The following is a 50,631-nucleotide window of genomic DNA, read 5'->3' as shown; positions in this document are numbered from 1 at the left end:
CAAATAGCTATCGACAACCGAGCGCTTGAAACGCGCACTGTGTTTGGACATGCAAAACCCCCGAAGGTTGTGTCCAACTTTCGGGGGTCAGTTCACGACGGCCGGGCTCATTCGTCGAATCTTTGGATTGCCTCAGGCGAGGCTGCCGTTGATCCAGTGCGACAGTGCGGTCTTCGGCGCGGCACCCACTTTCATGTCGGCCACTTCGCCGCCCTTGAAGATCATCAGCGTCGGGATCGAGCGCACGCCGTACTGCGCGGCCAACTCGGGATTCTCGTCGATGTTGAGCTTGGCGACCTTGATCTTCGAGCCGAGCTCCTTGGCGATGTCTTCCAGCGCCGGGGCGATCATCTTGCAGGGACCGCACCATTCCGCCCAGAAATCCACCACGACCGGCTCCTTGGCGTTGAGCACATCGGCCTGGAAATTGCCCTTGTCGACCTTGACGGTGGCCATGCTGAAATCCTTTCGAGAACTCGGGGTTGCACCAAATGTGGTGGTTGTGGCGGCGATGTTCAAGCAGTTCTTGTGTCACGCTCCCGTGAGTCGGGCAAGGGCATCGTCCATGGCGTTAGCCGGCAGCTCGATCAGCCTGGGTGCCTCGGTGAAGAGCAGCGCAGCCGTCACCTCCCGACCCGGATAAAGCGGCTTCAGCAGCGCGCGGTAGAGCGCAAGCTGGAGCACATAGGCCGGCGGCACTTCGCCCAGGCTCGCCGGCGCCGGCCGGTTGGTCTTGTAGTCGACGATCGAGACCTTTTGGGCAGTGACGGCCAGCCGGTCGATCTTGCCGGAGATGGAGCGCAGCTTGCCCTTCACCTCCAGGCTGCCCATGACCGCGACTTCCGCTCGTGAAGACGGCGAGAACAGCGCGCCAAACCCTCTGTCGGAAAGGATCGAAAGCACCGCCTCCAGCGCTTTGCCGCGCTCCGCCGCCGGCCAATCAGCGCCGGCGCGCGCCAGATAGCGTTCCGCGGCACTTCGCCTTTCGTCCTCGGCGATCCCGGGCAGCATCTGCAGCAGCTTGTGCAGCGCCAGTCCGCGCATCACCGCGAACCCAGGCTCAGCCTCGGCGTCGAGCACCGGCGAGCGCGTGTCGGGGAGGGCTTCGCTCGCTTCGTCGATCAGCGCCGAGGCGCCGGAGGGTGACAGCGGCCGCGGCAGCTCCTCATAGGGCGGCAGCGGCCGGAACAGGCCGTCCGACAGCGGCGCGGCATGCTCCAATGGTGCCGTCTCGTCCGCTCCGGCAAGCGCCACCGGCGGCAGCTTCGTCAGATGGAAGCGATGCACCGCCACATCGGCCGTCGCCGGATGCCGGCGCTCCGCGCTTTCCGACGCATTGAGTAGCGCCCGGCTGACGATCGAATGCCAGGTGCCGGCGCTCGGCGCCCGCTTGCCGTGATATCCGCAGACGATCAGCCGGTCCTCGGCGCGCGTCATGCCGACATAGAGCAGTCGCCGGTATTCGTCGTCGGCAAGCTCGCGCGCCCGCGCCGAGGCCGCCCGCGAAATGCCGTTGGCGACGTCGCTGGCCGACCGCCAGAGATAGCCCTTGCCCCTCCACTCAGCGCCCGAGCTTTCGAACGCCATCAGCCGCGGCAAATGCTGGTCGCTGAACGGTGCCGAGCCGCCGTCGACCAGGAAAACGACCGGCGCTTCCAGGCCTTTCGCTGCATGCACGGTCATGACGCGCACCTCGTCGCGCGTCTGGTCCATCTCGCGCTTGATCTCGGGACCGGCGTTTTCCAGCGTCGAGAGGAAGGATTCCAGCCCCGGCAGGCCGGTGCGCTCCTCAGCCAGGCAGAAGCTCAGGAATTCGTCCAGGATGTCGCCGGCTTCCGGCCCGAGCCGCGCCGTCATCTTGCGCCGCAGGCCATCGCGCGCCAGCGCGGCGGCGTAGAACTCGAACACCGGCTTGAAGGCGACCTCGTTCGCCCAGGCATCGAGCCGGCTAACGACGGCGGCCAGTGCCTCGTCCCCAGCCGCATGCTGCCGAAGCGAGGCGATCAGCGATTGCCCCTTGGGTCTCTCGCCGGCGACCATCAGCAAGGTCTCCTCGGACACTTCGAAGATCGGGCTGCGCAGCACGGCGGCCAGGGACAGGTCATCCTCCGGCTGGATCAAGAAATGGCCGAGCGCGATCAGGTCCTGCACGGCGATATGGCCGGGAAGGCTCAGCCTGTCGGCGCCGGCCACCGGGATCTGCCGGTTCTTGAGGCTGCGCGACAGCGCATGCACGAAGCGGTCGCGCTTGCGCACCAGGACAAGGATGTCACCGGCCGTCAGCTTCCGGCCCTTGCCTTCGATGATCTCGCCATTGCGCAGCCAGTTCTGGATGGTCGTGGCAACGTGCTCCGCCACCCGCACAGCCGGCGCGCTGGCATGGTTGACCGGCAAGGTCCAATCGTCCGGCTCTTCCACCATTTCGGCGCCGATCGACGGCCAGACCTCGACATAGCCCGGCGCATCGGTGCGGATCGCCTTGTGGCTCAGCGGATCGGGATCGTGACTGATGCCGCGCCGCACGCCCGGCTCGGCAAAGACGCGGTCGACAGCGGCCAGCACGTCGTCGCTCGAGCGGAACGACCAGGTGAGCTTGAGGTCGGCGAAAGAGGCTTCGGCGTCGCGCACGCGCCCAGCAAACAAAACCCGGCTCTCGGCAAAGGAATCGGGTGCCGCGCCCTGGAAGGAATAGATCGACTGTTTTTCGTCGCCGACGGCGAAGACCGTGCGCTTGACCGCCTCGCGCTGGCCGAGCCCGGCGAAGAACTCTTCCGTCAGCTTCTTCACCACCTCCCACTGGTCCGGGCTGGTGTCCTGCGCCTCGTCGAGCAGGACGTGATCGATGCCCTGGTCGAGCTTGAATTGCACCCATGGCCCGGCATCCGGCCGCGACAACAGGCTGACGGTGCGGGTGATGAGATCGTTGAAGTCGAGGAAGCCCCGCCCGCGCTTCAGTTGCTCGTAGCGGGCGATCAGCCAGCCGGCGACGGTGAGCGCGGCGGCCGTGCCTTCGAGCATGCGGAACAGCGCCAGCCGGTCCGACACGTCGAGGATCGCCTTGGCCGCCGCGAGATAGCGCTCCGGCAGGTCAGGCAGCCGGTCGACCAGCGCCTTCTTGAATATCTTCGGCGGATCGTAAGGGTCGCCGTCGGAGCGCAGGAACGCCTTGGCGAGCAGTCGCAGCCGCCGGATCGGATCGGCCTCGGCAAAGGCGCCCCGCGCGTAAGGCAGCAAATTGTTCAGCACTTGCCGTGCGTCAGCCGCTTCGGCCGCGCGGGCGAATTCGGCAAATTGGCCGGGTGCGAAGCCGGGCAGCGGCCAGACGGACGCGGCGATGTCCTCGGCCGTCTGTCCTGGCCCGAAGCCGAATTCGGCGAAGAGCGGCTTGAAATCCCGACCCTTGCCGAGCTTTTGGATGAAGCCGCGCAAGTCGTCGCGCTTGCCGACGATCTCCGAAAGTAGCATGTCGAGCCCGAATTCGCCGCCGCGCTCCAGCACCGTGGCAAAGGCATCCGCCAGGCCTTCGACGCCGGCGCCCGCGCCCGAGATCATGTCGCGGCGGGCGTCCGCGAACAGCGAGACCTCCATTTGCGGATCGAGCATTTCGAAATGCGCGGGGATGTTGGCCTCAAGCGGGAACTGATGCAGCACCGATTCGCAGAAGGCATGGATGGTCTGGATTTTCAGGCCGCCCGGCGTCTCAAGCGCCTCGGCAAACAATCGGCGTGCGCGCCGCATGGTGTCGCGGTCGGCGCCGCGCCCGTCGAGCGCGGCGATCCTCACCGCGAGTTCGGCGTCGGGCAAGGCCGTCCATTCCGACAGGGTCGAGAACACGCGGTTCGACATGTTGGCGGCGGCGGCGCGCGTATAGGTAAGGCACAGGATCTTCGACGGGTCGGTGCCATTGAGCAAAAGCCGGATGACGCGCTGCGCCAGCACATGCGTCTTGCCGGAACCGGCATTGGCGGACACCCAGGCGGAATTTTGCGGGTCGGAGGCGCGCGCCTGGCTGGCGGCGGTATCGGAGGGGATCGGATATCTCATCCTTCCGCCTCGTCCTCGCTGGCGCCGCCGGCCGACCATTCGAGCACCCGTGCCAGATGATCGTAGTCGCCATCGGCTTCGCCTTCGCGGAACGGCAGCGCACGCGACAGATAGCCGGTTGTCGGGTCGGCATAGTGGAAGAGCAGCCGCTCCAGCCGCGCCCAGGCCTCCTCGGCAAGCTCGTTGGCGGTCTTCGGCTTGCGGTTGTATTCGAGGATCGATTCCTCGAAAACCTCGCCATTCGGCTTCAGCCGCACGAAGGCAAGCTGCGAGGGCTCGCAGATGCCGAGCTCCTTGAAGGCGCCGCGTCTGAGCAGCGCGCCTTCGAGCGCCAGCTGCGGCGACAAGAGCGTGTGCGCCTGCGCTTTCGAGGGCGAGGAACCGGTCTTGTAGTCGAGGATATCGGCCATGCCGCCGGCGAGCAAGTCGACGCGGTCGGCATAGCCGGAGAGCGTGACGCCGGTGCGGCCGACGACGGTCTTTTCGGCGCGCTCCTCGGCAAAGCGCCGGGCGACGGCCTCGGCGCGGGTATGTTCCCATTCGATGATGTTTTCGGCGAGCTTTTCGAAGCGCGGCCACCATACCGCTTCGATATCGGGCGGAAGTGCTGCGTCGGCAAAAGAGATGCGGCCGGCCTCGATCAGTCTTGCCAGCGCGCCCGGCGCCCTTGGGTCCTCCACTCGCCGCGAGAACAGATGCAGGATTTCGTGGAACAGCGTGCCGCGCTCGGCAGCGCCCGGATCGCGGATCAGCGGGTCGAGCGGCATCAGTCCGAGGATACGCCGGGCATAGATCGCATAGGGGTCGCGGCGCAGCGTTTCGATCTCGGTGACCGAGAAATGCTGCGGCCTGAGCCGCAGCGGCGGTTTTGGTTGCGGGCGGGCCGCGAAGTCTTTCCTGTCACCGGCGTCCAAGGCGCGCGCCCAGCCAAGCAGCGCGTCACCGCGCCGGCCAAGCGCCGTCGCCTGGTCCTTGCCGATGAAGGTGAGGATGCGCTGCAGCCAGCGCGACGGCACCGCCGGCGCGTCGCCGGATCGCGCCGAGCGCGTCAGAACCACCGTTTCGGTGCCCATCGCCGTCTGGAAGTCATGCGCGGCAAGGCCGATGCGCCGCTCCGGCGGCTCGAGATCAATGCCGGTCTTCATCAGCCGCGACATGAAGCGGTCGCTCTCCGGCTTGCGCGGCCACACGCCTTCGTTGAGCCCGCCGATGACGAGCGTGTCGACGCTCTGCAGCCGGGCTTCCAGCGCGCCCCAGATGGCGATGTTGCGATCGGTGCCTTGCGCCGGCTTGACCGTTTCCGGCGCGACCAGTGCCTCCATCACGTCCGGCCATTCGGCTGCGGGGAAGACGAAGGGCGAGGATGCGGCGACCAGTCCGCGCAGCAGCTCGGCGAGCTTCTCGCCGGCGTCGCCGGCATAGAGTTCCGTCAGGCTGCCGTCGACCGCGCGGCCAAGACCTTCCAGCGCCACGACGCTCGCACGCGTCAATGTCGCGATGTCGGCGTCTTTCTCGTCGCGCATCGCGGTGAGTGGCAAGAGCGCGTTGGTAAGGCGGCTAAGCAACTCTTGCGCCTGCTCGATACCGCGCACGGTGAGGCGCGAAAACCAGAAAGGCTGCCGGGTGTCTCCGCTCAGGTCCGCGAGCCGCGTCTCGAAAAGCTCGCCGAGCGATGCGGCATCGGGACGACCCGTGCCGCCGCGCAGCGCAGCCAACTCGATCAGTTCGGCCGCCCTGCGCACGGCCTGGCGTTCCAGACCGAGCCCGAGCAGCGGATGCTTGAGCAGCGATAATAGACCCACCGCATCGCCGGGCCGGAACGCGGCGTTCAGCGCGAGCCTGAGCAGGCTGGCGGCCGGCGTGTTGGACAGCGGCGCGCCGCCGGAGTCGTCGGCGACGACACCGAAACGCAGAAGCTCGGCCGAGACGCGCCGCGCCAGCGCCCGGTCGCCGGTGACGAGCGCCGCACGCTTGCCGGGCAATTCCACGGCGCGCTTCAGCGCGATCGCGATCGCCGCCGCCTCGTCACGCTCGTTGGCCGCCTCTACCAGCGTCACGCCGGCCAGCGCCTGCTCGACATCGTTTGCCGCGAAACGTGGTCGTGTCTCGGTCCAGCGCTCGGTGGTCTCGGCCGGCCGCAGCGCCTCGCCGACAAGGGCCGCGCGCGCCGCAAGCGGCCTCGACGCCTCGCCAATCTCCTCGACGTCGCGACGCTCAACCCCGATGCCGCCGATCAGCTTGGCGAGACCATATTGCGGATGGCCGAGCGTCGCCGGACGCGCGCCGGGCGCCGAGATCGCCGCGAAAGACGCGTCGTCGAGCTCGCGGTCGAGACCCGGCAGCACGACGGCGCCGTTGGGCAGGCCGGCGATGACGCCAAGCAGTTCGGCGGTCGCGGGAATGGACCCGGTCGAACCGGCGGCAATCACCGGCCCGGCCGGCGGATTGCGCTTCAGCCGCGCCGCCTCCAGCCGGATCAGCGCGCTGCGGTGCGCGGCCGGATTGGAGCGGTGGCGTTCCTTCAGCAACTCCGGCCAGTTGTCGGTGACTATGCCGAGGAAATCGAGCGTCACCTGCCACCAGCCGGCAAGGTTGCCGGTGACCAGCGTTGCGAGCTTGGCCCAGTCCGTGCCCTCGGTTTCGATCTCGTCCATCAGGCGGGCAAGATCGCGCGCCAGCCAGATGGCGTCGGCGGCCGAGGTCGGCACGACGAATTCCTCGTTGAACCGCTCCCTGACATGCGCCGGCAGGCTTTCCTTCCAGGCGCGCACCAGCGGCGCCAGCAGCAGCAGCCGCTCCTGCGCCGCTATCGGCGGGGCGAGATCGATGGCGGGTGCGGTTCCCGCATCGAAGGCGGCCTCATCCTCGTCGAACTCGCCGAGCGGCCGCACCGTCGGCAGGATCGCCGAGCGCCTGCCCCCTCCCGACTCAGAAAGCACGTCGACGAAGGCGCCGCGCAGTGCTCTCGCGGCGCGCCGCGTCGGCACATAGATGGTGGCGTCGGCGAGCGCCAGCGGGTCGCCGTCGAAGCGGAAGCCGGGGATCAGGCGGCCGTCGAGCAACGCCTCCGCGAGCGTCGGCAGGAACGGCGCTCCGGGCGGGATGGAAAAGACGCGGCGCGAGCCGCTCATATCGCTTTCGCTAGAGCGCCGGCGACCGCCGCCTCGGCGGCCGGAATGGCGTCGGGCGTGCCGACGGTGATCCAGCGGCCTCGCATCGCGATGCCAAACAGGCGGCCGGCGGCGATCGCCTTGTCGAAATAAACATTGAGCGAATGCGAGCCCGCCGGAGCATCCTTGAATACGCGCGGATGGATGATCGCGGCGCCGGCATAGATCAGGCCGGCCGGATCGCCCTTCGAACGCCGCAAGGCGCCGTCCGGCGCTACCAGGAAGTCGGTGCCGACACAGTGCCCGGTTGCTGAGTCGAGATCGGTGAGCATCAGCAGAATATCCATTCTGGCAGCGTCCCATGCAAGGGCAAGGCGCTCGAGGCTGGGTTCACCGCTGTCGATCCAGAAGGTGTCTGCGTTGATGATGTAGAAGGGTTCGCCGCCCAAGAGCGGGAGCGCCTTGACGATACCGCCCGCCGATTCCAGCAGGGCTTCGCGCTCGTCGGAAATTACGATCCTCGGCGCCCGGCGGCCGGCGACATGGGCGATGATCTGCTCCGGCAGATGGTGCACGTTGACGACGGCCTTGCTGACGCCGGCGGCTTCCAGGCTGTCCAGCCCCCAGTCGAGCAAGGTCTTGCCGGCGATCTTCACCAGAGGCTTCGGCATCGTGTCGGTGATCGGCCGCATGCGCTTGCCGAGGCCTGCCGCAAGCACCATGGCGGTCTTCGGCTTCATGGCGAGCGTTCCTCCAGCAGGCCGTGGGCCATGTAAAATTCCTTCAAATGGCCAAGCGCCGGATGCGCCAGCGCCCGCCTCAGATAGTCGCGGATGCGCGGCAGGTGTTTTAGATAGTAGGGCTTGCCGTCGCGCTTTTCGAGCCGCACGAAGATGCCGAGGATCTTCGAATTGCGCTGCGCCGCCATGATCGCATAGGCCTCGGCGAAACTGGTCTCGTCGAAAGCGCCCACGGCATGCCGCGCGGCGATATAGGCATCGACCGTCCGCCGCTCGATCTCGGGCGAGACGGAGACGCGCGCATCCATGGCTAAAGAGGCGACGTCATAGGCGGCCGGGCCGATCAGCGCGTCCTGCACGTCGACGATGCCGAGCCGGTCGAAGCCGGAGCGCTCTGCGCGCCAGATGATGTTGGGCGAATGGAAGTCGCGCAGCATCAGCGTATATTCTTGGCCCGCAAGCCGGTCGAGCAAGGCGTTCCACTCTTTGTGGTAGCCGGCTCGCAATTCATCGCTTGCCGGCTTGCCGGTGATCCACGGCACATACCAGTCGACCAAAAGATCGGCCTCGATCAGCATGGCGTCGCGGTCGAAGGGCGGCACCTCGTGGAACACGCCCGGCGCTGCTTCCATGCGATCCGGCCAGGCCTTGCCATGCATCATGGCGAGCAGTTCCGCCGCCGCTTCATAGCGTTCGGCGATGGGGTGGCCGTCGCTGCCCAAAAATCCTTCCGAGCCGAGATGTTCGAGCAGCAGAAAGCCCTGGTCGAGATCCTGGGCATGGATAGCGGGCACGCCGACGCCGGCGGCAAGCAGCGCCCGGTCGATGGCGACGAAGGCGGCGACGGATTGCGCCGTGTGGGCGATCACCGCATAGGGCTTGCCGTCGCGCACCGGCGGACCGAGCACGAGGCGCGGCGAATTCATCAGCACGCGCGACGCCTGGCCGGGACGCGAGACGATTTCGTAGGAGCGGGCGGACGCATCGCCGACAAAATGCCGGCGGCCCGCTTCGCCCCATCCGGCGCTGGTCAGAAAATCGCGCATCGCGAGCGACCGCGCCGCGCGCTCGAACGCTGGTCCCTGTCCCGACAGCCGGGCCACGCGACCCGCGCCCTGCTCGGCAAGCTCGACCTGGAGCGCATTTGCCGGCAGCCGGTCTCCGGCCCGCTCCGGCCATTCGATCAGTGCCGCGCCCTGCGCCAGCGTGTCGTCGAGGCCGAGCTCGTCGAGCTCGTCCGGCGAGGAGAGGCGGTAGAGGTCGAAATGATGGACGGGTATCCGCGTCTCGTAGCTCTGCACCAGCGTGAAGGTCGGGCTCGGCACTTCGAGGTTGGCATCGTCGGCGAGCGCCCGGATGAGCGCCCGGGCCAGCGTCGACTTGCCGGCGCCAAGATCGCCTTTGAGCGCGATCGAGTCGCCTGTCCGCAGCGCCATGGCGAGGTCTTCGCCAAGCCTTGCGGTCGCCGCCTCATCGGCGAGAAAACGTTCCAGAACGGTCTTTGCCAAAGCGCGCTACTCGGCCGCTTCGCGGATGCCGCCCGACGGCGTGTCGGGAAAGGTGCAGATGACCGTGGTGCCTTTGTCCATGCCGGTCTCGATGCGCACGGTGCCGCCATGCAATTCGACAAAGCTCTTGACGATCGACAGCCCGAGCCCGGCGCCGCGCCGGCGCCCGCCATTGGCGCGCGGCTCGAAGCGGCGGAAGACCGATTCCAGCACGTCCGGCGGCATGCCGGGCCCGTCGTCGTGGACGGAGAACTCGACTCCTCCGGTCAACCGACGGCAGGTGAGCGTGATCGTGCTCGCCTCCGGCGCATAGTTCGCGGCGTTGCTCAACAGATTGTAGAGGATCTGGCGGACACGGATCTCGTCGCCATGGAAGCTCTTTGGCGCCGAGGCCGCGTCTATTGTGAGCTTGATCGAGTGCTCCTCCAGCCGGTCGGCGACCAGCTCGGCGGCTGCCGCGATGGTCCTGTCGATGCTCATCTCGGAAATGTCGAGCTGCATGATGCCGGCATCGACCGTCGCCAGGTCCAGTATGTCGTTGACGATGGTGAGCAGCACCGAGGACGACGAGCCGACATGCTCGACATATTCGCGCTGCTTCGGTGTCAGCGGTCCCGTCGTCGGTAGCGACAAGAGCTCGGTGAAGCCGATGATGTTGGTCAGCGGCGAGCGCAACTCGTAGGAAACATGCTGCACGAACTCGTTCTTCAACTGATCGGACTTCTCCAGCGCCTCGTTCCTGTCCTTCAGCGCCCGCTCGACATTGACGGTGTCGGTGACGTCGACGAAGGTCATCATCACCTGGCCGTTGGGCAGGTGGATCACGGCATAGCTCAGCACCGTGCCGTTGACCAGTTCGGTCTGGCCGCGGCGGTCGCGGCGCTCGTCGTCGAAGCCGGTGATGGCGGCGACGAAGCCGCTCCAGGGACTGTCGGGTGCGCGCCGGTCGCAAAGATCGCGGATCGCCGAGACATGGACGTTGGGCTTGATCGTCTCCGCCTGCAGCCCCCACAGGGTGACGAAGGCTGGGTTTGACAGGCGAAGCCGTCCGTCCGGCCCGAACACCGCCACGCCTTCCGCCAGATTGTCCAGCGTCTCGCCTTGCACGCGCACGGCGGTCTGATAGCGGCTTTCGAGATCGATCTTCTCGGTCAGGTTCTCGAATACCCAGGTGACGCCGCCCTTGGGCTGCGGATTGGCGACCACGCGGATCGTCTTGCCGTCCGGCAGGTGCCACCAATGTTCTTGCGATTCGACGGCGCGATAGGCGCCGAGCAGGTTCTCCTTCCAGCGCCGCCATTCCGGCTGCTCGGCGATCTTGCCTTCGCTGCGCAGCCGGTCGAGCAGCAGGGCGTTGTCGGGCGCGCTGTGTAGGAAACCGCTGTCGAGGCCCCACAGCTTCTGGAATGCCTGGTTGAAGAAGCGCAGCTTCTCGTCCGTGTCGAAGATCGCCACAGCCGTGTTGAGCTGGTCGAGCGTGTCGGCGTGGCTGCGCACGGTCCGCTCGTATTCGGCGCGGATCGTCTCGATGGCGCTGATGTCGCAGGCCAATCCCGCCGAGCTATCGGCGTTGGCGAAGTCGGTGACCGAAAACATGCGGCGATCGCCCTCGATCACCGTCGACAGCGTTTGCTCGAAGACGGGACGCGACTTGTGCTGCTCGGCGATCTGCTCACGCGCCTGTCCGCCGAGGAACTCCTTCGCTTCGCGCACCGCGGCGCCTGCGCTTTCCGCTTCCACCGCCTCGGCATAGGCGCGGTTGACCCAACTCAGCCGCCCGTCGGCCGAGCGCAGCCATGCCGGCATCTTCAGCGCGTCGAGCAGGCCGAGCATGGTGTCGTAGTCGGCGCTGAGCCGCTGGTTCTCGATCTGCAGCCGGGCCTGGCTGCGCAGCGTTTCCGACAGCGAGATGAAGCGAACCAGCACATGCGCGGCGCTCTTTCGGCCATGCACTTCCAGCGGAATGCCTGCCTGCGTCTCGATGACGAGGTCGAAGGCCTTCGACCCGTCGCGGAGCGCAGCCACGGCGTTCTCGAGCGCCGCGGCCGAGCGCGGCATCAGCCAGCGGCCGAAGGCGAGGAAGGCGGACCTCTCGTCCGGCGCCCCGCTTTCCAGCGGCAGGCTGCCGATCAGCTCCGGCTTCTTGTTCTCGGAAGACCAGACGACGACGCGCTGGTCGCGCAAATTGAGCAAGGCCTCGGAACGCTGCAGGGCCGCGTTCACATCGGCGATGCGGGCTCTAAGCTCGGTATTTTGCGCCGAAGTGCGCGCCCGCTCGCGGATCAGGAAGATGGCCGAGACAAGGGCCGCGCCCATGACGCCGACGAACATGGCAAGCTGCATCACCTCGACGGTGCTGACCGCCGGGGCCGCCCTCTGCGCGATGCCGGTGTCGGCATGCGCCGCAAGGCCAAGCAGCGGGCCCGAAAGCGCGGAGGCGGAAAGAAGCGCGCCGAGGCGAACGCCGGCACGCCACGGAAAGCCGCCGCCTGACGCGGCGGCGCCGGTACCGATCGAATCCTCGTGGCCGCCGGAAACGGCCTTTCCCGCGCGTGGCGGGTTGTCCCCCGGCATGTCTTGGTCCTCTTCGCCGCTTGAATGCAAGACCGCCCTGAATGCGTTCCCGGCCCAACTGTCCCCGGACCGCGAATCACAACAATAACGCCTGCCGGAATCGGCGTGAAGAATCATAGGCGCAAAAAATGAAGCCAGGTGGAAAGTCAACACCCGGCTTCAATATATTGTAGATATTTTCGCTTTGGTTAATAGCGGTAGTGTTCCGGCTTGTACGGACCCTGCGGCGTCACGCCGATATAGGCGGCCTGTTCACCCGACAGCTCGGTGAGCCTGGCGCCAAGCTTGTCGAGATGCAGCCGCGCCACCTTCTCGTCGAGGTGCTTGGGCAGCACATAGACCTGGTTCTGGTACTGGCCGTGCTTGGTGAAGAGCTCGATCTGCGCCAGCACCTGGTTGGTGAACGAGGCCGACATGACGAAGCTCGGATGGCCGGTGGCGTTGCCGAGGTTGAGCAGCCGGCCTTCGGACAGAAGGATCATCCGCTTGCCGTCCGGGAAGGTGATCATGTCGACCTGCGGCTTGACGTTGGTCCATTTCAGGTTGCGCAGCGACGCCACCTGGATCTCGTTGTCGAAGTGGCCGATGTTGCCGACGATCACCATGTCCTTCATCGCCCGCATATGGTCGAGCGTGACGACGTCCTTGTTGCCGGTTGTGGTGATGACGATGTCGGCGGTGGGCGCCGCGTCTTCCAGCGTGACCACCTCGAAGCCGTCCATCGCCGCCTGCAGGGCGCAGATCGGGTCGACTTCGGTCACCTTGACGCGGGCGCCGGCGCCGCGCAGCGAGGCCGACGAGCCCTTGCCGACGTCGCCATAGCCGCAGACCACGGCGACCTTGCCGGCCATCATGGTATCGGTGCCGCGACGGATGCCGTCGACCAGCGATTCCTTGCAGCCGTATTTGTTGTCGAACTTCGACTTGGTGACGGAATCGTTGACGTTGATCGCCGGGAAGGGCAGCAGGCCCTTCTTCTGCAGCTGGTAGAGACGGTTGACGCCGGTGGTCGTCTCCTCGGTGACGCCGCGGATCGCTTCCCTCTGCTTGGCGAAGAAGCCCGGCGAAGCCTTCATGCGCTTCTTGATCTGGGCGAACAGGATCTCTTCCTCCTCGCTGCCCGGATTGGACAGCACGTCCTCGCCGGCCTCGGCGCGCGCTCCGAGCAGGATATACATGGTGGCGTCGCCGCCATCGTCGAGGATCATGTTGGAGGTGCCGCCGTCGGCCCACTGGAAGATCCTATCGGTGTAGTTCCAATAGTCCTCGAGCGTCTCGCCCTTGATGGCGAACACCGGAATGCCGGCCTCGGCGATCGCCGCGGCGGCGTGGTCCTGGGTCGAGAAGATGTTGCAGGAGGCCCAACGAATGTCGGCGCCCAGCGCCTTCAGCGTCTCGATCAGCACCGCCGTCTGGATCGTCATGTGCAGCGAGCCGGTGATGCGCGCGCCCTTGAGCGGCTTCTTGTCGCCGAACTCCTCGCGGCAGGCCATCAGGCCCGGCATTTCGGTTTCGGCGATCTCGATCTCCTTGCGGCCCCAGCCGGCAAGCGAAATGTCGGCGACCACATAGTCCTTGCTACCCGTCATGGCAGTGCTCCGGTGTGATTGTCTCAAAAGCGCGCCGGCGCCGGGACGGCGCATGGAGGGGCGCGGATTGCCGGCCTGACTAGCAGATCGGCCGCCAAACGACAATGGGATATAAAGAAATCTTTATTCGTGCATGTCTTCGAGGCAATGCACATCGCCCAAAAGTGCCCGGCGGTTTTGGGATAACGACATGCATTTGGACTGGGTCCTGCTCATGAGCGATGAACAGACACGCGTGTCAGATGCCATTCAGCCCCGCGACCGACCCGCGATCTTGGGTCATGTGAACATGACGGCCGCGGCAAGGATGCGGGCTGGGGTTTCGCCAGGCCCAAGCTGGGGCACTGCGCGCAGAGGCCAGCCCGTGTTGCCTACCTGGTGACTTCAAACGAGGCCCACATGCCGGCGGCGAAGTGTTTCGGCTGATTGCAGATCAGCAGGTACTTGCCCGGCTCCAGGGTCACGGTCAGCGTGCCCGATTTGCCCGGGGCGAGGTCGGGAACCTCCCCCCTGTCGTCAGCCTTGCTTTCGTCCACCTTGGCGTCGCTTACGACATAGGGAAGCGGTTGCGCTGGATCCTTTAGATGCATGACGATCATCTCGTGGACGGTATCCTTCGAGGTGTTGGTGACCTTGAACGATATGACGCCCGCCGGCGCGCTGGATCGCGACGCCCTCACCCCCTGCGTCGCTTTTGACAAATCGAGGCCCGGCGCCTGATAGGTCATGCCGGTCCTCATCACCATGCCCGCGCCTTGGTCCCAAAGCCGAACATCTACCGCTGTTGTCGCCGACGCTGCGGTCGACGACAAGCCAAGCGCCATCGCCGCCGCAAATGCAGCGCTTCCAAGGAGTGCCATTGGATTCCTCCGATTTAGAGAGCGCCATGCCGTTGCGTTGCCGCTACCTCAAGCGGCCCTGTGGCGAGGCTTGCTCTATATTTGTGGGCATTTCCTGCCCTACTCTAAGGACAACGCGTGTTCCGGCCCGGTTAGTCCCGAGCTGCTCTTTCACATTTGACGCCCACGTCCTCCCGGACATGACGGCCTGGCCTTGCTGCCGTGCTGGATTGTAGCGGCGCGAGAACTCGGCCAACGAGATCGCCCATAGGTGCCTCGCCCTGCATAAAGCCAAAAAACTTGCTCGTCAGATTTCCTCGCCGAAGCGCGAGGCGACCAGCTGCTCCAGCGCGTCCATGGCCGGCGCGGCTTGCGGGCCGGTGGCGGTGACGCGGATGGAATAGCCGGGGCTTGCCGCCAGCATCATCAGGCCCATGATCGAGGTGCCGCCGACCTTCACGCCGTCCTTCTCGACATGGATGGTGGCATCGAAGCCGCTGGCGACCTGGACGAACTTGGCCGAAGCACGGGCATGCAGGCCGCGCTGGTTGACGATCGGAAACTCCCGCACCACCTCGTCCTTCTCCGGCGCATGGGCGTTCATTTGCTGCTCAGAAGCTGGCTGGCGACGTTGATGTATTTGCGGCCCGCGGCCTGCGCCTCGTCGAGCGCGGCGGCCATGTTGTCGCCCTTGCGGACCGAGGAGAGCTTGATCAGCATCGGCAGGTTCATGCCGGCGATCACCTCGGTGCGGCCTGATTCCATGACAGAGATGGCGAGGTTGGAAGGCGTGCCACCGAACATGTCGGTGAGCACGATGACGCCGGCCCCGGTATCGACGCGCGCGACCGCGTCGACGATGTCGGCCCGGCGCTTCTCCATGTCGTCGTCGGCGCCGATCGCAACCGTTTCGAAACTGTCCTGTGGCCCCACCACATGTTCTACGGCATGCCGGAACTCGGTGGCGAGTTGACCGTGCGTCACGAGCACGAGTCCGATCATTCTTTGGTGGCTCCCGTCATCGCCGCTTTACAGGCGTATCTTATGTTCGCCAACCATTCCAGGCGGCGGGAGCGCTATCTTGTCGACGCACGGCCGGTTGACAAGCCCAAAATTGCGACGGCCCGGGCCATTTTGACGCATTGCAGCAAAAAACCCGGACCGGATCATGAAAAAGGCGGCATCGACAGCCGCGCCATCACGGCCGGCAACGCCGTGGCGGCGTTGCGCTCGGCAAGGTCGATGCGCGGCACCGCGCAGCCCGCGACCGGCTCGCTGATCTCTTCCTGGAAACGAGCCATTTCTTCCTTCGGCACCAACCGGATATGGAGGTCGATCACGCCGCCCGGCTCGAAAGGCAGCCGGCACGGCATGAAGCCCGGCACTTCGGCAAGGCCGGCGATGGCGGCCGGCGCCCGGCAGACCAGCCGCCCGCCATGCGCGGCGGCAAGCAGTCTGTCGTCGCTGATCAGCCGCGAAAACAGCCCGCGGACCCGGCAATGGTCGATGAGCGTCAGCGCCAGCGTCGTCTTGCCGGCGCCGGACGGCCCGGTGATGAGGACGCCGCGCTCGCCGATGAGGACCGCGGTTCCATGGATATTTTCAGGCTTCACGGCAGGGTCGGGCATGATTGTGTCTCGGTATCGTGACTCGGTATCGTGTCCGGGACCGGAGATCAGCCTTCGGCCGGCAGCGTCACCACGAAGCGCGCGCCCTTGATCTCGCCGGGCTTGGTGCCGGGGATGTTTTCCGCCGTCAGCGTACCGCCATGCGCTTCGACGATCTGGCGGCTGATCGACAGACCTAGGCCGGAGTTCTGGCCAAAAGCCTCGCCGGCCGGCCGGTCGGTATAGAAGCGCTCGAAGATGCGGTCGATCTTTTCGGCCCTGATGCCCGGACCGTTGTCGTCGACGGTGACGATGTTGAACTTGCCGGCGCGCGCCAGCGAGATCGTGATGTGGCCGTGTTCGTCGGGCACGAAGGAGCGGGCGTTCTCGATCAAATTGGTGATGACCTGGCCGATCCTCAGATCATGGCCGACGACGACATAGCCTTTGACGCCCTGCGGCAGCTTGGCGACCTTGAGCTCGATCTCGACCGCCTTCTTGTTGCGCGTCGTCTCGCGCGAGACCGCGATGAGGTCGGTGACGAATTTCTTCAGATCGACGGTTCCCGCGTCTTCCCGCGCGAGCTCGGCATCGAGCCTGGATGCATCGGAAATGTCGGTGATCAGCCGGTCGAGCCGCCTCACATCGTGCTGGATGATCTCCATAAGCCGGGCGCGGGAGGTGTCGTTCTTGGCCAGCGGCAGCGTTTCGACCGCGCTGCGCAGCGAGGTCAGCGGGTTCTTGAGCTCATGCGACACGTCGGCGGCGAAGCTTTCGATGGCCTCGATGCGCGCGTAGAGCGCATTGGTCATGTCGCGCACGGCGATCGACAGGTTGCCGATCTCGTCCTGCCGATCGGAAAAGTCCGGGATCTCCTCGCGACTCTTGACGCCGCGCCGCACCCGCACCGCGGCCGCGGAAAGTCGCCGCAACGGATTGGCGATGGTGGAGGCCAAAAGCAGCGAGAGGATGGCGGTGACGAGCGCCGCGATGCCGAACACGCGCAGGATCGCCTTGCGTTCGGCCGCGACGATCTTGTCGATGTCGCCGCCCTCGGTGGACAGCATCAGCACGCCGAGCACGGCGCGGAAGCGCTGGATCGGCACCGCGACCGAGACGATCTGCTCGCCCTGCTCGCTCACCCGCACGATGGTCGAGGGGCCGCCGGTCAGCGCCTTGACCACCTCGGGGAAGGCCGCGCCGTTGCCGCCCGGCTGCTCGTGATAGACGGGCAGGTCCTTGTTGCGGAAGAAGTCGAAGACGAATTTCTCGACGCGCTCCAAGAGGTCCGGCTGCTCGTCATCGACCGGCGGCAGGTCGTAGCGCAGGATCTGGCCACGCGAATAGAGATGGCGCGAGTCGAGCAGAAGGTTGGCGTCGCGATCATAGATGCGGGCGCGCGTGCGGGTCGGCGAGATCAGCCGTCTCAGCACCGGCGCCACGCGCTCGGGATTGATCGGGAAGTCGAGATTGTCGAGCTGGTCGGAACCCGGCCCCAGGCTTTCGCCGGCCTGCAGCTCGAGCAGCTTTTCCGGATCGATGCTGATCGAGTCGGTTTCGACCGTCGCCGAGGCCGCGATGGCGCCGGCGATGATCTCGCCTTGCGTCATCAGGCTTTCGACGCGGGCGTCGATCAGCCCGTCGCGGAAGGTGTTGAGGTAAAGGATGCCGGTGACCAGCACGGCGAGGCCGGCCAGGTTGAGGAACAGGATGCGCCGCGTCAGGCTGGAGAAGATGTGGTGGCCGAGAAACCGGCGCATCGGCACGGTGATCCTCGACACGAATGCGGGCACGATCCGCGGCGGGCGCCTTGTCGCGCCCGCCCGCCTGCCTCGCTCTATCTCAACTGCCATCGAATAGCAGGCCCTGCTTAGTTAGTGAGTAGTGAGTAGGCAGTAGGGAATGGAGAAATGGTTGGCTGACCGCGGCCATGCACCATTCAAAACCGACTACCGACTACTCCCTACTGCCTATTCACGCCTCGCGGAACCGGTATCCGACTCCGTACAGGGTTTCGATCATCTCGAAGTCGTCATCGACAGCCTTGAACTTCTTGCGCAGCCGCTTGATGTGGCTGTCGATGGTGCGGTCGTCGACATAGACCTGCTCATCATAGGCCGAATCCATCAGCGCATCACGGCTTTTTACCACGCCGGGGCGCTGCGCCAGCGAATGCAGGATCAGGAACTCGGTCACCGTCAGCGTCACCGGCTCGCCCTTCCAGGTGCAGGTGTGCCGCTCCTGGTCCATCACCAGTTGGCCGCGTTCGAGCGAGCGCGCCTGCTGGCTAGGCGCCTTGGCGGCCGCCTCGCGGGCGCTGGTGCGGCGCAGCACCGCGCGTACCCGCTCGACCAGCAGGCGCTGCGAGAACGGCTTGCGGATGAAGTCGTCGGCGCCCATCTTGAGGCCGAACAATTCGTCGATCTCGTCGTCCTTTGAGGTCAGGAAGATCACCGGCAGGTCGGACTTCTGCCGCATCCGGCGCAGGAGCTCCATGCCGTCCATGCGCGGCATCTTGATGTCGAGGATGGCGAGGTTCGGCGGACGCGCCGCCAAACCTTCCAGCGCCGACGCACCATCCGTGTAGGTTTCGACGCGGTAGCCTTCGGATTCGAGCGCGATCGACACCGAAGTCAGGATGTTGCGGTCGTCATCGACAAGCGCGATTGTTGCCATTTCAAGCGGCTCCCTCATGAGCGGTCCCTTCTGTCGTCGAGAAGGGGCTTTTGCAGGACAAATTGGGTACAAAATGTGGCACGGGCCCAGTCCGAAGTCACGGGGGGCCTGCCGCTACACACGATCGCACCCGTTACGGGATTGGACGAACGAAGCCTGCCAATCCTTTGGGCAACCTCTGTGACTTTTTGCACATATAAACGATTTAAACAACTTTCAAATTTTTTAAATCGATTAATGATTTGATATCATTTGGCTTTTCTGGTTCTGAACCGTACCAGCCCGATTGCGGGCTCCGGAACCCACCGGTCGAATGCGGCCAAATCCAGAGAGGAAATTTGATGTCGGAAGCCGGCAAACGCAACCCGGACTGCGCCATTGACGCCATCGGTCTGAAGACCACGGGCGCGGTGCGTTACAATTTCGGCGCCGCCGAACTCTATGAGGACGCGATCCGCCGCGGCGAGGCGAAATTGACGGCGCAGGGCGCGCTGGTTGCCGAGACCGGCCAGCACACCGGCCGCTCGCCGAGGGACAAGTTCATCGTGCGCGACGACAACACCGGCCCGCATGTCTGGTGGGACAACAACAAGGCGATCTCGCCGGCCGAGTTCGAGGCGCTCTATGCCGATTTCCGCGCCCATGCGACGGCCAGGGACCTCTATGTGCAGGACCTCGTCGGCGGCGCCGATGCCGAGCTCCGGTTGCCGGTTCGGGTCGTCACCGAATTCGCCTGGCATTCGCTGTTCATCCGCAATCTCCTGATCCGTCCGCAGGCGGCCGAGCTCGAGCGCTTCGTGCCGGAGATGACGATCATCGATCTGCCGTCCTTCCGCGCCGACCCGGCCCGCCACGGCACCCGCACCGAAACGGTGATCGCGGTCGACCTCACCCGCAAGATCGTGCTGATCGGCGGCACGTCCTATGCCGGCGAGATGAAGAAGTCGGTGTTCACCATGCTGAACTACCTGTTACCGGAAAAGGGCGTGATGCCGATGCATTGCTCGGCCAATGAAGGGCCCGCCGGCGACGCGGCCGTCTTCTTCGGCCTGTCCGGCACCGGCAAGACGACGCTTTCCGCCGACCCATCGCGCACGCTGATCGGCGACGACGAGCACGGCTGGGGTCCGCAAGGCGTCTTCAACTTCGAAGGCGGCTGCTACGCCAAGACCATCAGGCTCTCGGCCGAGGCGGAGCCGGAGATCTTCGCCACCACGCAGCGCTTCGGCACGGTGCTGGAGAATGTCGTGCTCAACGCCGGCCGCGTGCCGGATTTCGACGACGGCAGCCTCACCGAAAACACGCGCTGCGCCTATCCGCTGGATTACATCCCCAATGCCTCGCGGACCGGCCGCGCCGGCCATCCCAAGAACATCATCATGCTGACCGCTGACGCCTTCGGCGTCATGCCGCCGATCGCCAGGCTGACGCCGGCGCAGGCGATGTATCATTTCCTCTCCGGCTATACCGCCAAAGTCGCCGGGACGGAGAAGGGCGTCACCGAGCCCGAGGCGACGTTCTCGACCTGCTTCGGCGCGCCCTTCATGCCGCGGCATCCATCCGAATACGGCAAGCTGCTGCGCGAGCTGATCTCCGGCCACGGCGTCGATTGCTGGCTGGTCAATACCGGCTGGACCGGCGGCGCCTACGGCACCGGCCGCCGCATGCCGATCAAGGTGACGCGCGCCCTGCTGGGCGCCGCGCTGGACGGCTCGCTCAATGCCGCCGAATTCCGCACCGACGCCAATTTCGGCTTCGAGGTGCCGGTGGCGGTTCCGGGCGTCGACGGCGCCATCCTCGATCCGCGCTCGACCTGGGCCGATAAGGCCGCCTATGACCGGCAGGCTGCGAAGCTGGTTGGCATGTTCGCGGTTAATTTCGAGAAATTCGAAAAGCATGTCGACGCAGCCATCTTGGGCGCTGCGCCGCATCTGCAGGAGGCGGCCGAATAGTGTATGTCGCCCAAAGGTGAGCAGCGGTTTTGGGCGAACGACATGCATCGAGACAAAGACTTTAAGCGCGGCGCCCGAATCCATTTTCGTCGCGACGGCTGTTAGTCGCCGTCTCAAGCATCGCTCCTCCGGGGCCCGGCTTGCGCCGGGCCTTTTCTTTTTGCCGCCGCCGCGTCATGACTGCGCGCATGAGCGCCGACGACAGGATCATCATCGCCAATGACGCGGTCATCCATCCGGGTGACCTGCATGAGGATTTCATCCGCTCCTCGGGTCCCGGCGGCCAGAACGTCAACAAGGTGGCGACGGCCGTGCAGCTGCGCTTCGACGCGGCGAATGCTTCCGGATTGTCCGACCGCGTGCGCGAGCGCGCCATCAGGCTTGCCGGCCAGCGTGCCACCAAGGACGGCGTCATCGTCATCGAAGCCGGGCGCTTCCGCACCCAGGAGCAGAACCGCGCCGACGCGCGGGCGCGGCTGACGGCGCTGGTCGCCAAGGCGGCCGAGCCACCGCCGCCGCCGCGCAAGAAGACGAGGCCTTCGAAGGGCGCCGTCGAGCGGCGCCTCAAGACCAAGGCCGGGCGCTCGACGGTGAAGAAGCTGCGCGGCCGGGTCGATAGCGACTGAGAACAGCATCTCGGAACACGAGCGGTCGCTTTCGGGTCGCGGAGCAGTCCCATCGGTGGCATGCTCGGGCCCATTGATCGGATCGGTACCCATGCTGGTTCTGCCCAAGGGCGTTCGCCATATGCCGGGCTATCTGCCGCGCCCGGCGCAGGAAGCGCTAGTCGAGGAGATCCGGCGCGTCGTGCAGGCGGCGCCGCTCTATGTGCCGGCCATGCCGCGCACCGGCAAGGAGATGAGCGTGCGCATGACCAATTGCGGCGCGCTCGGCTGGGTGACGGACCGCGAGCGCGGCTATCGCTACCAGCCAACGCACCCGGTGACGGGGCAGCCGTGGCCGCCGATCCCCGAAGCCTCGCTAAAAGTGTGGCGCGAGGTCTCGGCCTATGCGCATCCGCCTGAGGCCTGCCTCGTCAATTTCTATTCGGCGGACGCCAAGATGGGCTTGCACCAGGACCGCGACGAGCAGGATTTCGCCGCGCCCGTCGTCTCGGTGTCGCTGGGCGACGACTGCCTGTTCCGGGTCAGCCAGACCACGCGCGAAGGCGGCACGAAGTCGTTCAGGCTGAGGAGCGGCGATGTCGTCGTGCTCGGCGGCGAGGGGCGCCTCTCATTCCACGGCGTCGACCGCATCTACCCCGCGACATCGGCGCTGTTGAAAAATGGCGGCCGTATCAATCTGACTCTGCGGCGGGTGACGGTGCCCGGCTGACGGCAATGGCCGGAGCGTTAAAAGCGCGTCGCGCTGAAACGGATTCAGGCGACGCGCTTCAAGCCTTTGTTTTGATGCATGTCGTTGTCCCAGAACCGCTGCACACTTCTGGGCGATATGCATTAAATCGATCCGACCGCGCCGGCTTCGCCGCAGCTAACCGAATCTACAGATTTCTCCCATAGACCAGAGCAATGTCGGGGGAACCGCGCGGCGGCGGCTCGCCTGCAACCGCAGGGAAAGCAAGGACTCGGGGCCGAAAAAGCGATTCCAGCCAGAGCGAAATCGCTTGATGCACTCCGGTATCAGGGCTTGGGCAATGGTTATAACGCGATCAGTTTTCAATCGCGCCGGGGCGATCGTCGGCGCAGCGGCGCAGCTTGTCCGCAGGGATTCGGGCCTTTACCTCACAATTGCCGCCTACACCTTGGCCGGGCTGGTTTTTCTTCATGCCGTCGGCGCGGATGACCGCAGCGCGTACTCGATATATTTTGCGGACTGGATAAAGCTGAACTGTCTGGTGTTCCCCATATTCGTCGTCATTTTTGACGCGATCCTCATCTTGTACCGTTTCGACTCCCGGCGCCCTCTCGTCGTGAAAGCCACGTTTTCCAACAGCCGGTTGGCATATTTCCTGTCCGGACTATGCCTTCTCGTGGCGCTGATGATCTTCCAGGGCACGTTCACGTCGGTAAAAAACGCCATGCCTGTCTGGCAGGGCGGTTTTCGGTTCGATGTCGTGCAGGCCGACATCGATAACTTCCTGCATTTTGGAGTTGATCCGTGGCGCTGGCTCTACGCGGTGGCCAAAAATGACTCGGTGCGCGTCCTGGTAGAGTGGAACTACAACGCCTTGTGGTTCCTGCTCAATTTCACCATCCTGTTCTTTGTCGCGACATCGCCCAAGGCGGCATCAATTCGGACGCGCTATCTGGCCTGCTTCATGGCGGTCTGGATTGTTGTCGGAAACGTGCTGGCCGCACTGTTCCTGTCGGCTGGCCCGGCATTTTACGGCCTCGTGACGGAAGACACCGCGCGGTTTGGCGAACAGCTGGCCTTCCTGGCCAAAGGGCTTGGAGCGCCCAACTCCGCTGTTTCCAATCAGAACTATCTGTGGTCGCTGAACGAAGCCGGGCGGACGGGTTTTGCTTCGGGCATTTCGGCATTTCCCAGCGTCCATGTCGCTTTGGTGACGCTTAATGCGCTGTTCCTGCGCGAGTACAACCGCTATCTCGGCGCGCTGGCGTTCCTCTATGCGGCCTTTGTCGCGGCCAGTTCGGTCTATCTGGCCTGGCACTATGCGATCGACGGCTATGTTGCCGCTTCCGTGACGCTGCTGATCTATGTCGTGGCTCGCAAGCTGGTCCCGGCGGATCGCCGGTTGCCGGCGCCGCGCACGCAACCCGCTGTTCGCCCCGAGGCGGCCCTCGCGATCTCGTGAACCTCGGGACGGGAGCCACGCAATTTTCCGGAATTGCCTCGGTCGACCGACGGCGGGATGGTCAAAGCTTCCGCAGCGCCACTTCCTCGACCAGGTGATTGGCGCCCTTGCGCAGGATAAGGTCGGCGCGCGCCCTGGTCGGCAGGATATTCTCGCGCAGGTTCTTCAGGTTGATGTTGCTCCACAGGCCCTCGGCGATGGCGCGCGCGGCGTCCTCCGAAAGCTGCGAATAGCGGTGGAAGAAGGAGTCCGGATTGCGGAAGGCGGTCTCGCGCAGGCGCATGAAGCGCTGGATATACCACTGGTGGATCAGCTTCTCGTCGGCATCGATATAGATGGCGAAATCGAAGAAGTCCGACAGGAACGGCACGATCTTGCCGTCCTTCGGCAATTTGCCCGGCTGCAAAACGTTGATGCCTTCGAAGATCAGTATGTCCGGCCTGTCGATGGTCTGGAACTCGCCGGGAATGACGTCGTAGGTCAGGTGCGAGTAGACCGGTGCCCGCACGTCACGTTGGGCCGACTTGATGCCGGACAGGAAGCGGAGAAGCGCGCCGACGTCGTAGCTTTCGGGAAAGCCCTTGCGCTCCATCAGATTGTTGCGGCGCAGGATCTCGTTGGGCAGCAGGAAGCCGTCCGTGGTGATGAGATCGACCTTGGGGCTCGACGGCCAGCGCGCCAGCAATTCCTTGAGCACGCGGGCCGTGGTCGATTTGCCGACCGCGACCGAGCCGGCGATGCCGATTATGAAGGGCGTCTTGACCACGTCCTGCGCGTTGAAGAAGGCCTGGCGCTGCCGGAACAGGAGCTGGCTTGCCTCGACATGGGCGGAGAGCAGCCGGGAAAGCGACAGGTAGATGCGCTTGACCTCTTCGAGGTCGACCGGGTCGTTGAGCGAGCGCAGCCGGTCGATCTCGTCTTCGGTCAGCGTGAGCGGCGTGTCGGCGCGGAATTGCGACCATTGCTCGGCGGAGAAGAAACGAAAGGGGGAGTATTTCTCGGTCGGAGCAAGCTGGTCCATCGAGTCTCCTGCCCTCCTCGCCGTCAGTCCCGGGACCGGGACGCCTTTTCGGCGATGCCCGAGCGGCCGGTGCGGCCCTCGAGCTCCTTCAGCACGTCGTCCACAGGAATGCCGGCGATGCCGAGGACGACCAGCCAATGATATAGAAGATCGGCGCTTTCCGAAACGAGGGCCTGCCGATCGCCGCGAATGGCGGCGATCACGGTCTCGACCGCTTCCTCGCCGAGCTTCTGCGCAGCCTTGTCCATGCCCTTGGCGAACAGCTTCGCCGTCCACGACTCAGGGTCGCCGGAATGGGCGCGCTGATGGATGATCGTTTCCAGCTCGGCGAGCGAAAATTGAGCCATAGCAGTCATCTATCTGCTTGTTTAAGCATGATCTTTTCCGAAAACCGGTTCCCACTTTGCGGGATCATGCTTTAAGCCCGATGGACGGCCGAGTCCAGCCGCATCGGCAGGCCGGCTCTGGCCATATGCGCCTTGGCCTCGGCGATGGAGTAGGTGCCGAAATGGAAGATCGAGGCGGCAAGCACCGCACCGGCATGGCCGTCGCGAATGCCCTCGACCATGTGATCGAGCGTGCCGACGCCGCCGGAAGCTATCACCGGCACGCGCACGGCGTCGGCGACGGCGCGGGTCAGCGCGATGTCGTAGCCGGCCTTGGTGCCGTCGCGGTCCATCGAGGTCAGCAGGATCTCGCCGGCGCCGCGATCGACCATCCGCCTGGCGAATTCGACCGCGTCGATGCCGGTCTTCTCGCGCCCGCCATGGGTGAAGATCTCCCAGCGGTCGGCCTCGCCGGCGGCCGACACCTTCTTGGCGTCGATGGCGACGACAATGCACTGGTTGCCGAATTTGTCGGCGGCCTCAGTGACGAAATCCGGGTTCTTCACCGCCGCCGTGTTGATCGACACCTTGTCGGCGCCGGCCAGAAGCAGCTTGCGGATGTCGGCCACCTGGCGCACACCGCCGCCGACGGTGAGCGGCATGAAGCATTGTTCGGCGGTGCGGGCGACGACGTCGAAGATCGTCTCGCGGTTGTCGGACGAGGCGGTGATGTCGAGGAAACAGAGCTCGTCGGCGCCCGCCGCGTCATAGGCCTTGGCGGCCTCGACCGGATCGCCGGCATCGACCAGGTCGACGAAATTGACGCCCTTGACGACACGGCCGTTCTTGACGTCGAGGCAGGGAATGACGCGGGCCTTCAGCATCAGCGCCCCTCCATGGTCGACAGCAGGTCGACCACCAGCTCGCCGACCAGCGGCGGCACGTCGCCTTTCGGGTCGAAGGCCGGATCGTAGGCGGAAATGGTGAGCCCGGCGATGGTCAGCGGCCCGGCAAGGCCGCACATTGCCGTCCGCACCTCGTCGGGCGCCGGACCGCCGGGAGTGGTGTAGCGATTGGCCTGCAGCTCCTCGGGATCATGGATGTCGAGGTCGATATGCATGTGGACCCGTTCGGCGCCGGCGGCTTTCAGCTTCTCCGCGGCGCCTGCCCAGTCCGGGCACTCGGTGCGGATGATCGGCAGCGTCTCCAGCAATTCCTGCTCTGCCGGGTCGAGGTCGCGCGCGTTGACCAGCACGCAACGGGTCGGATCGATCGGCTTGAACCCCGGAATCTGTGCCGCCATCCGCCGCCAGCACAGGCCGAGCACCGTCGCCAGCGCCATGCCGTCGAGAAAGCCGGAGGTGGAAGTATCGGGTGTGTTGAGGTCGCCGTGCTGGTCGGCCCAAATAATGGCGTCCGCGCCTTCGCCGGCCACCGCGCCCGCGCTGGTCAGGCAGTTGCCGGCCAGAACGATGGGGAAGCGCCCATTGTCCAGCGCGATGCGAACCTCGCCCGAAACGGCGTTGCAGACGGCAAATCCGGTTGCGATCTCACGTTCCTGCTCGTCCTCGCTCACCTTGCCGATGTCATGCACGGCGACGTCGTGGCCGGCAAGCTTCAACGCCTCGGCCAGCCCGCCGGCGATGAGCGCGTCGGGGCCCTGGCCGCAGCCGCCGTGATAGTGGCCGCTGTCATAGGACGCCAGGATGATCGAAATGTTCACGTTCTTGCCTCCGCCCCTTCGCCGCGCAGGATCGCCAGTGCTTCCGCCGGGTCGATGCGCCCGTCATAGAGCGCGCGGCCGGAGATCGCGCCTTCGAGCCTCCTGGCATCGGGCATGGTCATGCGCACGATGTCGGCGATCGAGGCGAGTCCGCCGGAGGCGATCACCGGGATCGACACCGCCTCGGCGAGGTCGATGGTGGCGTCCCAGTTGATGCCGGAGAGCACGCCGTCGCGGTCGATATCGGTGTAGATGACGGCGGCGACGCCTGCGCCCTCGAACTTCTTCGCCAGCTCGATGACGCCGAGTTCCGAGGCTTCCGCCCAGCCTTCGACGGCGACCTTGCCGCCCTTGGCGTCGATGCCGACCGCGATCTTGCCCGGGAAGGCCCTGCAGGCTTCCTTCACCAGCTCGGGCTCGCGCACCGCCACGGTGCCCAGGATGACGCGCGCCAGGCCGCGGTTCAGCCAGTCCTCGATCTGCGCCAACGTGCGGATGCCGCCGCCGAGCTGCACCGGGTTCTTCGTCGCCTTGAGGATGGCGCCGACCGCCGCGGAATTGACGCTCTGGCCCTTGAAGGCGCCGTTGAGGTCGACGACGTGCAGCCATTCGAAGCCCTGCTCCTCGAAGGCTCTCGCCTGGGCTGCCGGGTCATCGTTGTAGACGGTGGCAGTGGCCATGTCGCCATGCTTCAGGCGCACGCATTTGCCGTCCTTGAGGTCGATGGCGGGAAAGAGAATCACGGTCAGGCGCCCTCGACGATCACGAAATGGCCGGTCGACGCCGCCAGCCGGAATTTCAAGGCTTCCTGATATTCCGGCGACTCATAGCAGGCGAGCGCCGTTTCGTAGGATGAAAACTCCACCACCACATGGCGGTTCCCCGTCGGCCCTTCCGGACTGGTATAGCGTCCGGCCCGGACCGGGAACTTGGCGCCATATTTGGTGAAGGCTTTTGCGTTGGCCTCGATGTAGTTCTTGTAGGCCCCCGGGTCGCGGACATCGATCATGGCGATCCAATAGCCCTTCTTGCTCATGCTACGGCCTCCATCTCAGGAAATTGGCGATCAGCGCCAGGCCGAGCGCCTGGCTCTTTTCGGGATGGAACTGCGTGCCGGCGAGGTTGTCGCGGGCCACGGCCGCCGTCACCGAGCCGCCATAGTCGGCAGTCGCCAGCACCTCGCCAGGATTCCTCGCCTCCAGATGATAGGAATGGACGAAATAGGCGTGCAGGCCCTTTGGACCGGTCTCGATGCCCGAAAACAGCGGATGCTTGCGTTGAAGCTCGATCGTGTTCCAGCCGATCTGCGGGATCTTCAGCGCCGGATCCGTCGGTGTGATTTCCTTGACGTCGCCGGAAATCCAGCCGAAGCCCTTGGTGATCGTCTTCTCGAGGCCGCGTTCCGACATCAGCTGCATGCCGACGCAGATGCCGAGGAAGGGCCGTCCTTTGCGAAGAGCCACCTCGTCCACCGCTTCCCACATGCCGGCAACGGCATGCAGGCCGGCGGCGCAGTCGGCATAGGCGCCGACGCCCGGCAAGACGATGCGGTCGGCGCTGCGAACCCGTTCGGCGTCGGCCGTCAGGTCGATGGTCGCGGCAATCCCGGCCTCATGCGCGGCGCGCTCGAAAGCCTTGGTGGCCGAGCGCAGATTGCCCGAGCCGTAGTCGATGATTGCTACCCGCATATTCAGGGCCTTCCCGGCGTATGGGTCAGCCCAAGCGCCATGCCCGTCTGGGCGGGGCGCGCCAGGCTCGTATCGGGAACGATGCGCGGCATCGATGTCGGCTCTTCCTCCTGTTCACCGACTTCCAGCACGTAGCGCGCCTCGGCGCCGCCAAGATTGCCGGCCTCGACCACGCCCCATTCACGCCAGCCGCGGCGGCGCAGCGCCGATATCCGCAGGCCCTGCCCCTCGAGCCCGACATAGAGCGACACCAGCAGCGACAGGGCCGATCCGGCCCATTCAAGGCCGAGCTTTTCGCCGAGCACCGACAGGATCGCCATGACGGCGAAGGTAAGCAAGGCCTCGATCCACAACCTGTGCCAGGCGAGCCAGATCGGCGAGAACAGGAAACCGAGCCAGGTGAAGCCGTCGCGGACCAGGGCCGCTTCCTCGGCCTTGTTGCTGCCCGCCGGCGGCTCCATCACGACATAGATGGCCATAGGGCTATCCTTTCAGGGATCCCTTGGTGGACGGCACCGCATCGGGCTGGCGCGGGTCGGGCTCCAGCGCGGCGCGCAGCGCCCTCGCCACCGCCTTGAAGCAGGTTTCGGCGATATGGTGGTTGTTGGCGCCGTAATGGTTGGTCACATGCAGCGTGATGCCGGCATTCTGCGCCAGCGCCTGGAAGAACTCTCGCACCAGCTCGGTGTCGAAGGTGCCGATCTTGGGCGACGAGAAGGCGACGTTCCAGACCAGGAACGGCCGGCCGGAAACGTCGATCGCCGCTCGGGTCAGCGTCTCGTCCATGGCAAGGTCGATCGAGGCGTAGCGCATGATGCCGCGCCGCTCGCCCAAAGCCTTGCTCAGCGCCTGGCCGATCGCGATGCCGGTGTCCTCGACCGTGTGGTGGTCGTCGATGTGCAGATCGCCCTTGGCCTTGACCGTCATGTCGATCAGCGAATGGCGCGACAGCTGGTCGAGCATATGGTCGAAGAAGCCGACGCCTGTCGTGATGTCGGATTTGCCCTTGCCGTCGACATGGACCGAAACGGAAATCTCGGTTTCCCTAGTCTTGCGGCTCACTTCGGCGGAACGCGACGGCATCGCTCTGTCCTTATCCAGAGGTCATGGGCTTGAAAACGAGAGCCTTCTATCAGCATGATCCGGCGATTGCCAGTTGCCATTCCGGACGGTATCGGCCTTGCCGAAGGGCGGTTTGCAATCACTCGCCCCATGCATACATATGGCAATCAAACGTCACTCGTACCGCGCCAATCGCCTTTGAGAAGGGATGGCGCGAATCGGAGCTGGGAATGTCGAATGAACTGACCATGCACGCCACGACCATCATCAGCGTGCGCAAGGGCAACAAGGTCGTGATCGCCGGCGACGGCCAGGTCAGCCTTGGCCAGACCATCATGAAGGGCAACGCCCGCAAGGTGCGCCGCATCGGCAAGGGCGGCAGCGTCATTGCCGGTTTCGCCGGCGCCACCGCCGACGCCTTCACCCTGCTGGAGCGGCTCGAAGGCAAGCTCGAACAATATCCCGACCAGCTGACGCGCGCCTGCGTCGAGCTCGCCAAGGACTGGCGCACCGACCGCTATCTGCGCCGGCTGGAAGCGATGATGCTGGTTGCCGACAAGTCGGTCTCGCTGGCGCTGACCGGCACCGGCGACGTGCTCGAGCCCGAACATGGCGTCATGGCCATCGGCTCCGGCGGCAATTACGCGCTGGCCGCGGCCCGCGCGCTGATGGACACCGACAAGGACGCCGAGGAGATCGCCCGCAAGGCGATGCAGATCGCGGCCGACATCTGCGTCTACACCAACAGCAGCTTCGTCGTCGAAACGCTCGATGCCGCCTGAGGCGGCCGACCATGATCCCAAAAAGTGGGAACCGGTTTTTGGAAAAGATCATGGTCAAACAAGACCATAGCTACGATTTTCGGCCGGTCACCGAGAAGGACTTGCCGACGATCGCCGGCTGGCTGGCCGAGCCGCATGTCGCCGAATGGTGGGACGATCCGCGGAAGGAACTCGCCGAAATCCGCGCGCATATCTCTTCGGTTTCGGTGGAGCCGCTGATCGTCGAACTCGACGGCAGGCCGATCGCCTACCTCCAGAGCTACGATCCGCATCTCGAGGACGACCATCCTTACGCCGACCAGCCATTCGGCACACTGGGCATCGATCTGTCGATCGGCCCGGCGGAACTGCTCGGCATCGGCCACGGCTCGGCGATTGTCCGCCAGTTCGTCGAGGAACTGTTCGAAGAAGGCGCGCCGCGCGTTATCATCGATCCGCATCCGGACAATGGCCGCGCCATCCGCGCCTATGAGAAGGCCGGCTTCAGGCCGATCGGGCGCAGGCGATCGGAATATGGGGACGTCGTGCTGATGGCCGTCGATGCGGCCGAAGCCGACACAGAAGAGGGGGACTGACGACAATGACCGCATCCGGGGAAGACAAGACGCTTTCCGCCTATGAAGACAGCTGGCGGATGGGGCTGCTGCTGGTGCTCGCGCTGGTCATTTTCCAGGCCGGCGCTCTCTACGGCATGGGCCATCCGCCGATCTGCACCTGCGGCTACGTCAAGCTCTGGCACGGCGTGGTGAACAGCTCGGAGAACTCCCAGCACATCGCCGACTGGTACACCTTCTCGCACATCATCCACGGCTTCCTGTTCTATGCGCTGGCCACATTCCTGTTTCCGCGCTCGCCGGTCGGGCTGAGGCTCGCCTTCGCCGTCCTCATCGAAGGCGGCTGGGAGTTGCTGGAAAACAGCCCCTTCATCATTGACCGCTACCGCGCCGGCACCATCTCGCTCAATTACTACGGCGACAGCGTCATCAACTCGGTGTCCGACACGTTGTTCATGGTGCTGGGATTTGTGATGGCGCGAAAGCTTCCTATATCGGTGATCGTTGCCCTGGCCCTCATCTTCGAGTTCGGCACGGGCTACATCATCCGGGACAATCTGACGCTCAACGTGATCATGCTGCTGCATCCGTTCGAGTCCATCAAACAGTGGCAAAGTGGAATTTGAGTATGAGCACCTTCTCCCCCCGCGAAATCGTTTCGGAACTCGACCGCTTCATCATCGGCCAGAAGGACGCCAAGCGCGCCGTGGCGATCGCCTTGCGCAACCGCTGGCGCCGCCAGCAGCTGGAAGGCCAGATGCGCGAAGAGGTGATGCCGAAGAACATCCTGATGATCGGCCCGACCGGCGTCGGCAAGACCGAGATCTCGCGCCGCCTGGCACGGCTTGCCGGCGCGCCCTTCGTCAAGGTCGAGGCGACCAAGTTCACCGAGGTCGGCTATGTCGGCCGCGACGTCGAGCAGATCGTGCGCGATCTGGTCGAGGTCGCCATCGGCCTGGCGCGCGAGAAGATGCGCGAGGACGTCAAGGCGCGCGCCCAGGTCAACGCCGAGGAGCGCGTTCTGGAAGCCCTCGTCGGCAAGACGGCAAGCCCTGCGACCCGCGACTCTTTCCGCAAGCGGCTGCGCGACGGCGAGCTCGACGACAAGGAGATCGAGATCGAGGTGGCCGACACCGGCACCGGCGGCATGCCAGGCTTCGAGATCCCAGGCATGCCCGGCGCCAATATCGGCGTGCTCAACATCAACGACATGCTTTCGAAGGCGATGGGGGGCCGCAAGACCAAGACCCGCAAGACCACGGTGCGCGATTCCTATTCGCTGTTGGTCAATGACGAGTCCGACAAGCTGCTCGACCAGGACGAGGTGGTGCGCCGGGCGCTGGAATCGGCCGAGAATGACGGCATCGTCTTCATCGACGAGATCGACAAGATCGCCTCGCGCGAAGGCGGCATCGGCGCCGGCGTTTCCCGTGAAGGCGTGCAGCGCGACCTGCTGCCGCTGGTCGAGGGCACGACGGTCGCGACCAAATACGGGCCGATCAAGACGGACCACATCCTGTTCATCGCCTCGGGCGCCTTCCACGTCTCCAAGCCGTCGGATCTGCTGCCGGAGCTGCAGGGCCGCCTGCCGATCCGCGTCGAATTGCGGGCGCTGGAGAAGGAGGATTTCGTCCGCATCCTGACCGAGACCGAGGCCAGCCTCATCAAGCAGTACATCGCGCTGATGAAGACCGAAGGCGTCGATCTCGTCTTCACCGACGACGCCATCGATTCGCTTGCCGGCATCGCCGTCGAGCTCAACGCCAATGTCGAGAACATCGGCGCCAGACGCCTGCAGACGGTGATGGAGCGGGTGCTGGACGAGATTTCCTACGACGCGCCGGACCGCCACGGCACGGCGGTCACCATCGATGCCGCCTATGTCGAGAAGCATGTCGGCGACCTGTCGCGGAACACCGACCTGTCGCGGTTCATCCTCTGACAGGCGAGTTCATTTCGGGCCGGCATATAGGTCGGCCCGAAATCCAAACTGTGGCCAAATGGAAGCAACTGGCCACCATTCTTGATGGCGGGCCAAAGCCTTCTCTCGACTCTCCTGCCGCCTTTACCTAGGTTGCCGCCGATTTCGCAAGCAATTTCAGGAAAAGTGTGCAGCGGTTTTCCGTCCGAAATTGTGTAAAAATAAGTGGTTGGAACGGATCGGCGATAGCTGAGCCGGTCCAGGGCGGCGGCGCATGAAGAAGCTTATACTCCTCTTTCTCGGCCTGGCTTTGGCGTTGACCATAATATCGATAGCCGACGCGGCGACGCTGGTGCCGCCGGGCAACCGCAACGGCGTGCAGCCCGACATTCCCGGCGCCTCCAGCCGGCGCACCCAGGCCACCAACACCACCTTCCAGGCCAAGTACCGCAAGGTCTACGCGCTGCTGCAGAACGATGCCGAGCTGCGCGCCAAGATCAGGAAGACGGCGGCGGCCTACGGCATCGATCCGATGCATATCGTCGGCGCCATCGTCGGCGAGCACACCTACAATGTCGACGCCTACGACCGGCTGCAGACCTATTACGTCAAGGCGATGTCGTATCTGTCCAGCAAGCTCACCTTTGCCTATGACGGCGAGGACGTCAGCGATTTCGTTCAGCGGCCGGAATTCAAGAAATGCGCCGGCATGGACGACAGCTACGACCTCTGGGAGTGCCGCGAGCAGGTGTGGAACCATTCCTTCCGCGGCAAAACCGTCGGCGGGACGAGCTTTCCCAATGACCGCTTCGGCGCCACTTTCTTCCAGCCCTACTACGCCGGCCAGACCTTCGGCCTCGGCCAGCTCAACCCGCTGACCGCGCTCCAGATGAGCGACATCGTGCACAAGGTCTCCGGCCTGCCGGAGCTCGACGTCGGAGATCCCAACTCGGTCTACAAGACCATCATGGATCCGGACCTGACGCTGCCCTACGTCGCCGCGACCATCAGGAAGTCGATCGACGCCTACCGCAGCATCGCCGGCTTCGACATCTCGCACAATCCGGGCCTGACCGCCACGCTCTACAATGTCGGCAATCCCGAGCAGCGCGCCTATGCGCTGAAGGAAGAGAACGAGAAACGCCGCGCCGCAGGGGAACCGGAGAAGCTGCCCGAGGAGAATTATTACGGCTGGCTGGTCAACGACAAGCTGGACGAGCTGAAGGCGCTGTTTTAGCGGCGAGTCAACTCTTCTTTGGACGTCGGCGCTGCCCCTCATCCGCCTGCCGGCACCTTCTCCCCGTATAGTGACGGGGAGAAGGGAGTTAGCCGCAGCGCCGAGGCTCCTTCTGCAGCGTTGGCGACCGGCGAAAGCGTTGATGACCGCGTCTTTCTCCCCGTCACTATACGGGGAGAAATGCCCGGCAGGGCAATGAGGGGCGGCGCCAACGTCGACAATTGGCGGACTGCGCTGTCGTGGGGCGCTCCCTATGCCGCCAGCAGCGACTTCAGCTTGACCGCTTGCGAGCCGAGCGCCTCCGGTGCCGGGCTCGCTCGCTTGGCGATCAGCATTTCCGCCAGCCGGATGTCGCGCGCCACCGCATTGCCGGGGCCGATGCCGCTGGCGGCGACCAGCCGCCCGTCGTCGGCCAAATGGAACAGGATGAAGGCGCCGTCGTCGAGGTCGCGCCGCACCGTCGAGCGGCCTTCGTCCGAAAGCCCGGCGATCTGGAGGGTCAGCCCGTACTGATCCGACCAGAACCACGGCACGGCGGCGTGCGCCTCGTTGGCGCCCAGCATGTTCTTCGCGGCGAGCGCGCCCTGCTCCTGCGCGTTGCGCCAGGCTTCCAGCCGCACGCGCCGGCCGCCATAAACGCCAAGCGGAAACGAGCAGCAGTCACCGGCGGCGAAGATATCCGGATCGTCGGTGCGCAGCGTCCCGTCGACGGCGATGCCGTTGTCGATCGCCAGTCCCGCTTCGGCGGCGAGCGCCGTCACTGGCACGGCGCCGATGCCGATCACCGCGAGATCGGCGACGACCTCGTTGCCGTCGGCAAGCGTGACGAGGACCTCCACACCATTGTCGGCAATGGCCGCGATACCCTGGCCGGTAAGCACTTTCACGCCTTCGGTCTCATGTGCCTTGTGGATGATCTCGGCGATCTCGGCCGGCACGCCGCGCATCAGGATGCGCGGCTGCGCCTCCAGCACCGTGACCGTGGCGCCGAGCTTGCGCGCCGAGGCGGCGAGCTCGAGGCCGATGAAGCCGCCGCCGATGATGGCGACACGGTTGCCGGCGCTGAGATGGGCACGGATGGCGAGCGCGTCGTTGAAGGTTCTGAGATAAACGCAGCGGCCGCCCAGGCCCGGCATCGGCAGCTTGCGCGGCGCGGAGCCGGTCGCAAGCAGCAGCTTGTCATAGGCAAGGGAGGAGCCGTCGGACAGGCGCACGACATGCGCGGCGCGATCGATCGCGACGGCGCGGGCGGAATGGATATGGCGGATCGAGCGCTCGGCCAATAGTTCGTCGCTGGCGATCGCCTTGATCAGCGGCACCTCGCTGGTCATCGCCTCTTTCGACAGCGGCGGCCGCTCGTATGGCAGATGCGGCTCGTCGCCGACCAGCGTCACCGGCCCTTCATAGCCGAGATCGCGCAGCGTAAGCGCCGCGCGACCGCCGCATTCGCCGGCGCCGATGATGACCATCCCCGCCTGCATGGCGCTCACCCGACCTGAATGAGGACTTTTCCGGCGTCGACCTTGACCGGATAGGTCTTGAGGTTGACGCAGACCGGCGCGCCGCGCGCGTCGCCGGTCTTGTAGTTGAAGCGGCCATTGTGCTTCGGGCATTCGATGATGTCGTCCATCACCAGCCCGTCGGCCAGATGCACCTTCTCATGCGAGCACAGGCCGTCGGTCGCGAAATATTCGTCCTCCGGGCTGCGATAGATGGCGTAGGTGCGGCCGGCATGGTCGAACCGCATCACGTCCTCCTCGTCGATGTCTCCGGCCGCGCAGGCCTCGACCCAGTCGCTCATGTCGTCCTCCAGCGAAAATAGATGGTCGGTTGTGTCGAAACCGGTCACTCGGCGGCGGCCGCCGCCGGGTTGTCGCTGTGCAGCTCTTCCCGATAGGGTTTCGCCGTCGGCGGCAGCTCGCGCTTCAGGAAATAATCCTCGTTGCGCAGCTGGCGCAGGAAGGCGGGAACCATCTCGCGGTAGCCGGCCAGGATCGACGGCGTCGGCGCCGGCAGATCGTGCTTGATCAGCGCGTGCAGCTTCGGCAGCGCGTGATAGGGCACCATCGGGAACATGTGGTGCTCCACATGGTAGTTCATGTTCCAGTAGATGAACCGGCTGACCGGGTTCATGTAGACGGTGCGGCTGTTCAGGCGGTGGTCGATGACGTTGTCGGCGAGGCCGCCATGCTGCAGCAGTCCTGTCATGACGTGATGCCAGGCGCCATAGAGGCGGGGCAGGCCGACGAGCATCAGCGGCAGCCATGAATGCAGATAAAGCGCCAGCGCGACGGTCGCGATGTAGATGGCGAGCCAGATGCGGGCGGCGCGGATAGCCTTCGGCTGCTCCTGCTCCGGAATGAAGGTCTTTTCCGCGGCGCTGATGACGCCGGCGGCATTGCGCACCATGTCGGTCATCGCGTGCCAGGCGTCGAGAATGCCGAAGAAGTTCAGGACAAGGCGCAGAAGGTCCGGCGGCCGCATGACGGCGATCTCGGGATCGCGGCCGACGATGATGGTGTCGGTGTGGTGGCGCGTGTGGCTCCAGCGCCAGGTCACCGGATTGCGCATGATCATGAAGCAGGCAAGCTGGTAGACGGCATCGTTCATCCACTGGGTGCGGAAGGCGGTGCCGTGGCCGCATTCGTGCCAGCGGGAATCGGTCGAGGAGCCGTAGAGCGTGCCATAGACGAAGAAGAACGGCACGCACCACCAGCTGCCCCAGAACCAGGCGCCGCCCGCGCCGCTGAGGATCAGCGCGCCGAGCCAGACGATGGTGTCGCGGATCGCCGGCTGATCGGAGCGCTGCATCAGCTCCTTCATCTGCTTGCGCAGGATCTCGGTATGGTACCACTCGGCCGCCGAAAGCCCGTTCTCGACCGCGCGCCTGGCGTCGCGGCCGGTCAGGCTGTAGTCGCGTCCGGACGGCGCCGAAGGCGTGATTGCCGTCATTTCGAGTTCCTCCATCAGCACTTGGCGAATGGCCCTATGCGGTGCCCGGTTCGCGCATGGCTGGCTTCGACTTCACCATAGCTTCAAGCCATGATAGCCTCAACGTCACAAAGATAGATTCTATCATTTCCTATCAGGATGAGCTACTCTCAAGTCGAGCAGGCGATGGAGCATTCATGGCAAGGCGGCCGACAATCACCGATCTCGCGCGCGTTTCCGGCGTCAGCGTCGCCACCGTCGACAGGGTGCTGAACAACCGCCTGCCGGTGCGCGAGGAAACGGCGCGCCGGGTCTACGAGGCGGCGACCGATATCGGCTATCACGCCGCCGGGCTGATCAAGCAGCGCATGCGCCAGGAAATGCCGGAATACCGCCTCGGCTTCCTGCTGCTGCGCGGCAACGATGTCTTCTACGGCGATTTCGCGCGCGAGCTGGAACTGGCGGTGTCGCAATCGCAACGCATCCGTGGCGTCGCGACGATCGACTTCGCCGCTTCGCTGGCGCCCGACGAGATCGCCGCCCAGATGCGCAGGCTGGCGGCGAAGTCCAGGGCCATCGCCGTCGTCGGCCCGGACCACCCGACGCTGACGGCGGTGGTCGAGGCGCTGAAGGCGAGAGGGCAACCGGTCTTCTCGCTGCTGTCCGACTTCGCCGCCGGCATCCGCGAGGGCTATGTCGGCCTCGACAACCGCAAGGTCGGCCGCACCGCGGCCTGGATGATCGCCAAGGCGGCGAAGAAGCCGGGCAAGGTCGCGCTTTTCGTCGGCAGCCACCGCTTCCACGGCCATGAATTGCGCGAGATCGGCTTCCGCTCCTATTTCCGCGAGCACGCGCCGGACTTCACCGTGATGGAAACGCTGGTCAATCTGGAAGCCAACCAGGTGACGCATGATGCGATGCTCGACCTTCTGGCCCGGCATCCGGACCTGGCCGGCTGCTATGTCGCCGGCGGCGGGATGGAAGGCGCGGTCGCGGCGCTGAGGGCGGCAAAGCCTGAAAACATGCCGGTGGTCATCTGCAACGAGATCAACGCCTTCTCGCGCGCAGCCCTTGCCGACAACATCCTCACCATGGTGATCTCGACACCGCTGGCGGCGCTTTGCCGCGAGCTTGTCGGCCTGATGGCGCATGCCATCGAGAGCGGCGCCGCCAATGCGCCCGGCCAGACTTTCCTGCCCTTCGACATCTATCTGCCGGAAAACATCTGAGCCGCCATTCGCCGGAATGATGTGATCCATCAGGCTGATGGAATTCTTTCGCGCTGGGATTTGGCCCAAGATTCGCCGCGGAATGCACCCGTCCCCCGGCCACGGAGGGCGCTGCAGGCTGACCGGCAATGAAAATCCGGCATGTCCATTCCGAATCTCCCTTGACGTCGCCAAGCGAAATGGAATAAATATTTCACCAACTGGGCATTTTGGTTCTTTCGTTCCGGAACATCTGTTTCAAACAGAGGACCAGGCGTTCCATTTGCGCAAGGAGAACGCCGTCGGAGCGGCCAAAGGGAGAGATTCCCCGGAGAGATCGGGGATTCCGGTTCAATCGGTGCAGCCGGACACCAAGTGGAGGAGAAACTAAAATGAAGAAACTGCTTTTGGGCGTCGCGCTATCGGCGCTGATGAGTTCGTCCGCCTTCGCCGCCAAGATCGGCGTTTCGATGGCTCTTTTCGACGACAACTTCCTGACCGTGCTGCGCAACGGCATGATCGCGCAGGCCAAGGGCATGGACGGCGTCGAGCTGCAGGTCGAGGACGCGCAGAACGACGTCGCCAAGCAGCTCGACCAGATCAAGAACTTCGCCGCTTCCGGCGTCGACGCCATCATCGTCAACCCGGTCGACACCTCGGCCACCCAGGCGATGTCGGATGCGGCCGCCGCGGCCAAGATCCCGCTGGTCTATGTCAACCGCGAGCCGGTCAATGTCGATAAATTGCCCGACAACCAGGCCTTCGTCGCTTCGAACGAGGCCGAATCCGGCACGCTCGAGACCAAGGAAGCCTGCCGCCTGCTCAAGGAAGCCGGCAAGAAGGAAGCCAATGTCTATGTGATCATGGGCGAGCTGTCGAACCAGGCCGCGGTGCAGCGGACCAAGGACATCGACGAAGTGATCGCCACGCCGGACTGCAATTTCATCAAGATCATCGACAAGCAGACCTCGAACTGGAAGCGTGACGAAGCGCAGAACCTGATGACCAACTGGCTGTCGTCCGGCAAGGCGTTCGACGGCGTCATCGCCAACAACGACGAAAGCGCCATCGGCGCGATCCAGGCGATGAAGGCAGCCAACATCGACATGAAGTCGGTCGTGGTCGGCGGCGTCGACGCCACCCAGGACGCGCTGGCCGCGATGCAGGCTGGCGATCTCGACGTGACGGTCTTCCAGGACGCGGCCGGCCAGGGCGCCGGCGCGCTCGATGCGGCGCTGAAGCTCGCCAAGGGCGAGAAGGTGGAGCACAAGGTCTATATCCCCTTCCAGCTCGTCACACCGGCGAACATCGACAAGTTCTTGAAGAAGAACTGAGGCTGCGCTTCTCAAGAGTAATTCCAGGAAAAGTGTGAAACGGTTTTCCGTCCGGAATTGCTCAAAACAAGAGTGGAGCGGCGCTCCGACGCATCGGACTGGCTGAAACCGGCCGCTGATAGAGCGGCGCTGCTCCCTTCTTTCTCCCGCCCCACCGGGCGGGAGAGCGGGCGCGGTCATTCGGAGGAAGAAGACGTGTCACAGACATCGCATGGCATTGGCGGGCTGAGCTATGACGCCAAGAAGCGCCCCTGGCCTGCAGAGTTCAACGTGTTCCTGGCGCTGGTCATCCTGGTCGGCGCGTTCGAGCTGATCGGCCGCGTCTTCCTCGGCGACAGCTTCCTGTTCAACACCCGTGAAAATGTCAGTGGGATCTTCAACGAGGCCCGCCTGCAGATCATCATCCTGCAGGTGTCGATCGTCGGCATCATCGCCATCGGCGTGACGCAAGTCATCATCAGCGGCGGCATCGACCTGTCCTCGGGGTCGATCGTGGGCGCAACGGCGATGATCGCCATGAGCTTCGCGCAGGTAGCGACGGTCAACGGCAACCCCAACCCCAAGGCGATGTTCCTGGCGCAGGGCTGGACCGATCTGCCGGTGATCGTGCCGCTGCTGGTCGCCATCGCCTGCGGCCTCGTCGCCGGTCTCGTCAATGGCGCGCTGATCGCTTACACGCGCATCCCGCCCTTCATCGCCACGCTCGGTATGATGGTCACGGCGCGCGGCATCGCCAAATGGTGGTCGAAGGGTCAGCCGATCTCGTTCCCCACCGACAGCTTCGCCGCGATCGGCAAGGGGCTGATGCCGGTCGTCATCTTCATCTCGCTGGCGATCCTGTTCCAGCTCATCTTGAGCTACACCCGATACGGCAAGCACTGTTACGCCATCGGCTCCAACGAGGACGCCGCGCGCATGTCGGGCATCAAGATCGCCAACCACAAGGTGCTGGTCTATGTGATCGCCGGCATCCTCGCCTCGATCGCCGCGGTGGTGCTCTCGTCGAAAAACCTCACCGCCCAGGCCGGCATGGGCGTGATGTACGAGCTCGACGCCATCGCAATGGCGGTCATCGGCGGCGTCTCGCTCTCGGGCGGCCGCGGGTCTATCATCGGCACCGTGATCGGCTCGCTGATCTTCGGCGTCATCATCTCCGGCTTCACCTTCCTGCGCCTCGACGCCTACTACCAGGAGATGGTCAAGGGCGTGATCATCGTCGGCGCAGTCGTTCTCGATCAATGGCGCCAGCGCCGCCGGGCGATAGGAGCTTGACCATGTCCGACATCGTTCTGAAAACCGAAAACCTCACCAAGCACTATGGCGGCGTGCATGCGCTGCAGGAGGCGAACTTCGAGCTGCGCAAGGGCGAGCATGTCGCCATCATGGGCGACAACGGCGCCGGCAAGTCGACCTTCGTGCGCCAGATCACCGGCGTCGAGCAGCGCACCGACGGCAAGATCTGGTTCGACGGCAATGAAGTGAACTTCGCCGGCCCGATCGAGGCGCGCGAGGCCGGCATCGAGACGGTGTTCCAGAACCTCGCTCTGGCCGACGATCTCGACGTTCCGTCGAACCTGTTCCTCGGCCGCGAGAAGGTGCTGTTCAACCTCGGGCCGTTCTCGATCCTCGACCGCAAGGCGATGCGCAAGGCTACGGAGGCAGCACTTGTCCGCACGGCAGTGAAGATCCCGAACCTTTCCAGCACCATCCGCCACATGTCGGGCGGCCAGCGTCAGTGCGTGGCGATCGCCCGTACCGCGACGTTCGCTTCCAAGCTCATCATCATGGATGAGCCGACGGCGGCCCTCGGCGTGCAGGAAACAGCCCAAGTCGAAAACATCATCCGCACGCTCAAGGAAAACGGCGAGCCGCTGATCCTGATCAGCCACAACATGCGCCAGGTGTTCGATCTGGTCGACCGCATCGTCGTCTTCCGCCGCGGCCGCATCGTCGCCAATTTGCGCAAGCAGGACACCGACGGCAACGACATCGTCGCCTATATCACCGGCGCCAAGACCGGACAGGCCGAACTCCAGGCCGCCTGACAGGCGTCACGACGGGACCAACCAATCGTCCGCGCCGAGAGGCGCGGACATGTTTTAGAACCATCCTCGAAGGACATTCCATGACACTCCGCTTCGCTCTTCTCGGTGCCGGTCGTATCGGCAAGGTGCATGCCCGCGCCGTTGCCTCAAACCCGCAGGCCAAACTGGTTGCCGTGGCCGACGCCTTCGAGAAGGCGGCGACGGAGCTCGCCTCCGCCTATGGCGCGGAAGTGCGCACCATCGCGGCAATAGAGCAGGCCAAGGACATCGACGCCGTCATCATCTGCACGCCGACCGACACCCATGCCGATCTCATCGAGCGTTTCGCCAAGGCCGGAAAGGCGATCTTCTGCGAGAAGCCGATCGACCTCGACGTCAAGCGCGTTGAGCAGTGCCTCGCCGTGGTCGAGAAGGCCAATGCTGTGCTGATGGTCGGCTTCAACCGCCGCTTCGATCCGCATTTCGCCGCCGTCCGCAAGGCGATCGACGACGGCGCCATCGGCGCGGTCGAGATGGTCACCATCACCTCGCGCGATCCCGGCGCGCCGCCGCTCGACTATATCGCCCGCTCCGGCGGCATCTTTCGCGATATGACCATCCATGACTTCGACATGGCGCGCTTCCTGCTGGGCGAGGAGCCGGTGGCGGTCAGCGCCCATGCCTCGGTGCTGGTCGACAAGAAGATTGGCGATGCCGGCGATTTCGACTCGGTCAGCGTCATCCTGGAAACCGCCTCCGGCAAGCAGGCCGTCATCTCCAACTCGCGCCGCGCCACCTATGGCTACGACCAGCGCATCGAGGTGCATGGCTCGAAAGGCATGGTCGCGGCCGAGAACCAGCGCCCGGTGTCGATCGAGCTTGCCAACGACAAGGGCTATACCCGTCCGCCGCTGCACGACTTCTTCATGACCCGCTACATCGACGCCTATGCCAACGAGATCGCGACCTTCATCGCCGCCAACAGCGCCGGCAAGAAGGCCTCGCCGAGCGGCAAGGACGGGCTGGTCGCGTTGAAGCTGGCCGATGCGGCGCTGAAGTCGGCGAAGACGGGCAAGACCGTTCGCATCGACTGATCCGATGAGACAGGTATTTCGATGGCGGTCGGATTGTCTGTCTCCAACGCTTGGCGATTAGCCGGAACGCTTATCACGTCGTCATCCACGGGCGGAGCAAGGAGCGAAGCGACGCGGCGCAGACCCGAGGATCCATTCCGTTACATCGGAACGGTGCCAACGGTGCAGAATTCTGCTCCGCTGTGTTCTTCAGCCGGGGTCACGGAATGGATCCTAGGGTCTGCGCTGCGTCGCTACGCTCCTTGCTTCGCCCTAGGATGACGACGTTGAGGACGCTTGGACCAAGGTATCAACGTTGCGGCAAGGCACCGGGAGACCGATCGGAACCTCAATGAACCTCGAAAATCCATTGGTAGTCAAAAACACAGGAGCACAGCGATGAGCGGTTTGGCCGGTCGCAATTCAGAAACGCGCGCCATCGTCACCGGCGGCGCGCAGGGCATTGGCTTCGCCGTCGCCGAGGCCTTGGCTGATGAGGGCTGCCGTGCGCTGGCGCTGGTCGGCCGCTCGCAGGAGAAGGGCGACAAAGCGGTCGCCGCGCTCAAGAGGGGCGGCGTCGACGCCATCTTCATCAGCGCCGACGTCGCCAACGTCGGCGATTGCAAGCGCGCCATCGCAACGGCCATCGCCCATTTCGGCACGCTCAACGCGCTGGTCAACGCCGCCGCCACCTCGGCGCGAGGCTCGCTGATCGAAACCACCGAGGAGGTCTTCGACCAGATATTCGACACCAATGTGCGCGGCCCCTTTTTCCTGATGCAGGGCCTTGTCGCGCATCTCCTGGAGCGCAAGGCGCCGGGCTCGATCGTCAACGTGTTGTCGATGTCGGCGCATGCCGGCCAATCCTTCCTGACCCCCTATTCGACCAGCAAGGGCGCGCTGATGACGCTGACCAAGAATGTCGCCAGCTCCTATCGGCGGAACCGCATCCGCTGCAACGCCGTGCTGCCCGGCTGGATGGACACCGAGGGCGAGGCGATCGTGCAGAAGAAATGGCACGCCGCGCCCGACGACTGGCTGGAGAAGGCCGAAGCCGCGCAGCCGATGGGCCAGCTCGTGAAACCGGCGCAGCTTGCCCGGCTGATCACCTATATGCTGAGCCCGCAGGCCGGCGTCATGACCGGCTCGCTGGTCGACTACGACCAGAACATTGCCGGCGTGATCGGGGAGTAGCGCAGGGGGGCGACGCCAGTCACTTCGTCATCCACGGGCGAAAGCAAGGAGCGAAGCGACGCGGCGCAGCCCCGAGGATCCAGGCCGCGACTCCAGGGCGTTGCTGCGGTCCAGAATTCTGCATCGCCGCGCTCTTCGGCCAAGGTCACGGAATGGATCCCAGGGTCTTCGCGACGCCGCTGCGCGGCTGCTTCGCCCTGGGATGACGAAATCGCGAAGGTTCGGCCCCATCCGAAATTGCCTGCCAATCAAGCACGTGACAAGCGCCCCGGCATCGACTATATGAGCCGCATGATCCACCTGACCGCCTCGTTTTGGTACTTTTACTACGACAGCTCGCTGGCGGCGGGAGGATTGCGCTCGATCTGAAGATTGCAGCATCTAAATCCGAAAAGCCGCCAGACCTGGCGGCTTTTTCGTTTCAGCCGGCAGGTCTCCTAACCAGGAGCAGAAAGCCGTGTTGACCACCACAGACGACCTTCGGGTCAAGGAACTCAAAGTCCTGAGCACGCCGGAAGAGGTGATGCGCGAGATACCGCGCTCGCTCACGGCGACGCGCACCGTTGCCGCATCGCGCAACGCCATCCATTCCATCCTGACGGGGGCCGACGATCGACTGGTAGTCATCGTCGGCCCTTGTTCCATCCACGATCCGGTTGCCGCCGTGGACTACGCCAGCCGTCTGGCGGCGCTGCGCGAGGCCCTGGCCGACCGGCTCGAGATCGTCATGCGCGTCTATTTCGAGAAGCCGCGCACCACGGTCGGCTGGAAGGGCCTGATCAACGATCCCGACCTCGACGGCAGCTTCAACATCGACAAGGGGCTGCGCATGGCGCGCAACGTGCTCTCCGCCGTCAACAATCTCGGCCTGCCGGCGGCGACCGAGTTCCTCGACATGACGACGCCGCAATACATCGCCGACCTCGTTGCCTGGGGCGCCATCGGCGCGCGCACGACCGAAAGCCAGATCCACCGCGAGCTGGCGTCGGGTCTCTCCTGCCCGGTCGGCTTCAAGAACGGCACCGACGGCAATCTCAGGATCGCCGCCGAGGCGGTGAAGTCCGCCGCCCAGCCGCATCATTTCATGGCGGTGACCAAGGGCGGCCGCAGTGCCATCGCGGCGACCACCGGCAACGAGGACTGCCATGTCATCCTGCGCGGCGGCGTTGTGCCCAACTTCGATGCGGCGAGCGTTGACGCTGCCGCGACGGAGCTCGCCCGCATAGGTGTCGCGCCGCGCCTGATGATCGACGTCAGCCACGCAAACAGCGGCAAGAAGCCGGAGAACCAGCCGAAAGTCGCGCACGATGTGGCGGGGCAGGTGGCTGCGGGCGACGAGCGCATCATCGGCGTCATGATCGAGAGCAATCTCGTCGCCGGCCGCCAGGACGTCGTGCCCGGCAAGCCGCTTGTCTACGGCCAGAGCATCACCGACGGCTGCATCGACTGGGCGACCACCGAGACGGTGCTGCACGGCCTCGCCGGCGCCGTCGAATGGCGCCGGTCGGTAAAGCGCGAAATGCTCGCCACCCGACAGGGCGCGGCCTGAGCGAAATGTGGGGGAGGGCGGCGATCACGCCGCCCTCAGCCCTTCCCATGCGGTGAACACCGAGACGGCAAACAAAAGCAGGCCAGCCGCACGCCCGGCGAAAGCGGTCGCCTGCGGATTGCCGACCAGAAGCGCCCGGCTGCGCCCGGCGGTGATGGCGAGGCCGCCATAGATCCCTGCCTGAGTGGCGACCGTCAGCAACCCCATGACGGTCGCCTGCATCCAGATCGGACCGTAAGCCGGCTTCAGGAACTGCGGATAGACGGCAAGGATGAAGAGATAGGCCTTGGGGTTGATCAGGCAGGTGACCAACCCTTGGCGAAAGGCTTTCCAGGCGGAGCGGCTGCCGGCGGGCGCATCATCGCCGACGGTAATCGAGCTCCGCATCAGCGAAATTCCGATATAGGCCATATAAGCGGCGCCGGCGATCAGCAGCGGCTTGAACAGGACCGGCACGAAATGCATGAGCAGGCCGACGCCGATCGCGCCGTTCAGCGTATGCACTGCGCCGCCGAGCATGATGCCGGCGGTCGCAGCAAGGCCTCTGTCGCGTCCGCCGGTCAGCGCATTGGCCAGCACGAACAGCATGTCCATGCCCGGGACGGCGATGATGCCGAAAAGCAGGACGAAGAACAGCCAGAGGTTTTCGCTGTAGCTCATGTCAATCGCGCGGAGCCCCATGCGGCCGAACCACGGAGGATCCCGTTGATTTTCAAACCGATGGGCGGCCCTATAAGACATCCCAACTGACGGGGCGGTGTCAGTAGCGTTTCGGTTGTGTGAAGAAAATGCGCAAGGCGCGCCGCGCCCGTCCAATGCATGTCGCCCAGAAGTGTACAGCGGTTTTGGGATAACGACATGCATAAAAACTTGAAGCGCGTCGCCTGAATCCGTTGCAGTGCGACGCGCTTTAGTCAGACGATTTGGCCCCAAGCGACGCTGACTGACCGCTTTGCTCCGCGGATCCCGGATAGTCGACGCCGACAAGAAACAGGCCGTCCGGCGGAGCAACCTGGCCGCAGGCGGCGCGGTCGCGCGCTTCCAGCGCCGCCCTGAGGTCGTCGGCGCTCCAGGAGCCGTCGCCGACGCGCCGCAAGGAGCCGACCATCGAGCGCACCTGGTTGTGCAGGAAGGAGCGCGCCGAGGTTCGCACCTCGATGAGATCGCTCATACGGCTGACGTCGAGTTGGGCAAGCGTGCGGACGGGGCTTTCGGCCTGGCACTGGGTGGAGCGGAAGGTGGTGAAATCGTGCCGCCCGAGCAGCACTTTCGCCGCCTCGTGCATGGCCTCGGCATCGAGCCGTTTCGGCACCCACCAGACCTTGCCTTTTTCCAGCGCCGACGGGGCGCGGCGATTGAGGATGCGATAGAGATAATGGCGGCCGGTGGCCGAAAAGCGCGCGTCGAAGCCGTCGGCGACGACCGCCGCCCTCAAGATGGCGATACGCGCGCCGGCCGCCTGCAGATGGGCGTTGACGGCATCGCGCACCTTGTCGCCCGCCCAGGCCTTGGCGAGATCGACATGCGCCACCTGGGCGGTGGCGTGCACGCCGGCATCGGTGCGGCCGGCGGCACGTAACCTTACTTCTTCGCCGCAGAATTTTTCGATCGCCTGCTCGATCGCCTGCTGCACCGATGGCTGGTCCGCCTGATGCTGCCAGCCGGCGAATTGGCTGCCGTCATATTCGATATCGAGCCGAAAACGCGGCATGTTCTGCTATTCGTTCGCGCCCGCCTAAGCGGCGAGCGCGATGAAGGCCGAAGCGTAGACCAGCCTGCCGGTCGCGGGCGCGTCGCCCCAGGCAAGAGCCTGCAGCGCCTCGCCCTGGTACTCGCTCTCGAACTTTTCGGCGCGGGCATGGCTGTAGCCGAAGCGGCCATAATAGGCCGGGTCCCCCAGCACCACGGCCAGCGCCTCGCCGGCTTCCTTGAGGCGGATATGCGCCTCGCGGATCAGCGCGCCGCCGATGCCGGTGCCGTGGAAGGACGGCTCGACCGCCAGCGGCGCCAGCGCCAATGCCGCGAAGCGCTTGCCGCCGTTCTGCACGAAAAGCCTGGAAAACAGGATGTGGCCGACGACCTGGCCATCTTCTTCCGCGACCAGCTCGACGACGGCGTCGCCGCCCGTCACCAGCGCGTCGACCAGGCCGGCCTCCGCCTGCTGGCCGAAGGCATGCTCTTCGACGAGGCGGATCGCCTCGCGATCCCGCGGCGTCGCCGCGCGTATCGACATCATGCTCATGTGAGTTTCGTTCCTTTTTCGATCTTGGCCCCGCGCAAAAACTCCTGCGCGGCGGCGGGCCTTCCGCCCGCCCGTTGAACTTCGACCAGCCGGACCGCGCCTGACCCGCAGGCGACCGTCAGCCGGTCATCGAGAATTCCTCCCGACTCGCCGACGCCATCAGAGAGCGTCGAGCGAAGCAGTTTCAGCCGCTCCATGCGGCCGCCAATTTCGACCTCGCACCACGCGCCCGGAACGGGCGAGAGGCCGCGAATGTGATTGTGGACTTCGCCGGCAGGCCGCGTCCAGTCTACGCGTGTCTCCGATTTATCGATCTTTCGGGCGTAGGTCACCCCTTCCGTCGCCTGTCGGGTAAATGTCAGACAATTTATCCCCAGCTGCGTCAGCGCTTCCACCATCAGCGAAGCGCCTATGTCCATCAACCTGTCATGCAATTCGCCGGCCGTCATATCGGGTCCGATGGAAGATTTTTCAACCAATGCCACCGGACCGGTGTCCAAACCTTCTTCCATGCGCATCACCATCATGCCGGTTTCGGCATCGCCGGCCATGATGGCGCGCTGGATGGGAGCGGCGCCCCGCCAGCGCGGCAGAAGCGAGGCGTGGCCGTTGAGGCAGCCCAGCCTGGTCGCCCCCAGGACGGGTTTTGGGAGAAGCAGCCCATAGGCGACGACCACGGCGACGTCCGCCCGCAAGGCGGCGAAGGCCTGCTGCTCGGCTTCGCCTTTCAGCGATGTCGGCGTGCGCACTTCCAAGCCCAGCCGTTCGGCCTCGCGCTGCACCGGCGAGGGCGTCAGCTCCAGCCCGCGCCGGCCGGCGGCGCGCGGCGGCTGCGTGTAGACGGCGGCGATGTCGTGGCCGGCCTCGGCGATCGCGCGCAAGGTCGGCACGGAAAAATCCGGCGTGCCCATGAAGATGACGCGAAGGGGCATATTTATCTCGCGGTGCTGTTCAGGCGCTCGCCTTGAGCATTTATGAGCTTCAGATCACGTCGCGATATAACCGAAGTCGCGTTTTCGTTCGGCCTCGACTTCATACATCAACTTGGCAAAGTCGTCGTCGATCGCGTCTTCGGAGACGAATGCCGAGCGCACCGCATCCCACGCCGAAAAACTCGGCTCAGGCCCGTCTTTGGGAAAGCCCTTGATCAGCGTTTCGCTCGTCGATGCCTCCAAGCCGAGATCTGTAATGCGGAAGGCCGTGCTCCAAACGGCTGCTAGCCCACCATCTTGCCCGGCGCCTTCTCCTTGGCAAGCTTCTTGAACTTCCTGACCACCATGTCGCGCTTCAGCTTCGAGATGTGGTCGATGAACAGCACGCCGTTGAGATGGTCGATCTCGTGCTGCAGGCACGTCGCCATCAGGCCTTCGGCCTGCATCTCCTGCAGCTTGCCGTCGCGGTCGAGATATTTTACCCGCACGGCCGCCGGACGTTCGACCTCGGCATAATAATCCGGGATCGACAGGCAGCCTTCCTCATAGACCGAGCGCTGGCCGGAGCTTTCGAGGATCTCCGGATTGATGAAGACATGCGGCGCCGGCTCTTCGCCCTCCTTGGCAAGGTCGATGACCAGCAAGCGCCTCGGCTCGCCGACCTGGATCGCCGCCAGCCCGATGCCCGGCGCATCGTACATGGTCTCCAGCATGTCGTCGGCGAGCTTGCGCAGATCGCTATCGACGCGCTCGACCGGTTTGGAAACCTGGCGCAGGATCGGATCGGGAAGGATGATGAGCGGCTTGATCGACATGGCGTCTCACCTAAGACGTCGTTGGAAAAGCGTCAACCGGGACGACTTCTGACTGTTCACGTTTTGATCTGTGCCAGCGAACCGAATCGGTTATGCTGCCGGCATGAACGACATGACCTCCATCCTTTCCGAGCCAGTTGCAAGGCTGGGCGCTACCACGATCACGCTCGGCCAGGCGCTGGGTTTCGGCGCCGCGCTGCTGCTTGCGCTGTTCATGGCGCTCGTCGTCGCGTTGTGGCGCGCCGCAGGGGCACGCGCTGTGGCGGCGACAGAGGCCGCCGACCATGCCCGCGATACCGAGGCGCGCATGGCCGACATCCTGCAGGCACAGGCCGAGATGCAGGGACGGATGGGCGCGATCGCCGAAGTGTTCGGGGCGCGGCAGGCCGAGCTCACCCAATCGCTCGGACAGCGGCTCGACGCCATGACCGGCCGCCTCGGCCAGACCATGGCCGAGCAGACCAAGTCGACGCATGAGAGCCTGGCCAAGCTGCAGGAGCGGCTGGCGGTGATCGACACCGCGCAAGGCAACATCCAGTCTTTGGCCGGACAGGTGGTGCAGTTGCAGGCGATCCTCTCCAACAAGCAGACGCGCGGCGCCTTCGGCCAGTCGCGCATGGAAGCGATCATCGCCGATGGGCTGCCGCACGGCGCCTACGAATTCCAGGCGGGCCTCTCCAACGGCAGCCGGCCGGATTGCCTGGTGCGGATGCCGAACGGCGCGCCGATGCTGGCCATCGACGCCAAGTTCCCGCTCGAAGCCTGGAACGCCATTCGCGCCGCCGAGGGCGCCGACCTGCAGAAGGCGGCGGCGCAGGCATTCCGGCGCGACATCGAGGTGCATATCCGCGATATCGCCGAAAAATACCTGATCCAGGGCGAGACGCAGGACACCGCCTTCATGTTCGTGCCGTCGGAATCGGTGTTCGCCGAGATCCACGAGAATTTCGAAGCGGTGGTGCAGAAGGCGCACCGCGCCCGCGTCGTCATCGTCTCACCGTCGCTCCTGATGCTGTCGATCCAGGTCATCCAGGCGATCCTGAAGGACGCGCGCATGCGCGAGCAGGCGCATCTGATCCAGGGCGAGGTCATCCGCCTGATGGAAGACGTGGCGCGCGTCGACGAGCGCGTGCGCCGGCTGCAGACGCATTTCGGCCAGGCGGCCAAGGACATCGACGACATCCTCGTCTCGACGTCGAAAGTCACCAAGCGCGGCCAGAAGATCGAAGCGCTGGAATTCGCCGAAGGGGAAGCCGAGCCGCCGCGCGGCCCGGCCAAGGTGGAGGCCGCCGCGCGCGTGGCCGATTCCAAGACGGGTCAATTGCGGTTGAGGGTCGTCGAAGACAGCGAGTAGTTTCGCCGGAGATTGGCGGAAGCGCCCATCACATCGTCATTCTAGGGCGGAGCAAGGAGCGAAGCGACGCGCGCAGACCCTAGAATCCATGCCGTGACTGCGGAGCGCCGCAACGGCGCAGAATTCTGATACGCCGCATTCCTCGGCGAGCGTCACGGAATGGATCCTCGGGTCAAGCCCGAGGATTGTTTGAGAAGGATCGGGTAGTTTGGCGGCCGGGACTGCAGGCCCATCACAGCCAGCAGT

General features: G+C 64.9%; 49 protein-coding genes. 18 read left to right on the top strand and 31 right to left on the bottom strand.

The window, feature by feature from the left end:
• Positions 1 to 132: 132 nt before the first annotated feature.
• From trxA to ABID26_RS35315, 13 genes are all read right to left on the bottom strand, one after another.
• A complete protein-coding gene (gene trxA / locus ABID26_RS35375) occupies positions 133 to 456 on the bottom strand; it encodes a thioredoxin (protein ID WP_040972836.1) in 324 nt (107 codons plus the stop codon).
• A 75-nt stretch (positions 457 to 531) separates the two neighbouring features.
• A complete protein-coding gene (gene addA, locus ABID26_RS35370) occupies positions 532 to 4,044 on the bottom strand; it encodes a double-strand break repair helicase AddA (protein WP_126096854.1) in 3,513 nt (1,170 codons plus the stop codon).
• The gene (gene addB / locus ABID26_RS35365; RefSeq protein ID WP_126096855.1) at positions 4,041 to 7,175 is read right to left on the bottom strand and encodes a double-strand break repair protein AddB; all 3,135 of its coding nucleotides are present in this window, start codon (positions 7,173 to 7,175) and stop codon (positions 4,041 to 4,043) included. The genes addA and addB overlap by 4 nt, the downstream gene beginning before the upstream one ends.
• Positions 7,172 to 7,894 carry a nucleotidyltransferase family protein gene (locus tag ABID26_RS35360; protein WP_126096856.1) on the bottom strand — a complete coding sequence of 241 codons (723 nt, stop codon included), beginning with the start codon at positions 7,892 to 7,894 and terminating at the stop codon, positions 7,172 to 7,174. Before ABID26_RS35360 ends, addB begins: the two co-directional genes overlap by 4 nt.
• Complete coding sequence (tsaE, locus tag ABID26_RS35355) at positions 7,891 to 9,402, bottom strand: tRNA (adenosine(37)-N6)-threonylcarbamoyltransferase complex ATPase subunit type 1 TsaE (protein WP_126096857.1); 1,512 nt, start codon at positions 9,400 to 9,402, stop codon at positions 7,891 to 7,893. Before tsaE ends, ABID26_RS35360 begins: the two co-directional genes overlap by 4 nt.
• A 6-nt stretch (positions 9,403 to 9,408) precedes the next feature.
• On the bottom strand, positions 9,409 to 11,976 hold the full coding sequence (locus ABID26_RS35350; protein ID WP_126096858.1) for a sensor histidine kinase: 2,568 nt from the start codon (positions 11,974 to 11,976) through the stop codon (positions 9,409 to 9,411).
• Positions 11,977 to 12,164: 188 nt separating this feature from the next.
• Positions 12,165 to 13,565 (bottom strand): adenosylhomocysteinase, encoded by a 1,401-nt coding sequence (gene ahcY, locus ABID26_RS35345; protein WP_126096859.1) that lies wholly within the window; start codon positions 13,563 to 13,565, stop codon positions 12,165 to 12,167.
• A 371-nt stretch (positions 13,566 to 13,936) separates the two neighbouring features.
• Positions 13,937 to 14,425 carry a hypothetical protein gene (locus tag ABID26_RS35340; protein ID WP_245460162.1) on the bottom strand — a complete coding sequence of 163 codons (489 nt, stop codon included), beginning with the start codon at positions 14,423 to 14,425 and terminating at the stop codon, positions 13,937 to 13,939.
• Positions 14,426 to 14,711: 286 nt separating this feature from the next.
• Positions 14,712 to 15,008 (bottom strand): HPr family phosphocarrier protein, encoded by a 297-nt coding sequence (locus ABID26_RS35335; RefSeq protein ID WP_126096860.1) that lies wholly within the window; start codon positions 15,006 to 15,008, stop codon positions 14,712 to 14,714.
• A complete protein-coding gene (locus tag ABID26_RS35330; protein WP_125004918.1) occupies positions 15,005 to 15,406 on the bottom strand; it encodes a PTS sugar transporter subunit IIA in 402 nt (133 codons plus the stop codon). The genes ABID26_RS35335 and ABID26_RS35330 overlap by 4 nt, the downstream gene beginning before the upstream one ends.
• A 164-nt stretch (positions 15,407 to 15,570) precedes the next feature.
• Positions 15,571 to 16,032 carry an HPr kinase/phosphorylase gene (locus ABID26_RS35325; RefSeq protein ID WP_126096862.1) on the bottom strand — a complete coding sequence of 154 codons (462 nt, stop codon included), beginning with the start codon at positions 16,030 to 16,032 and terminating at the stop codon, positions 15,571 to 15,573.
• A gap of 47 nt (positions 16,033 to 16,079) precedes the next feature.
• On the bottom strand, positions 16,080 to 17,864 hold the full coding sequence (locus ABID26_RS35320) for a sensor histidine kinase (protein ID WP_292299935.1): 1,785 nt from the start codon (positions 17,862 to 17,864) through the stop codon (positions 16,080 to 16,082).
• A gap of 121 nt (positions 17,865 to 17,985) precedes the next feature.
• Entirely contained in the window at positions 17,986 to 18,687 is a 702-nt protein-coding gene (locus ABID26_RS35315; protein ID WP_006201274.1) for a response regulator transcription factor, read from the bottom strand.
• 341 nt (positions 18,688 to 19,028) lie between these two features.
• Between ABID26_RS35315 and ABID26_RS35310 the strand changes: the two genes are divergently transcribed.
• The 4 genes from ABID26_RS35310 (at position 19,029) to ABID26_RS35295 (ending at position 23,415) form a co-directional block, all read left to right on the top strand.
• A complete protein-coding gene (locus ABID26_RS35310; protein WP_354418095.1) occupies positions 19,029 to 20,639 on the top strand; it encodes a phosphoenolpyruvate carboxykinase in 1,611 nt (536 codons plus the stop codon).
• A gap of 188 nt (positions 20,640 to 20,827) precedes the next feature.
• A complete protein-coding gene (arfB, locus tag ABID26_RS35305; protein WP_126096865.1) occupies positions 20,828 to 21,265 on the top strand; it encodes an alternative ribosome rescue aminoacyl-tRNA hydrolase ArfB in 438 nt (145 codons plus the stop codon).
• Positions 21,266 to 21,356: 91 nt separating this feature from the next.
• Positions 21,357 to 21,974, top strand: a complete 618-nt coding sequence (locus tag ABID26_RS35300; RefSeq protein ID WP_354418093.1) for an alpha-ketoglutarate-dependent dioxygenase AlkB family protein — start codon at positions 21,357 to 21,359, stop codon at positions 21,972 to 21,974.
• 292 nt (positions 21,975 to 22,266) lie between these two features.
• The gene (locus ABID26_RS35295) at positions 22,267 to 23,415 is read left to right on the top strand and encodes a phosphatase PAP2 family protein (RefSeq protein ID WP_126096867.1); all 1,149 of its coding nucleotides are present in this window, start codon (positions 22,267 to 22,269) and stop codon (positions 23,413 to 23,415) included.
• A 61-nt stretch (positions 23,416 to 23,476) separates the two neighbouring features.
• On the opposite strand, the gene coaA is transcribed toward ABID26_RS35295, so the two are convergent.
• The 9 genes from coaA to hisB form a co-directional block, all read right to left on the bottom strand.
• Positions 23,477 to 24,436, bottom strand: a complete 960-nt coding sequence (gene coaA / locus ABID26_RS35290) for a type I pantothenate kinase (RefSeq protein WP_292299930.1) — start codon at positions 24,434 to 24,436, stop codon at positions 23,477 to 23,479.
• Between the two features lie 23 nt (positions 24,437 to 24,459).
• Positions 24,460 to 24,783, bottom strand: coding sequence for a phosphoribosyl-ATP diphosphatase (locus tag ABID26_RS35285; RefSeq protein ID WP_126096869.1), 324 nt, complete (start codon positions 24,781 to 24,783; stop codon positions 24,460 to 24,462).
• A gap of 71 nt (positions 24,784 to 24,854) precedes the next feature.
• Complete coding sequence (gene hisF, locus ABID26_RS35280) at positions 24,855 to 25,649, bottom strand: imidazole glycerol phosphate synthase subunit HisF (RefSeq protein ID WP_189521525.1); 795 nt, start codon at positions 25,647 to 25,649, stop codon at positions 24,855 to 24,857.
• Positions 25,646 to 26,485: an arginase family protein gene (locus ABID26_RS35275; protein WP_126096871.1), complete on the bottom strand. Its 840-nt coding sequence runs from the start codon at positions 26,483 to 26,485 to the stop codon at positions 25,646 to 25,648. The genes hisF and ABID26_RS35275 overlap by 4 nt, the downstream gene beginning before the upstream one ends.
• A complete protein-coding gene (gene hisA, locus ABID26_RS35270) occupies positions 26,482 to 27,228 on the bottom strand; it encodes a 1-(5-phosphoribosyl)-5-[(5-phosphoribosylamino)methylideneamino]imidazole-4-carboxamide isomerase (protein WP_292299928.1) in 747 nt (248 codons plus the stop codon). The genes ABID26_RS35275 and hisA overlap by 4 nt, the downstream gene beginning before the upstream one ends.
• 2 nt (positions 27,229 to 27,230) lie before the next feature.
• The gene (locus ABID26_RS35265) at positions 27,231 to 27,521 is read right to left on the bottom strand and encodes a DUF1330 domain-containing protein (protein WP_126096873.1); all 291 of its coding nucleotides are present in this window, start codon (positions 27,519 to 27,521) and stop codon (positions 27,231 to 27,233) included.
• A gap of 1 nt (position 27,522) precedes the next feature.
• Positions 27,523 to 28,173, bottom strand: a complete 651-nt coding sequence (gene hisH / locus ABID26_RS35260; RefSeq protein WP_126096874.1) for an imidazole glycerol phosphate synthase subunit HisH — start codon at positions 28,171 to 28,173, stop codon at positions 27,523 to 27,525.
• 2 nt (positions 28,174 to 28,175) lie between these two features.
• Positions 28,176 to 28,652, bottom strand: coding sequence for a DUF2628 domain-containing protein (locus ABID26_RS35255; protein ID WP_126096875.1), 477 nt, complete (start codon positions 28,650 to 28,652; stop codon positions 28,176 to 28,178).
• 4 nt (positions 28,653 to 28,656) lie between these two features.
• Entirely contained in the window at positions 28,657 to 29,256 is a 600-nt protein-coding gene (hisB, locus tag ABID26_RS35250) for an imidazoleglycerol-phosphate dehydratase HisB (protein ID WP_126096876.1), read from the bottom strand.
• 209 nt (positions 29,257 to 29,465) lie between these two features.
• On the opposite strand from hisB, the gene hslV reads away from it, so the two are divergent.
• From hslV to ABID26_RS35225, 5 genes are all read left to right on the top strand, one after another.
• Complete coding sequence (hslV, locus tag ABID26_RS35245; protein ID WP_126096877.1) at positions 29,466 to 30,017, top strand: ATP-dependent protease subunit HslV; 552 nt, start codon at positions 29,466 to 29,468, stop codon at positions 30,015 to 30,017.
• Between the two features lie 50 nt (positions 30,018 to 30,067).
• The gene (locus ABID26_RS35240) at positions 30,068 to 30,592 is read left to right on the top strand and encodes a GNAT family N-acetyltransferase (protein WP_189521411.1); all 525 of its coding nucleotides are present in this window, start codon (positions 30,068 to 30,070) and stop codon (positions 30,590 to 30,592) included.
• A gap of 5 nt (positions 30,593 to 30,597) precedes the next feature.
• A complete protein-coding gene (locus ABID26_RS35235; protein WP_126096878.1) occupies positions 30,598 to 31,197 on the top strand; it encodes a DUF2585 domain-containing protein in 600 nt (199 codons plus the stop codon).
• 2 nt (positions 31,198 to 31,199) lie between these two features.
• On the top strand, positions 31,200 to 32,513 hold the full coding sequence (gene hslU, locus ABID26_RS35230) for an ATP-dependent protease ATPase subunit HslU (protein ID WP_126096879.1): 1,314 nt from the start codon (positions 31,200 to 31,202) through the stop codon (positions 32,511 to 32,513).
• 253 nt (positions 32,514 to 32,766) lie between these two features.
• On the top strand, positions 32,767 to 33,729 hold the full coding sequence (locus ABID26_RS35225; RefSeq protein WP_126096880.1) for a DUF1402 family protein: 963 nt from the start codon (positions 32,767 to 32,769) through the stop codon (positions 33,727 to 33,729).
• 251 nt (positions 33,730 to 33,980) lie between these two features.
• Here ABID26_RS35225 and ABID26_RS35220 read toward each other — a convergent pair whose 3' ends face one another.
• The 3 genes from ABID26_RS35220 to ABID26_RS35210 are packed head-to-tail and all read right to left on the bottom strand — an operon-like array spanning position 33,981 to position 36,681.
• Complete coding sequence (locus tag ABID26_RS35220) at positions 33,981 to 35,210, bottom strand: NAD(P)/FAD-dependent oxidoreductase (protein ID WP_354418089.1); 1,230 nt, start codon at positions 35,208 to 35,210, stop codon at positions 33,981 to 33,983.
• Positions 35,211 to 35,215: 5 nt separating this feature from the next.
• Positions 35,216 to 35,530 carry a MocE family 2Fe-2S type ferredoxin gene (locus ABID26_RS35215; protein WP_071100904.1) on the bottom strand — a complete coding sequence of 105 codons (315 nt, stop codon included), beginning with the start codon at positions 35,528 to 35,530 and terminating at the stop codon, positions 35,216 to 35,218.
• A 44-nt stretch (positions 35,531 to 35,574) separates the two neighbouring features.
• Complete coding sequence (locus tag ABID26_RS35210) at positions 35,575 to 36,681, bottom strand: fatty acid desaturase family protein (protein ID WP_126096882.1); 1,107 nt, start codon at positions 36,679 to 36,681, stop codon at positions 35,575 to 35,577.
• A gap of 176 nt (positions 36,682 to 36,857) precedes the next feature.
• On the opposite strand from ABID26_RS35210, the gene ABID26_RS35205 reads away from it, so the two are divergent.
• From ABID26_RS35205 to ABID26_RS35170, 8 genes are all read left to right on the top strand, one after another.
• Positions 36,858 to 37,889, top strand: coding sequence for a LacI family DNA-binding transcriptional regulator (locus ABID26_RS35205; RefSeq protein WP_126096883.1), 1,032 nt, complete (start codon positions 36,858 to 36,860; stop codon positions 37,887 to 37,889).
• Positions 37,890 to 38,260: 371 nt separating this feature from the next.
• Positions 38,261 to 39,202 carry a sugar ABC transporter substrate-binding protein gene (locus tag ABID26_RS35200; RefSeq protein ID WP_126096884.1) on the top strand — a complete coding sequence of 314 codons (942 nt, stop codon included), beginning with the start codon at positions 38,261 to 38,263 and terminating at the stop codon, positions 39,200 to 39,202.
• A 195-nt stretch (positions 39,203 to 39,397) separates the two neighbouring features.
• Positions 39,398 to 40,474: an ABC transporter permease gene (locus ABID26_RS35195; protein WP_126096885.1), complete on the top strand. Its 1,077-nt coding sequence runs from the start codon at positions 39,398 to 39,400 to the stop codon at positions 40,472 to 40,474.
• Between the two features lie 2 nt (positions 40,475 to 40,476).
• Complete coding sequence (locus ABID26_RS35190) at positions 40,477 to 41,247, top strand: ATP-binding cassette domain-containing protein (protein ID WP_126096886.1); 771 nt, start codon at positions 40,477 to 40,479, stop codon at positions 41,245 to 41,247.
• Between the two features lie 80 nt (positions 41,248 to 41,327).
• On the top strand, positions 41,328 to 42,320 hold the full coding sequence (gene iolG, locus ABID26_RS35185; protein ID WP_126096887.1) for an inositol 2-dehydrogenase: 993 nt from the start codon (positions 41,328 to 41,330) through the stop codon (positions 42,318 to 42,320).
• Positions 42,321 to 42,698: 378 nt separating this feature from the next.
• Positions 42,699 to 43,493 carry an SDR family oxidoreductase gene (locus ABID26_RS35180; protein ID WP_126096888.1) on the top strand — a complete coding sequence of 265 codons (795 nt, stop codon included), beginning with the start codon at positions 42,699 to 42,701 and terminating at the stop codon, positions 43,491 to 43,493.
• A 237-nt stretch (positions 43,494 to 43,730) separates the two neighbouring features.
• On the top strand, positions 43,731 to 43,862 hold the full coding sequence (locus tag ABID26_RS35175; protein WP_281058894.1) for a hypothetical protein: 132 nt from the start codon (positions 43,731 to 43,733) through the stop codon (positions 43,860 to 43,862).
• An 88-nt stretch (positions 43,863 to 43,950) separates the two neighbouring features.
• Positions 43,951 to 45,042, top strand: coding sequence for a 3-deoxy-7-phosphoheptulonate synthase (locus ABID26_RS35170; protein ID WP_126096889.1), 1,092 nt, complete (start codon positions 43,951 to 43,953; stop codon positions 45,040 to 45,042).
• A 24-nt stretch (positions 45,043 to 45,066) separates the two neighbouring features.
• Here the strand turns inward: ABID26_RS35170 and ABID26_RS35165 are convergent, their stop codons facing one another.
• The 6 genes from ABID26_RS35165 to def form a co-directional block, all read right to left on the bottom strand.
• A complete protein-coding gene (locus tag ABID26_RS35165) occupies positions 45,067 to 45,702 on the bottom strand; it encodes a LysE family translocator (protein ID WP_126096890.1) in 636 nt (211 codons plus the stop codon).
• Between the two features lie 250 nt (positions 45,703 to 45,952).
• Positions 45,953 to 46,753, bottom strand: a complete 801-nt coding sequence (truA, locus tag ABID26_RS35160) for a tRNA pseudouridine(38-40) synthase TruA (protein ID WP_126096891.1) — start codon at positions 46,751 to 46,753, stop codon at positions 45,953 to 45,955.
• Positions 46,754 to 46,777: 24 nt separating this feature from the next.
• A complete protein-coding gene (locus ABID26_RS35155; RefSeq protein WP_126096892.1) occupies positions 46,778 to 47,284 on the bottom strand; it encodes a GNAT family N-acetyltransferase in 507 nt (168 codons plus the stop codon).
• Positions 47,281 to 48,216 carry a methionyl-tRNA formyltransferase gene (gene fmt, locus ABID26_RS35150; protein WP_292374991.1) on the bottom strand — a complete coding sequence of 312 codons (936 nt, stop codon included), beginning with the start codon at positions 48,214 to 48,216 and terminating at the stop codon, positions 47,281 to 47,283. Before fmt ends, ABID26_RS35155 begins: the two co-directional genes overlap by 4 nt.
• Before the next feature lie 54 nt (positions 48,217 to 48,270).
• Complete coding sequence (locus ABID26_RS35145; protein ID WP_292374995.1) at positions 48,271 to 48,459, bottom strand: hypothetical protein; 189 nt, start codon at positions 48,457 to 48,459, stop codon at positions 48,271 to 48,273.
• Between the two features lie 41 nt (positions 48,460 to 48,500).
• Positions 48,501 to 49,031, bottom strand: coding sequence for a peptide deformylase (gene def, locus ABID26_RS35140; protein ID WP_126096894.1), 531 nt, complete (start codon positions 49,029 to 49,031; stop codon positions 48,501 to 48,503).
• A 103-nt stretch (positions 49,032 to 49,134) separates the two neighbouring features.
• On the opposite strand from def, the gene ABID26_RS35135 reads away from it, so the two are divergent.
• A complete protein-coding gene (locus ABID26_RS35135) occupies positions 49,135 to 50,385 on the top strand; it encodes a DNA recombination protein RmuC (protein WP_126096895.1) in 1,251 nt (416 codons plus the stop codon).
• Positions 50,386 to 50,631: the final 246 nt, after the last annotated feature.

The organism is Mesorhizobium shonense (assembly GCF_040545255.1).
Lineage (GTDB): Bacteria > Pseudomonadota > Alphaproteobacteria > Rhizobiales > Rhizobiaceae > Mesorhizobium > Mesorhizobium shonense.
The sequence above is the reverse complement of the archived record's forward strand: the minus strand, read 5'-3'. Positions and strand labels throughout refer to the sequence as shown.

What these genes read in the sequence shown, in the direction of transcription:
- trxA (WP_040972836.1), bottom strand. Translation starts at nt 456, where the DNA reads ATGGCCACCGTCAAGGTCGACAAGGGCAATTTCCAGGCCGATGTGCTC.
- addA (WP_126096854.1), bottom strand. Translation starts at nt 4,044, where the DNA reads ATGAGATATCCGATCCCCTCCGATACCGCCGCCAGCCAGGCGCGCGCC.
- addB (WP_126096855.1), bottom strand. Translation starts at nt 7,175, where the DNA reads ATGAGCGGCTCGCGCCGCGTCTTTTCCATCCCGCCCGGAGCGCCGTTC.
- ABID26_RS35360 (WP_126096856.1), bottom strand. Translation starts at nt 7,894, where the DNA reads ATGAAGCCGAAGACCGCCATGGTGCTTGCGGCAGGCCTCGGCAAGCGC.
- ABID26_RS35350 (WP_126096858.1), bottom strand. Translation starts at nt 11,976, where the DNA reads ATGCCGGGGGACAACCCGCCACGCGCGGGAAAGGCCGTTTCCGGCGGC.
- ahcY (WP_126096859.1), bottom strand. Translation starts at nt 13,565, where the DNA reads ATGACGGGTAGCAAGGACTATGTGGTCGCCGACATTTCGCTTGCCGGC.
- ABID26_RS35340 (WP_245460162.1), bottom strand. Translation starts at nt 14,425, where the DNA reads ATGGCACTCCTTGGAAGCGCTGCATTTGCGGCGGCGATGGCGCTTGGC.
- ABID26_RS35335 (WP_126096860.1), bottom strand. Translation starts at nt 15,008, where the DNA reads ATGAACGCCCATGCGCCGGAGAAGGACGAGGTGGTGCGGGAGTTTCCG.
- ABID26_RS35330 (WP_125004918.1), bottom strand. Translation starts at nt 15,406, where the DNA reads ATGATCGGACTCGTGCTCGTGACGCACGGTCAACTCGCCACCGAGTTC.
- ABID26_RS35325 (WP_126096862.1), bottom strand. Translation starts at nt 16,032, where the DNA reads ATGCCCGACCCTGCCGTGAAGCCTGAAAATATCCATGGAACCGCGGTC.
- ABID26_RS35320 (WP_292299935.1), bottom strand. Translation starts at nt 17,864, where the DNA reads ATGGCAGTTGAGATAGAGCGAGGCAGGCGGGCGGGCGCGACAAGGCGC.
- ABID26_RS35315 (WP_006201274.1), bottom strand. Translation starts at nt 18,687, where the DNA reads ATGGCAACAATCGCGCTTGTCGATGACGACCGCAACATCCTGACTTCG.
- ABID26_RS35310 (WP_354418095.1), top strand. Translation starts at nt 19,029, where the DNA reads ATGTCGGAAGCCGGCAAACGCAACCCGGACTGCGCCATTGACGCCATC.
- arfB (WP_126096865.1), top strand. Translation starts at nt 20,828, where the DNA reads ATGAGCGCCGACGACAGGATCATCATCGCCAATGACGCGGTCATCCAT.
- ABID26_RS35300 (WP_354418093.1), top strand. Translation starts at nt 21,357, where the DNA reads ATGCTGGTTCTGCCCAAGGGCGTTCGCCATATGCCGGGCTATCTGCCG.
- ABID26_RS35295 (WP_126096867.1), top strand. Translation starts at nt 22,267, where the DNA reads ATGCACTCCGGTATCAGGGCTTGGGCAATGGTTATAACGCGATCAGTT.
- coaA (WP_292299930.1), bottom strand. Translation starts at nt 24,436, where the DNA reads ATGGACCAGCTTGCTCCGACCGAGAAATACTCCCCCTTTCGTTTCTTC.
- ABID26_RS35285 (WP_126096869.1), bottom strand. Translation starts at nt 24,783, where the DNA reads ATGGCTCAATTTTCGCTCGCCGAGCTGGAAACGATCATCCATCAGCGC.
- ABID26_RS35265 (WP_126096873.1), bottom strand. Translation starts at nt 27,521, where the DNA reads ATGAGCAAGAAGGGCTATTGGATCGCCATGATCGATGTCCGCGACCCG.
- hisH (WP_126096874.1), bottom strand. Translation starts at nt 28,173, where the DNA reads ATGCGGGTAGCAATCATCGACTACGGCTCGGGCAATCTGCGCTCGGCC.
- ABID26_RS35255 (WP_126096875.1), bottom strand. Translation starts at nt 28,652, where the DNA reads ATGGCCATCTATGTCGTGATGGAGCCGCCGGCGGGCAGCAACAAGGCC.
- hisB (WP_126096876.1), bottom strand. Translation starts at nt 29,256, where the DNA reads ATGCCGTCGCGTTCCGCCGAAGTGAGCCGCAAGACTAGGGAAACCGAG.
- hslV (WP_126096877.1), top strand. Translation starts at nt 29,466, where the DNA reads ATGTCGAATGAACTGACCATGCACGCCACGACCATCATCAGCGTGCGC.
- ABID26_RS35240 (WP_189521411.1), top strand. Translation starts at nt 30,068, where the DNA reads ATGGTCAAACAAGACCATAGCTACGATTTTCGGCCGGTCACCGAGAAG.
- ABID26_RS35235 (WP_126096878.1), top strand. Translation starts at nt 30,598, where the DNA reads ATGACCGCATCCGGGGAAGACAAGACGCTTTCCGCCTATGAAGACAGC.
- hslU (WP_126096879.1), top strand. Translation starts at nt 31,200, where the DNA reads ATGAGCACCTTCTCCCCCCGCGAAATCGTTTCGGAACTCGACCGCTTC.
- ABID26_RS35225 (WP_126096880.1), top strand. Translation starts at nt 32,767, where the DNA reads ATGAAGAAGCTTATACTCCTCTTTCTCGGCCTGGCTTTGGCGTTGACC.
- ABID26_RS35220 (WP_354418089.1), bottom strand. Translation starts at nt 35,210, where the DNA reads ATGCAGGCGGGGATGGTCATCATCGGCGCCGGCGAATGCGGCGGTCGC.
- ABID26_RS35215 (WP_071100904.1), bottom strand. Translation starts at nt 35,530, where the DNA reads ATGAGCGACTGGGTCGAGGCCTGCGCGGCCGGAGACATCGACGAGGAG.
- ABID26_RS35210 (WP_126096882.1), bottom strand. Translation starts at nt 36,681, where the DNA reads ATGACGGCAATCACGCCTTCGGCGCCGTCCGGACGCGACTACAGCCTG.
- ABID26_RS35205 (WP_126096883.1), top strand. Translation starts at nt 36,858, where the DNA reads ATGGCAAGGCGGCCGACAATCACCGATCTCGCGCGCGTTTCCGGCGTC.
- ABID26_RS35200 (WP_126096884.1), top strand. Translation starts at nt 38,261, where the DNA reads ATGAAGAAACTGCTTTTGGGCGTCGCGCTATCGGCGCTGATGAGTTCG.
- ABID26_RS35190 (WP_126096886.1), top strand. Translation starts at nt 40,477, where the DNA reads ATGTCCGACATCGTTCTGAAAACCGAAAACCTCACCAAGCACTATGGC.
- iolG (WP_126096887.1), top strand. Translation starts at nt 41,328, where the DNA reads ATGACACTCCGCTTCGCTCTTCTCGGTGCCGGTCGTATCGGCAAGGTG.
- ABID26_RS35180 (WP_126096888.1), top strand. Translation starts at nt 42,699, where the DNA reads ATGAGCGGTTTGGCCGGTCGCAATTCAGAAACGCGCGCCATCGTCACC.
- ABID26_RS35165 (WP_126096890.1), bottom strand. Translation starts at nt 45,702, where the DNA reads ATGAGCTACAGCGAAAACCTCTGGCTGTTCTTCGTCCTGCTTTTCGGC.
- truA (WP_126096891.1), bottom strand. Translation starts at nt 46,753, where the DNA reads ATGCCGCGTTTTCGGCTCGATATCGAATATGACGGCAGCCAATTCGCC.
- ABID26_RS35155 (WP_126096892.1), bottom strand. Translation starts at nt 47,284, where the DNA reads ATGAGCATGATGTCGATACGCGCGGCGACGCCGCGGGATCGCGAGGCG.
- fmt (WP_292374991.1), bottom strand. Translation starts at nt 48,216, where the DNA reads ATGCCCCTTCGCGTCATCTTCATGGGCACGCCGGATTTTTCCGTGCCG.
- def (WP_126096894.1), bottom strand. Translation starts at nt 49,031, where the DNA reads ATGTCGATCAAGCCGCTCATCATCCTTCCCGATCCGATCCTGCGCCAG.
- ABID26_RS35135 (WP_126096895.1), top strand. Translation starts at nt 49,135, where the DNA reads ATGAACGACATGACCTCCATCCTTTCCGAGCCAGTTGCAAGGCTGGGC.